Genomic DNA, 57,671 nt, shown 5'->3' with positions numbered 1-57,671 from the left:
ATAATGCACCAAGGGCTAGTAGTCCGGCAATGGAAGCACGTGCAACAGTTAGGAACACCGGATCAAATGCTAAAACCGCTATTCTCGTAGCTGGCAACGATCCGCTAAATAATACTACACCTATAAAGCCATTGAACCAACCCTGTGTTGCACGTTCCTTTGCGTTTCTGATGATGATTTTTCCCATCGCAGTCTATTGTGGATGCAAAGCTCCATAACTACGGTGGATAAATACAGTCACAGTTTTTGCTATTTTTACGGACACAGTTAACTTTGTAGAATGAAAAATGTCTTTCTATACCAGGAGATAGCGGGCAACATGGCGACTAAAATCAAAACCGGCGTTTTCAAACCGGGGGAACGGTTGCCTTCTGTGCGCGTGTTGAGCAACGAACACGGAATAAGTATAAATACGGCCAAAAGAGTGTATTTGGAGTTGGAAGCCCAATCACTGGTGCAACCGAGGCCTCAATCGGGTTATTTTGTAAGCTCCTTAACTTACCTAAAATTGCCTTTGCCCGAAACAAGCCAGCCGCTACCCGTTGCCAACGGCACTGAGCCCGATGAGTTGATAAACGGGGTTTATTCTACTATGGGACGTAATGATTTGACACTTTTTTCAATTGGTGTTCCTTCCGGTCGATTGCTGCCACTGGCTAAGCTCAAGAAGGAAATTGTGCTCGCTACTCGTGGACTGAAAGAGGGCGGGACGGAGTACGAACCCCTACAGGGTAATGTGAAGCTCCGGAGAATGGTAGCCGCTCGGTCATTGTCTTGGGATGGGCGTTTGAAGGAAAGTGATGTGATAACGACCAACGGTTGCATGAACGCTTTGGCACTATGCTTGACGGCATTGACAAAACCTGGCGATACCATAGCATTGGAAAGTCCGGGATACCCCGGTATTTTACAACTCGCTGTTAGTTTGGGATTGAGTGTATTGGAAGTCGCAACACACCCTGTCAGCGGAATTGATATCGACGCGCTACAGAAATTGCTGCCCAAAGTAAATGTGTGCCTGTTAGTCCCCAATTTCAATACGCCACTAGGCTATTGTATGCCCGATAAGCACAAAAAAAAGCTAGTACACCTATTAGCTAAACACGGTATCCCGCTTATCGAGGACGATACCTATGGAGACCTGCACTTTGACTCGGAGCGTCCAAAATGCTGCAAGTCTTTTGATATGGACGGTAATGTGTTGTGGTGCAGCTCGGTGTCGAAAACACTGGCTCCAGGTTATCGCGTGGGGTGGGTTGCGCCCGGTAAATACAAAGACCTGATCTTAAAACTAAAATTGGCACACGCATTATCTGCTACCACGATAATCCATGAAGCTGTCGGTAATTTCTTGATGACAGGCAGGTACGAAAATCATCTTCGTCATCTCCGCAAAACATTGCAAGGGAATTATCAGCGTTATGCAGTCGCCATAGCCGAATACTTTCCTAACGGAACTAAAATAAGCCGACCTCAGGGCGGACTTGCACTTTGGGTAGAGTTTCCGAAAGAAATCGATGCAGTAGTATTGTATAACCATGCTCTTAAAAAACAAATAGGTATTGCTCCGGGCAGGATGTTTAGCTTACAAAATCAATTTCAAAATTGCATGCGGCTGTGTATCGGCCTACACTGGTCCGACGATTTGAGAATCAAGTTGAAGCAACTCGGAAACCTAGCTAAGATGCTTCAACTAAAAGCGAGCGTAAGACAGTTATAATGCCTAGACGATTGTGATAATCGTTATCTTTGTAAATGCTATTTTACTACGGCTTATCGTCGATAATACATAAACCGTAGTTATTCAAACGTGGATTTATGAAGAAAATAGGATTTTTATCGTTTGGACATTGGTCCGACCATTCTGCCTATAAAACGCGCACTGCAAGCGATACTTTGCTTCAGTCTATTGATTTGGCTGTTGCCGCTGAAGAAATCGGCCTAGACGGTGCATATTTTCGAGTACATCATTTTGCAGCCCAATTAGGGTCGCCATTTCCTTTGCTTTCGGCTATCGGTGCCAAAACAAGCAAAATAGAGATGGGTACCGGTGTCATTGACATGCGTTATGAAAACCCGCTGTATATGGTGGAAGAAGCCGGCGCTGCGGACTTAATTTCGGGAGGGCGATTGCAATTGGGTATCAGTAGAGGCTCGCCGGAACAGGTAATCGATGGCTGGCGCTATTTTGGTTATGACCCGGCTGAGGGAGAAGACGATGACGCTATGGGCCGCCGCAAAGCGTTAGAATTTTTGGATAAGTTAAAGGGTGTTGGATTTGCCCAGCCCAACCCATATCCCATGTTTCCAAATCCGCCGGGTTTGTTACGTTTGGAACCACATTCGGAAGGACTGCGTGAACGTATTTGGTGGGGAGCTGCTTCCAATGCCACAGCTGTTTGGGCGGCGGAAAACGGAATGAATCTGCAAAGTTCAACCTTAAAATACGACGAAAGTGGTAAGCCTTTTCATGTGCAACAAGCCGAGCAGATCAGAATGTACAAAGAAGCGTGGAAACAAGCGGGGCAACAGCGTGAACCACGGGTCTCGGTGAGTCGATCTGTTTTTGCATTGGTAACCGATCAAGACCGCTATTATTTTGGACAGGAGGCTAATCGGGTCGATAAAATCGGAATTATCGAAAATGATAAGCGGACCATTTTCGGAAGGAGCTATGCTGCGGAGCCGGATCAACTCATCAAAGAATTGGCACAGGACGAAGCCATTCAGGAAGCGGATACGCTTCTTTTGACCATACCCAATACGTTAGGAGTTGATTATAATGTACACGTGCTATCTGCTATTTTGGAGCATGTGGCACCCGGATTAGGGTGGCGTTAAATCTCAGTTCAATACCTTTTCAAAGGCTTTTCGGGGCTTTCCCCTAAAAGTTACCTCCCCGCAGTAATGATAGCCGAGCTTTTCGAATAGCCGCAGCATACCCGGATTATCGAAATTGGTATCTGCCCTGATACTGTATATGTGATGTTGGCGCGCAAATTCTTCGATGTGCTTCAAAAGCTGCTGAGCGAGCCCCCTGCCCAAGTGATTTTCCGATACTGCTACCCGGTGGTATACCACGAAATCACCATGGGTCAACCACTTGCCTTCAATGGTGGCATATGCGGGTTCGTCGTTGATCAATAGGGCGCAATATGCAGCAATAGCACCCTTATCTGAAAGTACATACCCGGCCCCCTGTTCAATATCGTTTTTGATAACTGCCGGGTTGGGATAGCCGTCCTGCCATTGGTCGCTGCCGTCTTGCCTTCTACGTTGTATGGCCCCTTCCAAAATCTCCAAGATACGGGGGAGGTCTTCGATATTTGCTTTCCTGAATGAATAATCCATGCTGTCTGATGAGTAATGGACCGCAAAATACGGAATGCATTCCGATTCCTGTCCCGCTATTTAATAGCGCGACGGCGTAGGTAGGTAGTGCAGTTGATGCGGCCGTCATTAATGAGTATATTGGCCATTGTAAAATGACGATATCACTATTATAAGTTGAACCATGTGTTATTCACTTTATTTACCCCAACGAGGGAAGCATGATCTTCAGGGAAAGACAATTCTGGCAGCCGATATTGGTGGTACCAAAACAAGTTTAGGCTTGTTTGAAGTGCGGGGAAATACACTTTCACTTTTGTCTGAGGCCACCGTTCCATCCCAGGCAGATGTAACCTTTGAAGGCGTCGTTACGAAGTTTCTTGCTAACAATCCAGGTGTCCCTTCTATGCTCTCCATCGGTGTTGCAGGACCTGTTTCGGATAACCGGGTGAGACTTACAAACTTGGCATGGGAGCTCGACGGTAGTCGGCTGCAACGTAGTCTCGGCATCGGCCGGGTTACCATGATCAACGACCTGGAGGCTACCGCATATGGGTTAGCTGGTTTGGCCCTTGATGATGTAGCTGCCGTATTTGATCAAAAAGAACAGCCATTGGGCAACATGGCCATTCTGGCCCCGGGCACGGGATTGGGCGAAGCCGGCCTTTTCTGGGACGGTGAGGCATACAGGCCGTTTGCCACCGAAGGCGGGCATAGTGATTTTGCTCCCCAAACGGCGCTTGATATGGAGTTGTATGCTCACCTGAGGAAGGAAAACGATATCCCATGTTGGGAACACGTAGTATCAGGCCCGGGCATTTACCGGATATACCGTTTTCTTCGCGATGTAAAGGGGCATAAAGAGCCTGCCTGGCTAACCGAAAATTTCAAGAACGATGGCGATCCGGCAGCCGTGATCAGCCATGCCGCTATGCGTGAGTTAGACGCCACCTGTATCAAAACCATGGAACTATTTGTTAGCTACATGGCACGAGAGGCTGCAAGCCTGGTGCTTAAACACAAGGCCACGGGAGGCCTCTTGCTTGGTGGCGGTATATCACCCAGGATTTATCCCTTGCTGCGTAAAACATTGTTCCGTCAACAATTTGTCCGAAATGCCCACATGGCAGAACTGTTGGAAAAGGTATCCATCAAAGTGATACTTAATAGTAAGGCCGCACTCATCGGAGCGGCCCATTATGGCGCTTATGGGCAATAAGATTACAAAATGACTGCGTCGAAAATAAAATTACAGCCATTTACTGCGGATGACTTTGATCGGTTGATCGGTTGGGTCAAGGACGAGGAATTGTTGATACAATTTGCCGGCTCTATATTTTCATTTCCGCTTACGAGGGATCAATTGAACCAATACCTATCAGATGCCGATAGGAGCGTATTTAAAGTCGTCAACGAACATGAGGAGGTTATCGGCCATTGCGAAGCTTAAGATACTAAAAATGGCGAGGTGAGATTATGTCGGGTTTTGATTGGAGAAGAGAAATTTCGGGGAAAGGGGTTTGGGGAAATAATCATTAAGACACTCGCTAACTACGCTTTTACAGCGATGAATGCTTCGATGGTTAGCCTCAACGTTTTTGATTGGAATGTTGGTGCTATCCGGTGCTATGAAAAGGCCGGGTTTCGTAAAGTACGAAATGAGCAAAGTGAAACGGTTTACAACGATCTGATATGGACAGCTATCAAAATGAAATGCTATCCTACCAGTTTGCCGTTCTCCAAATCGTAGTTGTTTTCAGGAAAGATTGGAATTCGCCAATTATGATTCATGGTAATGCGCTTACTCACTTCTCAGACTCTTAACCGGCTTTGCCATCGCTGCTTTTATTGCTTGGAAGCTTATCGTTACCAGTGCAATAAGGATGGTAGTAAGTCCGCCTATAGCAAATGGCCACCAGTTGATGGTGATGCGATAAGCATAATCTTGCAACCATCGGTGCATGTAAATCCATGCTAGCGGCGACGCAATCGCAAAGGCAATGGCAATGAGTATGATAAATTCTTTTGAAAACAAATAAACGATATTGCCTGTGCTAGCACCCAATACTTTACGAATACCCACTTCTTTTATACGTTGCACAGCCATAAAGGAGGCTAAACCATACAAGCCAAGACAGCCAAGGAATATGGCGATGGCTGCAAAAATCTTATACAAAGCTGCCAACTGATTTTCCTGGTTGTAAAAGCTCTCAATTTTATCATCAAGAAACTTGTATTCATAAACATAATCCGGAAATGTTTGCTCCCATATTTTTTTAATCGCTGGCATGGTGGAAGAAATGTTTGTCGTTGCTAGCTTTATTCCGGCTTGCCGGTACATGGTGCTGTTTGTGGTAATAAGCAACGGTGCGAGGTCGTGGTGAAAAGACCTGTCGTTAAAATCCTTCAACACACCAACAACAGGACATGTTATGAGGTCACCAAACATGCTTATTTCCTTGCCCAATATATCTTCCGGCTTTTCTAATCCCAAATTTTTTACAAGCGATTCATTCACCAAGAATTCTCTGGTCATACCGGAGGCTTGCAAATTCCTTCCGGCTACCAATTGTAGTTTATAGGCCTCCACATAACCATTGTCGGCGAATTTGGCAATAGCTTGGAAATCTGCTTCTTTTATTGCATGGTCAAATTTGAGCTCAGTCCATAGATCATTATCATTTTCAATAGGTGTATTGGAGCTGAAGCTTACTGCCTTCACACCGTTTACCGACAATAGTTGTTGCCTTAAATAATCCGTTAGATCGGTGCCGGTATTATCCGGACGGAAAGGAACGTTTACTAGGGCGTCTTTGTCGAACCCTAAGGGTCGGCTCATCAAATAATTCATTTGCTTTACAATGACCAATGTGCCGATGATCAATGCTTGTGCAATGATAAATTGAAACACGACCAATGCTCTTCTTAATGAAATCCCCTTTGTCGTATTTGCTGTAGGTTTATGCTGGAAGGCGTGAATAGGATTGAAGCGTGATAAAACCAGCGCAGGATAAAGGCCGGCGAGTGCGGTTACCACGAGCGTTGCCGTCAAAAGGAATAAGATAAGGGCAGGATTGCCCAGTATATTGAATGAAAGTGAAAGTGCTAAATGTTGATTGATAGCGGGCAGGGCAAGCATGGTAATAGCTGCAGCAAGCACAACAGCACAGGCAACAATCAAGAATGTTTCAACAAGGAATTGGATCTGCAATTGAGGTTTATTACTCCCCAAAACTTTTCTTACACCGACTTCCTTTGTACGGTTAATCGCCTGTGCTGTGGAGAGGTTGATAAAGTTCACGCAGGCAATTAGCAGCATGAATGCTGCAATTAACCACAATACGCCGATCAGCTCACGGCTGACGGTTTTATTGCTGTAATTACCTGTTTTCGTGTCGTAATGAACCTCACTTAGTGCCTGTAGTACATAACGATCCTTCAGGTCAGGCGATTGCACCTTTCGTGCGTAAGCATCCAGTTGCTGATTAAAGTCTTCAACATCGATATTCGGGGGCAATAAAACATAGCAACCAAATTCAGGTGCTGTTGCATTCCAATCAGGGATTTGTAGTCCGTATTTCTTATCTCCTGTAAAATCCGTTCCGAAGGCAATTACGATTTTCAACTGAAAGTCTGTATTTGCCGGTACATTGGCAAGAATGCCTGAAACTTTCAACGCAATTGGCGGAGATTGAAACAACCCTGCACCGATGCGATAGGATCCCGTTAGTTTTAGGGTTTTACCTATAGCGGCCTTCCAATCGCCGAAATACTTTTCTGCAATTTCTTTTGTAACCAATACATTGTTCGGATCGCTCAAGGAGGCATGAGAGCCTGCGAGCAACGGAAAGTCGACGATGTCGAAGAACGAAGGCGATGTATAAAATACGCCGCTCTGCTCTTTGAAGTTCTTTACCGGGGTACCATTGGCATCTAATACCTGCAATTGATCGTTATGGCTTGCATAAATCGGTGCTACCTGTTCTATTTGCGGAAAAGCTGTTTCCAATCCAGTAGGCAGCGGAAACGGAATACCCTTTCCATAAGAAATGGCTGTAGCATCTGACGGATGATATTCGGTTAGCACACGATAGATGCGATCTTTTTTCGTATGAAAATCATCGAAGCTCGTATGAAATTGTATAATGATAAAGATCATCATACAAATGGCAATACCGACCGCCAATCCGGTGATATTCATAGCGGCATAGCCTTTATTGCGTAGTAGGTTGCGCCGGGCTATTTTAAAATAGTTTTTAAACATAAAATTGCGGTTTGATTTCTCCGGATACCACTTCGGGGTGGTTTCAGGATTCGAAATTACAGCCGCAAACCGGTTCTGGCGTTCCAAGTTATAAGATGGGCTCTCTTTTTTAAGGTCGTTTTTATATGCTAGGGGGCTTTTTCCGGTCATTTGCTTAAACGCGCGGTTAAAGGTGGTTTTAGAATTAAATCCCGATTCATATGCAATGCCCAGCAGGGTTAGGTGATCATAGGTGGGGTCCTGCATTTTCTGAACTACATCAGCGATGCGATATTCATTGATGAAATCGTTGAAGCTTTTTTTGAGCACGGTATTGACAATCCGGGATAACTCATGTGGCGTCAACGCAAGCTTTTCGGCCAGCGAGCTCAGACTAAGTTCGGGATCTTTGTAATAGCTATTGGTTTTGGTAACTTTTTTCAGCCAAATGCCTTTGTGCTTCAATTCCATCGGTGGCAAAGGTTTTAAGAACGAAGGGGCATCCACAGGTACGCCAATTTCCTGCCTTAATAAGGCCAAAGCCGCCATCCGGATACTCATTACCGCTAAAAGAAGATATAGTGGATAATAAGCATGGATGCTTAATTGGTAGTCGTAATAAAAATAGTCGACAGCGGTGAAGGGGATCCACAAAAGCCATAATAAGGCGAACCCTGTAATTAAATCGTGCAGCCACCGCAATTCATACCGGTGCCGGTCGCCCCCATTAAATTTCAGTCCCCTGTAAAAGCTTTCCACCAGCCTATGACATGCATATAGGTATGCACTGACCGATACGAATGCGAGCAATTGCAATATAGGGTTCAGCTGATGAAAAGTGAGCGTATCATAAGTGGCCACCCCTGTTTGGCTGCTCTCCTTTATCTCCAATGCCAAGACCGCCTGTTCGAGCAATAATGGGCAGAAATGCAGGAGATCCCTCATGTGAAATGGGTTTTTAGGACGGGTTATTTTTCGAACGTAAAAAAAGATCAGCGGGCCCAACGCGAGCGAAAATTGCAGCGGTAGCCAGCTCCACTGAGATAAATGGGCTTCCAGACCGATGTTTCTGCCCAATAGCCAAAGCAGCCAAAGTATCACCGTAGTCAACGCTAGGCTCAAAAGGCGGTTTGCAGCTTGGTTGATTCTTTTGGCAAATCCCAACTGCAACGCAAAAGAAAATCCAATAAATATCACGCCCAAAAAGGCCAAGTCGTAGGGGGTGATATAGAAGCTATATGTTTTCAAGTGGTTTCTTACTTCAATCGTTGTTCCAAATTATTAAGTCCTTGATATATATTAAATTATTGTTTTATTCATACCAATCATTGTAACGAAACCGAACATTAAGTGTTCGGTTTTGAAGGGTAGTGTTCGGAACGGATTCTTGTTATCTTTCCGGTAGCAGATTTCTTTTTTTACTATCTTTATCGCTATAACCAATATAACCAATGGAAGGTCAACTATCGAAAAGACTTGCTGATATTGTTAATGCATTGCCATTGGCAAATGGAATAAGGGTTCACCGATCTCCAAAGGCCATTCAACAGGCCATATCGAGTTCACAGGCCGAATTAGAAACCGGAAATCTCTCCTATCGGCAAGTTGCCATAGCAGAATTTGATTTAGGGTCCAATGAACAACGCTTTGATATAGCAATTGCTGTAAGGGTTGGGGCCCTGGATGGGCGGCATCCGGAAATCGAAAAGCTATCCTTGCTGAAAATTGCCAGGGCACTGACGAATACTGGGAAGCTATTTATTGACGGCGGAAATCCATTAAAGGAGCGGCCATTGGATGAATTTAGGGGATTGCTATCTTTTCTCTGTATTAGCTCTTTTCTCTATATTAGCTTCGTAAACTAAATGACTAAGGTTTTTCATCATAATGAACGAGTAGCGATGCCCTACCAAGTATGGGATATCCATTAGAAGTATAAAAGCAAACAGCTTATCGATAGCTGAAATTTAACCCTAAGTTAATAGTATCCCATTACCTTTGGGATGAAAAATAGGATGCAATCATGGATGGTCAGTTGTTGGAAAGGTTAAGAACCGGCGATATCGAAGCATTCACCGAATTGTATAACCGATATTGGGAAGCCTTATATCAATCTTTGCTGAAACGCATCGCCAATGCGGATGATGCCAAGGATTTAATCCAAGAACTTTTCATTACGATCTGGATAAGAAAAGACCAGCTCCCACATACGATCAATTGGGAGAATTACCTGTATGCAGCGCTTAGATATCGGGTTATAAATTACATTCAAGCTGATGAGGTTCGCATACGATATGCCAATGAACGGCTGAAGCAAGTTGAACTCCTGCAGTCGCAAAGGGCTGACAGTACGATAGCTGCGGGTGAACTCGAAAACCTGATTGATCAGGCGATAGACCATATGCCGAGAAGGATTCAGGAGGTTTTCAGACTCAGTTATACAGAGGGGTATTCGCCCCAGGAAATCGCCAAACAGTTATCTTTGTCGCTGCAGACCGTCAAAAATTACCTGACTGATGCGAAGGCGATCGTTAGGCGATTTCTGCATGACTATCCCGCAGTAATATCCCTAAGTCTTTTCAGTCTCGCCGATTTCCACCACTTTATTTAATTAAAGTTTAACAAAAATTATAAGTACAAATCTGCACCATACCTGATATACCAATAAAGGGGCATCTAAATTGGATATCAGGAAGCAACGGGAAATTTTTAGGAGATACCTACGGGGCACGGCTTCACCAGATGAAAAGGTCTGGGTAGAAGCTTGGTATGCGGCATTTGATGTTCCAGAGCGACAGGATGTTGTTCCTGAGCCCGTCGACGACGTGAAGGAATACATTGCACAGGAGATCACTCGCTCGTTAAACGCGCGTCGTCGAACCTACCGCTTATGGCGGTGGGGAGCGGCGGCATGTTTGATCGCTGGCATTGGGATAAGCACGTACCTTTTCGTTTTTCAGCAATCAGTCCGCATGGTCTATACCGTTGTGTCCACAGGGGTGAATGAGCGACGGATGCTTTACTTAGCGGATAGTACACAGTTATGGCTTAATGCGGGCACCGAGATACGCTATCTGCCTCAAAGCTACGGAAAGAAAAAGCGAGAAATCTGGTTACAAAAAGGCGAGGTGTTTTTGGAAGTGACGCCAAATAAGCGTGTGCCTTTATTGGTGTATTGGGATGATCTGGAAGTAAAAGTGTTGGGCACTGCGTTCAACGTGCATGTGCAGCAACAGGTTTTGGAGGTGGGTGTACGCAAGGGTAAAGTGGCGGTCCATCGCGGGGGCCAACCGTTGGGCGTGTTGACCAAAGGTACACAACTCCAGTACGACCGTGCAAAAGCGGTCGCCTATAAGTACCACCATCCCACGGATCGGATAGCCATTTGGCAGATGGATAAGCTTGCATTGGAGAATGCAAGCTTCACTGAACTGAGAAAAGCCCTTATTGATTTTTATGGGATAGTTATCGAAGCGGGAAGCCCACTGGTCTCGGAACTTCGGTTTACGATGGAATTGGAACGCGCAGCCACATCGAAGCAGACACTAGAAGTGGTATGCGCCATTCATGAACTTAAATTAAGAAAGGAGGTAGATGGAACGGCAACCTTATATAAATAAATGACCCATCATCAAAACAGGAGCCATTATCATTGACGGTGACAACGGCTCCCAAAAAATGAAATAGTACTTATTAACTGACAAAAATATATGAAATTTATTCGATATCAGCCATTGTTAGGCAAATATTACATTTTTGCGATTTTGTGGGGGCTTTTGGCCGGATCGGCACTTGCGTCGGGGCAAACCGACGTGTTGGATCAACGAGTTACCATTACCTTACAAAAGGGGAATCTAGCCACGGCGTTAAATGCGTTGAAGATAGACTATCAAGTCAAGTTCGCTTATGATCCGCAAAAATTCCAGCTTGAAGTGAATCAAATAACGGAGAAAGTATTTATGGACGCGCCGCTTTCCACCGTACTTAGCAATTTATTGTACCCGGTGGGTATCGGTTACAAGGAAGTGAATGGTACCATTATTCTCACGGAAAGGCCTAGGGTACAGACACGTGTTTCAGGAATGGTGCGCGATTCGTTGGGTAATCCATTGCAAGGGGTTTCAGTTTCGGAAAAAGAGAACGTAAGCGGCGCAGCCACAGCGGCAGATGGCCGATATCAATTGGTTACACATGCAGATGCCATTCTTGTGTTTTCCATGCTGGGTTACGTAACCCAGGAGGAGCCCGTAAACGGCAGGACAACCATTGATGTGCTGCTGAAAGCGGACGCCTCTGCCTTAGAGGAAGTGGTGGTAACCGCAATCGGTATCAGACAACAAAAACGGAAAATAGGCTATGCCACACAAGAGGTGAATCCCGAAGTGTTGTCACAATCCAAAACAACCAATTTAGGGAGTGCCTTGTCAGGACAGGTAGCTGGGCTTACCGTTGCCAATCCTACGGGATTATTTCAGACGCCCTCGCTGACATTACGCGGCAATAAGCCATTGATTGTACTGGATGGCGTACCTGTTGAAACCGATTTCTATGATATTTCCAGCGAAGATATCGAAAACATTAACGTGTTGAAGGGAACTACCGCATCGGCACTGTACGGTTCGCGGGGCAAAAACGGAGCAATTCTTATCACCAGTAAGCGAGCCAAAGAAGAAATCCTGGAGGTAAACGTGGGTACGAATAACCTATTTACAGCTGGGTTTACGGTATACCCTGAAACGCAGACGCAATACGGAAACGGTTCGAACGGCCAATACGAATTCTGGGATGGGGCCGATGGAGGAATTTCTGACGGGGATATGATATGGGGCCCAAAATTCGGTACAGGGGTAAAAGTGCCCCAGTGGAACAGCCCCATACGCGACAAGCAGACTGATGAAGTGATTCCTTGGTGGGGTGATGTGTCCGGTACCATTTATGACGACAAATCCCGTTATGAGCGGGTTCCCACTGATTGGGTCCGCTATGACAACCTGGGCGATTTCTTAAGTACAGGCATCGTGACTAACAATTCACTATCCATGGCCTATAAGGGCAAGCGAGCCAGTTTTTATGCATCCGGGAACTACGCATACCAAAAAGGCCAAGTACCCAATACGTCGCTCAACACCGGCGGCGCCAAACTTAATGCATCGTTTTTCCTTGCAGACAACCTCCAGTTGGATGCATCGCTGTCATACAATAAAGTGTATTCCCCGAATTATCCGAGGTACGGATACGGCCCCAAAAACCACATGTACACCATCCTCATCTGGATGGGTGACGATGTGAACGGAAAAGACCTGCGTGAACACCGCTATGTGCCGGGACAGGAAGGGTACCGCCAGGCAAACTACAATTACGCTTGGTACAACAATCCCTATTTTGCCGCTTTGGAGTTGCAGCAGAAACAAGATCGAAATGTGATGCACGGGCAAACCCAGCTCAACTGGAAAATATTGCCCAACCTGAATTTGCAGGGGCGTGCTTCGATGCGCGAAAATAGGACCTTTGAGGATATGCAAAGCCCAAAGTCTTACATGAACTACGGAGACTCACGAAACGGCGATTACAAGTTGTGGAATAAGGCGCAACTCAATATCGATGCAGACGTGCTGGCTACCTACAACCAATCCCTGGCATCGCAGCTTGATCTCACACTCAATGTCGGGGCGTCCTCTTTCCATCGCACCTATCGCGAAGACTACGAGTCGAGCGATGGCCTTATCGTGCCTTTCGTGTATAGCCTTAACAATACCCAGGGACCGGTACAGGCAACCAATTACTTTCAAGAGAAAGCCATCCGAAGTGTTTATGGAAGCGCCAATCTGGACATCTTCAATGCATTGTATCTCAATTTTTCTGCACGAAACGACTGGTCATCTACTTTGCCCCAAGGCGGCAATTCCTATTTCTATCCTGCTGTGTCGATGAGTACGGTGGTCTCCGATTACTTAAAGTTACCCAAAGCGTTTGACTTCTTACGGCTTTATGCGTCCTGGGCACAGGTGTCCAGCGATCTGGATCCTTACAGCATTTATTCCTCATATAACAAAAGTGTCACCTATGGTTCAATACCTTCTGTTACTTATCCAGCAGGCATTGTAAACCCGGCCATCCAGCCCGACAAGTCTACTTCATATGAAGCGGGGGTGTCCACCGCTTTTGCCAACAACCGGTTTTCAGTTGATTTTACGTACTACCACATTAAGGATGAAAACCAGATCATTGACCTCAATATCTCGGAAGCCTCTGGTTTCTCTTCGCGGAAGGTGAATGGCAATGTCTACCTTACCAATGGTTACGAAGTGATGGCAGCCGCAAAACCTATTGTCGGAAAGGATTTCTCGTGGGATATGAGTATCAATTGGAATCACTATGCCAAGAGAATCGATGAAATCTATGGTAATCAGGCAAAGTTCGGCGAACTGCGTGTAGGCGACCGGGCAGATAGCTACTACGCCACGGTTTGGCAAAAAAGCAGCGACGGCAAACTGATCTTGGATCCCAATAGTGGACTTCCCATAAGAGATCCGTACCCTACCTACATCGGCAACCTAGAGCCGGATTGGCGTTTGGGATTTCAAAATAGATTCAACGTAAAAGGGTTCATGGTCAACCTCGATATCGATGGTGCTTGGGGTGGGGTTATGCGTTCAATGACTATTGAAAAGATGTGGTGGGGGGGCAAGCATCCCAAGTCGGTGGAATATCGTGATGCCGAATATGCGGCAGGTCACCCGGTATACGTCCCTACCGGGGTGGTTGTCACCGGCGGTGAACTCCAACGAGATGTAGATGGAAACATCCTTTCCGATACACGCACCTATACGTCCAATGTAACGGCTGTCAACTGGCAGACATGGAGCCAAATTTACCCCTACCAAGCACAGGTAACTGAAGCGGAAAGCAAGCAGTTTGCCAATACTTATGATCGTTCTTATTTTAAACTGCGCCGGTTGTCGATAGGTTACGATGTGGCTAAACTGATGAAAATAGGTCATGCAAAAAATGCGGTCGTTACCTTGTATGGGTATAACCTGCTGATGTGGAAGAAAATACCATACATAGATCCGGATTACGGCAATGACAACGATCTGCAGGACCCCTCGGCACGTTACCTAGGGTTTTCTATCAATTTGAAGTTTTAAATAGTTTTTCATCACCCGCTATACGTATAGAACATGAATAGATTATATAGTATATTGTTGGCTGCAACTATCCTGGCATCCTGCAAACCCCTGGATGAAATGAATGTCGATCCCAACCGTCCTACGGAAACCCACCCCCGGTTACAGCTTACCAAAATACAGTGGGATGCTTTCCGTGCTTATCAAGGTACGGGACCCTTGTATGCGCTGAAAATGCTTGTGCAGACAGATGGCGAAAACGCCAATCAATACTACAAGTGGAATCGAAGCGGATTCGAGGCCTATGCCTCGCTGCGCGATATCACGAAAATGGCTGAAGAAGCGGCACGTATAGGAAACACGTCGTATGAAGCGTTGGCTAAGTTTTTCAGGAGTTATTATTTTTACAATTTAACACTGACGTTTGGAGATATTCCTTATTCCCAAGCGTTAAAAGGTGAAGCGGAGGAAGGGATTTATACGCCGACCTACGACGCTCAGAAATCCGTGTTTCAAGGTATTATATCCGAATTGGCCGAGGCGGATGCCCTGCTGGCACAGTCCAATACCATCATCGATGGAGACATCATCTATGGCGGCAATGCCGAGAAGTGGCGCAAACTGGTTAACGCCTTCCGCCTGAAAGTTTTGATGACACTTTCGGACCACGAATCCGATGCAGCATTGAATGTAAAGAGCACATTTGCACAGATTGTGGCCGAGGGTCCGCTGCTTGAGGCAACCGGGGGAAATTTGCTAGCCGATGATGCACAGTTGGTATTCCTCAATCAAGAAGGTAATCGCTACCCCGAGTTCAATTCCAGTGGATACGGTTCAGGTATGTACATCGACTCAACGTTTATTCGGCGGCTTCAGGATCGGGAGGATCCCCGTCTTTTTGTCTATTGTACGCAAACACGGGTAGGCAAGGAAGCCGGTAAGGCCCTCAATGATTTTACCGCTTACGAAGGCGGTGACCCCGCCGCTCCCTATGCGCAGGTAAACCTCAAAGCTGCTGCGGGACGTACGTCGAAGGTGCTCGAACGTTATCACCAGGATCCCACAAACGAACCGCTTGTATTGATGGGGTATGCCGAACAGCAATTCATTTTGGCCGAAGCCGTAGTAAGGGGATGGATCAGTGGCGATGCCAATGCTTATTATGAGTCAGGGATCCGGGCATCGTTTAAGTTCTATGAAACGTATGCTAAAGGAGTGGGGACATATGTGGATGAAACAGCGGCTACCGCGTACCTAAGTCATCCGCTGGTCGATTTCGCGTCGACTCAAAGTCAGGCCGATCGATTGGAACGGATCATCACGCAAAAGTATCTACGTTCGTTCCTGCAAGGCGGTTGGTCGGCATTCTATGATCACCTGCGCACGGGGTATCCCGCGTTCAGGAGGCCCAATGGAGTTGAGGTGCCTTTTCGTTGGATGTATCCCCAATCGGAATACAATTACAATGGCGAACAGGTATCAATAGCCATTGAGAGCCAGTTTGGGGCAGGTAATGACGGCATCAATGAAAAACCTTGGTGGTTGAAATAGAGAAGGAGATATAGTAACTTGCACACGATACGTTATAACCATGGAATCAAGGAGAACCTTTCTTAAAAAAGCGTCGCTGCTGGCGGGGGCCACAGCTACGTTTCAATTATTGCCCGAATCCATTCAGCGTGCGCTGGCCATCGATGCACCCAAGGGTAGCACTTATCTCGATGCAGAGCATGTTGTCTTCCTAATGCAGGAGAACCGCTCGTTTGACCATTGCTACGGTACCCTTCGCGGGGTCCGTGGCTTTAACGACCCGCGGGCTATCCGTTTGCCCAACGGACTGCCGGTATGGGCGCAGACCGATGCACAGGGAAGAAGCTATTCGCCGTTTCACCTAGATATTGAAAACACGAAGGCCACCTGGATGGGGTCGCTGCCGCATGGCTGGAGAGATATGGTGCATGCGCGCAACGACGGAAAACTCGACACCTGGCTGGAAGCGAAGCGTGCAGGCAATCCCGAATACCGAGATATGCCGCTTACCATGGGCTATTACGACCGCCGAGATGTACCTTTCTATTATGCATTTGCCGATGCGTTTACCGTTTGCGACCAGCATTTCTGCTCGTCGCTCACTGGTACCAGTGCCAATCGTTCTTATTTCTGGGCCGGCGCCATCCGCGAAGAGCCCCATAATCCCGATTCCATTGCTCATGTAGACAATGGACAGATCAACTACAAAGATGTAGGTTGGACAACCTATCCCGAGCGTTTGCAGGAAGCCGGGATTGCTTGGAAAGTATATCAAAATGAATTGAGCTTACCCGTAGGGCTGGATGACAATGAAGAAGACTGGCTCGCTAACTTCACAGACAATAACTTGGAGTTTTACAAGCAATATCGTGTACGGTTTCATGCCGCCCATCGCGCATTTATGGGGCGTCGTTTGATCGAACTGGAAGCCACACTGGCCAGCGGCGAAGTAGAGGAACGTGAAAAACTTCAGGAACAGTTAACCAGGCTGCGACTTGATATTGAGCAATATAGCAAAGACAATTTTGATAAACTCACCTCCTTTGAGCAGGAAATCCACCGTCGCGCGTTCGTTACGAATACCGGCGACCCAGATTACCATCGCTTAGAATCGATAACGTATACGGATACCGAGGGGGAGAAAACGGTTGAGGTACCCAAGGGCGATATCTTTCATCAATTCCGTGAAGATGTCAATGAGGGCAAGTTGCCCACCGTCTCTTGGCTGGTAGCACCTTGCCGCTTTTCAGACCATCCCGGGTCGCCGTGGTATGGCGCCTGGTACTTATCGGAAGCACTTGATATACTTACCAAGAATCCCGAGGTATGGAAGAAGACGATTTTTATCCTTACGTACGACGAAAATGACGGGTATTTTGATCACATACCACCTTTTGTACCCCCACTTACTAGCCGAGGCGAAACTGGGGCCGTTGCGGTCGGTATCGATACCGCCGAAGAATATGTAACGGCCCAGCAGGAGAAACTACGGACAGGCAATTCTGACGCTACACTAGATAGTCCTATTGGTTTGGGATTTCGAGTGCCTTTGGTGGTGGCCTCGCCCTGGACAAAAGGCGGGTGGGTCAATTCGGAGGTGTTTGATCATACTTCCACCCTGCAGTTTCTTGAACATTTTATTGAAAGGAAAACGGGCAATCAAGTATATGAGTCCAATATCAGCGCTTGGCGACGTCTAACCTGTGGCAACCTGACTTCGGTTTTTCGCCCCGCCCAAGGAGGGGAGAGCGACGACATGCTGCATCCGGTAGACCGCAATGCGTATGTTGAACGTATTTATTCGGCTAAAACGAAGGGGCTTCCAGGCAATTACAAGTTATTGAAGTCGGATGAGCTTGCCTTGCTCAAACAAGGTAGACATGATTCCAAACTGCTGCCCCAGCAAGAGCAAGGCACAAAGCCGGCTTGCGGTATCCCGTATGATGCTACAGTCAATGCAGGTATCGATCGAGCATCCGGCGAGCTGGTAGTGCGTTTCGCATTAGCAGGCAATCTGCCGAAAACCAAGACTATTGGTATACCTTTCATCGCTGTAACAAGGCTCCCCTATCGGGGTGATGCTTTGCCCGGGCGAAATTGGAATTTTACCGTCCGAGAGGGTGAGCCGCTAGCATACCGGTGGCCGCTGGCACATTTTGAGGGCGAAGCCTATCATCTGGAAATCTGCGGGCCGAATGGATTTTACCGGGAGTTCAAGGGAAATGCGACACTAGCAGAATGTCTGGTGGAGATGACGTTAACGCCAGGTCGGCAAGAGATCATATTTGAGGCTGTCCTTCGCCCGGGAGAGGTGTTTGAAGTACAGGATCTATCCTACGGGCGGGCTACAAAGATGGTATCTTCAGATGGCAAGGTGCGGCTGGATATCCCGCTGGATGATTCAAACGGTTGGTACGATTTTCAAGTCAGCGCCAGGGAGTACCCCGGGCTAATACACCGATATGCAGGCCACGTGGAGACCGGCCTTCCGAGTATCACGGATCCTTTAATGGGGGGAATGGTGTGACTTCACTTCGCTGATTTTCAGTTCTTCTTATCGTTGTATTCATGATAACTATTTTTGATGTACATGATCATGTCGTATTCAGACATGTTTCTTGCGGTGTCAACATTCGGGCGGTATAGCCGCATAAAAGTTTGTAGGGAATCCCCCTCAAGACGGGTTAAATTTTGAATCATACCTTTCGAAAAGGTATGATCAATATATCGCTGTTCTTCCTCTTTTATCAGGGTTTTTTGCAGTTTGGATTGAGGAGTATTGTTTTTTCCCAACAAGGATATGACGGAAAGCACATCGATACTAACTAGCGACGCCGTACTATTATTCGCTTGATAATAAGGCTTTGGAACATTAGAAAAATAGTTCTTCGCGATGAAGATGTCTTTCAATTTCGGTTTATTGTAATTGAAAGTTTTGGCAAATCCGTCTCGGAATTTTAAGGAATCCGCTTTGTAATTTCTTAAAACACTGATTTTTACCTCATCCAGTAAAATTGTCTTTGGCTTCATGTAAATATCCAAATCACTATTTAGCTGATAAACGATTTGGGTAAATTCTTGATAACCAACTGAAGAAAAGGTTAGGGTATCACCGAGTTTGATTTTTGATAGTGAGAATTTGCCATCGGCATCGGAATAAGTGATTTGCGGTGCTACGCTGATTGAAACACCGGCAAGATAATTACCCGAATACATATCCTTAATTGTTCCCTTCATGTCTTGCGCGAAAGATACGCCTGTAGTAAAAATAAATAGTGATAATAATTGTAAGGCTTTCAATTTCAATTACTTTGCATAAAAGTATTCTAAAAGAAAGCATTTAGCACGATTATTAACTCTTTTTAACATTATACCCAGCCAAGTCTGATAACTAAAAAATAGTTTGTATTTGTGCTGAGAAATCCTCCCAACTGTCCGTTTGATCAGTTATTATAAATACCATATTATGAGTGTAAGATTGGTTGTCCGCAAAATACCTGTTTTCCGGGGTGTTCTTCTACACATTGCTATTTACATTTGTTCCGACAGGAGCGTGTATTCTACGCGGTGATAATAAGGCGTACAGAACTCCTATTTTGGTACATATTTTGGTAACAAAAGTGACATGAAAAAGATTTTCGTTATTTTAATTGTCGCAGCTAGCTTTGGCGGCGTAGCGCATGCACAGAAATTTAATTTAGGAAAAGCAGCAAGTGCGGCATCAAAAGGTGCGTCGGCACTGACGTTTACCAACGAGGATGCCGTTAGGCTATCCAAGGAGGCTGTCGAGTGGATGGACGCCAACAACGAAATAGCTGGTCCGGATAATCCGTACACGAAACGCTTAGAACGTTTATTCGGTAAACACCAGACGCAGGATGGTTTGGCATTGAACTACAAGGTTTATCTGGTGAGTGATATCAATGCTTTCGCGTGTGCAGACGGCAGCGTACGTGTCTTTTCTTCCTTAATGGATATTATGACGGACGACGAGCTGCTTTCCATTATCGGCCACGAAATCGGCCACGTTAAAAACGAGGATACCAAAGACGCGATGAAGAACGCCTACATGGCGGCAGCAGCCATGGATGCAGCGAGTGCCAGTTCCGATAAAGTACAGGCGCTTTCCGAAAGCCAGCTGGGGGAGATGGCCAATGCCATGTTAGGCGCCTCCCACAGCCGTAAGCAGGAATCACAGGCAGATGAGTATGCATATCATTTTATGAAACAGCATGATTATAATGTAGTGGCGGCATACCGGGCATTTCGCAAATTATCCCTATTGTCCAGTGGTGGAGATAAGGTTTCAGGCTTTGAGAAAATGCTCAGTTCTCACCCTGATAGCGACAAGCGTGCAGAAGAAGTGAAAAAGAAAGCACAGGAGGAGGGTCTATGGGAGGATCCTGGTACAGTAGCGTTACCGACAACGCCGCTTACAGATTAATAAGCCAAGTATACCCGCCCATAGCGCAATTGAGCGCTTTTACATGTCCGTCGTGAGATGCTCAAGGCCCCGGCCAGCCGGGGCCTGTAATTGACTTGAGCAACTTAGCGAAAATGATATTGCGGTGATATACGCTTTGCAACTTGCACCGTACTTTTGCGCATATATGGAAATCCTTCGCAGAAAAGATAGCCTGCGGAATTGGCTGATTCGCTATAGTTTTTTCTTTTTAGGATTGGTGTGTTTTGGACTCGGAGTGGCCATTTCCGTCAAAATGCAACATTTGGGCCTACACCCTTGGGACGTGCTGAATATCGCTCTTTTTGAGCGTTTCGGTCTCTCTATCGGCACGTGGACTGTTATTATCGGCTTTATATTGATAACAATTTCTCTCGTTGTTAGTCGAAAGTACGTCAACCTCGGAACTTTTCTGAACGCCTTGCTCATTGGTCCCATAATGGATTTTTTTCTTTGGTTGGATATATTACCTGCTCCAGGGTTTACCTGGATTGACTACCTCTGGCTGTTGGTAGGGATACTCATTGTAGGCACTGGCGGTGGCCTGTACGTATCAGGCGGAATAGGTGCCGGGCCCCGTGATGGCTTTATGCTTTCCATGGCGGAACAAACAAAGCTTTCCGTCAGTAAAGCGCGAATTATCGTTGAATGTTTTGTGTTGCTCGTAGGCTATCTGCTGGGAGGCCCCGTGTTCCTTGTTACTTTTCTATATACCTTTATCATGAGTCCTATTTTCCAGCTTTCATTAAAGTTTTTTACGAGACTTAGGAACGAGCTATGTGACCCGCTTCCGGATCGGTAGGAAAGCGCTCCGGTACTCGTATTCAACGTAGCGAATACTTGTGTAGTAGGCTGGATATTACGCGTCAGTTGCCACTAAGCCGGCAATTCTAAAGCTTTTATCCAAATCAACTGCTTCTTTTATTACATTAGTTAAGACAGGAGTATCAATTTCATCGACCGATTGATAAATTTTGTAGTAAACCTGTTTATTTCTTCCATGTGTCAAATAGTTGTTTTCGTCTTTCAGGCGATTGCCGTACCAAAAACCAAACAGCACGCCACTTTTTACACCACTTCGGGGAACGGATGCGGGAAATATCAGGCAGATGGACTTGTTGCCGTAGAAAAATGGGACATTGTAGGACAGTTTCTCCTTTCCGTATCCGTTTAACGTTTCTATAGTTAGTTCACGTAAAACGTCTGTTAGCAAAGCTTCATCTCTTGGAAGAAACTCAAACAATTCGACCAGCGACCAGAATTTCAGCTGCTCTTTTGCCATATAGGGTTTTACTTTTTTAAGGCCAATAACAAGTCGTCCAATTGCTTGAAATCTATGATCATACCTTCTTTGAAGCCCATCGCTATCTCTTTCTCGAGGTCGGCAAGCGTATCGTAAGTCAGCAGCATATCCACTTGTACGTTATTATTTTTCGGGATAAAGCTATTCTCCCATAAATTTTGCGGAAACGCAGGATTTATCGTGCCGTTTTCATCACAGAATCCGCCTTTCGAGGCAAATGATTTTTCTTTCACGATAGCAAGAAAGTTAGCCCTGCTCCAATGCTTTTCGCCTTCGGGGCTTACCATTGCGTAGTGCCAAAAACCTCCTTCGCGGAAATCCATTGTTTTCGTTTCGGCTCTCCAGGGCTTTGGTCCCCACCATTGGTCCAGCAGTTCGGGAGAGGTCCACGCCTGCCAAACCAATTCAAGGTTTGCGGCAAATTCACGGGTAATGTGGATGGTTTTGTTTTCTTTGTTGACGGTGAAGTCAAATAATAATGCGGGATTCATGTTATCTATTTTTTAATGTGAGTAATAAATCATCTAAATTTTTAAGATGTGAGGAAAAGCCCTTTTTGTGGCTAGTTGTTGCCATTTTTTCGAACATTTCGGGACTCTTGTATTTCTCGGTAATCTTTACGCGTGTTTTGCCATCCGTTTCGCTGAAAATAAGAGTGCATTCGGTACGTGGGAAGTCCGGATTGACCCGTCCGTTTTCATCGCTGAATGCCCTCAATTCCGTGATGCTTTTTTGCGGTTCAATTTTTTTGTAATCATACCGGCTCCAATGTTTGTTTCCTTCGGGGCTTACGATTGCGTAATGCCAAAAACCGCCTTCTTGGAAATCCAGCGTTTTCGTTTCTGTTCTATACGGGTTTGGCGCACACCACTGGTCGAGCAGTTGGGGCATTGTCCACGCTTGCCAAACCAATTCAAGGCTGGCATCAAATTCACGTGTGATGCGAATGGTTCTATTTTCCCTATCTATGGAAAAATCAAACAAGCCGTTACTTTTCATTTTTTCTATTTTTTGATCGTCGCCAATAAGTTGTCTAATTGGTTAAATCTTGTTTCCCAGATTTTGCGGAACTGATCTAACCAGTTATCTATTTCTTTCATTTTATCCAGTTCAAGTTGGTAATAGATTTCCCTGCCTTTGTGTTCCTGTTTGATCAGTTCGCATTCCGTCAAAATGCGTAGATGTTTGGATACCGCTTGCCGGCTTGTATCAAAGTGTTCAGCAATAGCGTTCGGTGTCATTGCCTGTAATGCAATTAAGGCGATAATTCCCCGTCTTGTCGGGTCTGCAATTGCTTGGAAAATATCCCGTCTCATGGCTGTTGTCTTTATTTGTGAAACCAATCAGTTGCAAATATATGTGCAACTTTTCGGTTTCGCAAATTTTTATCCCATTTTTTTTCCGGCAGTCAAAAGATGCACCCCGTTATGAGCTTCTTTGCTCATCGATAAATGTTCCATTGTTTAGTATCAGATTCTATAATTCCGTTCCACATTTTCAACCTAAAAGGAAAAAATAGTTGAATTTATTTGGAAGTCAAAAGATTTTCTCTATACTTGTATTTGAATACGTAGTCATTTTGAAATAATGCAATCGGACAAACATAAAAAGCAGTATACATCAGAGGATGTTGCCCGGTTGGCTGGGGTCTCTCAGTCGACGGTTTCGCGTGTGTTTGCCGGAAACATGGGGGTGTCGGAGAAGAAGCGGAAGAAAATTCTGGAAATTGCTAATGAGCTAAATTATCAGCCCAATGCCCACGCACGAAGCCTGATTACAAGAAAAAGCAAGTTGATCGGCATCGTAATGCGGCGAATACGTAATCCGTTTTACTCTGCGGTGCTCGAGATTTTCCACGCTCGCTTTTCAGCGTTGGGCTACAACTTAATCTTTATAAATTCTGACAACGAAGAAATCACGGAATCTGAGATCAGTAAACTGCTGGAATACAATGTGGCTGGCGTTATTGTGTCAGACGCAATACTTTCCCCGGAGGCTGAGGCCAGATTTAAAAGGCATGGTATCGCCATTGTGTTGTTCAACCGTTATGTAGAACATGCGGATTACAGTGCTGTTTTCTGCGATAATTATTTGGCTGCGAAGCAGATCGCCCGTTATTTGGTAGAAACTGGGCATCGTTCCTTTGCCTTTATTTCCGGGCCGCAAGATACGTCTATCACGATCGATAGGCTGCGCGGATTTCGAGAGGTGTTGGCGGATAAGAACATCACCGATCTGCTTGTGGAATCAGGTCAATACACCTACGAGAGCGGATTTAAAGCCACTCAAGAGTTGCTCACCCGTGACAAATCGATCGATTGTATTTTCGGAGGCAATGATGTCATAGCGCTTGGGGCGATGGATGCTATCCGATTAATTGGGATGAAGGTCCCTGATGACATCTCTGTGGTGGGGTTTGATAATATACTGATGACCGGTTGGTTTTCTTACATGCTTACCACCTGGGAGCAGCCTCTCGAGGAAATGGTTGACACGACGGTATCTTTGTTAATAGACGATATTACGAACAAGTTGAGGAAACCACAGACGTTGATGATGAAAGGCCATTTAATCATTAGAAATACCGTTAAGGTCAGAAGCTGAAAATTTTTGCCTTATTATGCATACGTATTCAAAAACACTGAGTCTATCTCGCGCTTCGGGTGTTTGGTGATCACTGCATAAGAGGACAATTGTAAGAAATTATGATAAAACAGCAATAATAACCCGTTATGAGTGATGTATAGCAGTGGTAAATGCACTTCTGTTTTTTTAAACGATTTGACTACGTATTCTTAAATCAAAATACCAAATTGTAACACTTAAATTTCTTAAATTATGAAACGAAAATGCAGTTTCAAATTCCCGATCAGGGAAATCGGGCTGAAGCATGAAGCACTCCTGCTGCGTATGGTCTTGGTTCTGGCGTCGGCATTTTTGACGATGGGGGTAGCTCAAGGGCAGGCCTTGGTTTCGGGCGTGGTGCGGGCCGTGGAGGGACAACCCCTTCCAGGGGCTTCGATATCGGTGGCGGGTACGGATAGGCAGACCCGCGCGGATAGCGATGGTCACTTCCGCATTACAACCAATCAAGCTACCGATTCATTGGTTGTCAGCTTCGTTGGATATGTATCCAAGACCATTCCCATTGGCGGTGCAACCTATCTGGAAATTACACTCGAAGCCGGGTCCGGACAACTGGATGAAGTGATTGTCGTAGGATACGGTACACAGAAGAAAATCAACCTCACGGGATCAGTCGCCCAAATGGACGGAGAAATCCTTCAGAACAGGGCAGTTTCGAACATTGGTCAGGCGTTGCAGGGAGCCGCAGGTAACCTTAATATCAGCCCGAGTGGCGAAGGTGGTGGGCCTGGCGCGGTGGTAAACTACAATATCCGCGGGGCCACAACGTTGAGCGGGAGCGGAAGTCCATTTTTTGTAGTTGATGGGGTGCCCGTCGAAAATATAAATCACCTGAATGCGGCGGATATCCAGTCGGTTACCGTTCTGAAAGACGCAGCATCATCAACGATCTACGGCGCCCGCGCTGCCTATGGTGTGATCTTAATTACCACCAAAACCGGAAGTGCTGCGAAAACGATCATTTCGTATCGGAATAATTTCGGGTTTAATGAGGCTACGCGCATTCCCGATCAGGTAAATTCCTTAGAATTCGCTGAGGCCTATAATATTGCCTCGCTCAACGCCGGGCAATCACCGATGTTTACTGCCGAACACATCGATCGGATCCGCGCTTACATGGCTGATCCGATTAATACCCCTTCAAATATTCCCAATCCCAACAACCCCGATTTCTGGTCATACGCCACGTTGGAGAACGACAATGTCGACTGGATTCGTGCCATATTTAAGCCGGGCACGGAGAACCAGAAACACGACCTAAGCGTTAGTGGGGGAGGCGAAAAGGTTACCTATTATGTGGGGCTCGGGCGCTTTAATGAGGGTGGCCTACTTCGATATGGTGATGAGAAGTTTAATAGATGGACCGTCACTAATAATTTAACATTCAAGCCGCTAAAATGGCTGCGTGGAGACATCCGGCTACGCTACCACCGCGAAAACAAGAATATTCCATCGCCTGGGCATAACAACAATATCGGTAATTGGATGCATTTTGCGAGTACACGCTTTCCTAATTGGGCCTTAAAAGATCCGAATGGCAACTGGGCACTAACGTCTGAAATGGGGCGGCAATGGGAGGGACGGGGTATTTTCCGAGATGACATGCTCAATCTTACCGGGGCATTGGAACTGGAACCTATACGTGATTGGAAAATCAACATGGATTACACCTATCGGCTGACGAATGCGAAGTCGTCGTCCCAGATCAAGCCTTTTGCGTGGGAGCATACGGTAGCTGGCGAGCCGATCATGAATGTCAATAATTTCTATGCAACCGATATGTCGCAGCAGCTGTACAATACCGGTAATATCTACACATCCTATCAGCGAGTTGTCGGCGGCCACTTTATCGGCGCAATGACCGGTTTTCAACTCGAGCTTACCGAGTTCGATTACCTTTATGGAATGAAACGCGACCTGATCTCGCCAAACCTTCCTTCCATTGGCGTAGCTACAGGCGATTCGGATACACGCGATCAATTGACGCATTGGGCCAACATGGGCTTTTTTGGTCGGTTAAACTACAACTTCAACGAAACGTATCTTGCCGAAGTTAATTTTAGGTACGATGGCACTTCTAAATTTCCGAGCGACCGGCGTTTCGGATTCTTCCCATCGATTTCGCTGGGTTATAACATCGCCAATGAAAACTTCTGGTCGATCAAGGATAAAGTGGGTCTGCTGAAACTACGCGCTTCCTATGGGTCGCTGGGTAATCAGGACGTTCCTAATTACTTATACCTAAACACCATGGGTATTGGTACCCGATATGCTTATATCCTGGGTAACGAACTTCCCAACTACCTTGCCGCCCCCGGGCTGGTCAGTCAAAACCTCACCTGGGAAACGGCGACTACCATCAACTTAGGTGTAGATGCGGCTTTCCTGCAAAACCGCCTGACCACATCGCTCGATTGGTATACCCGGACGACAACCAATATGTTTGGCCCGGCCAATGCCCTGCCCGCCTCATTAGGGGCAGCAGTGCCGCTGCTGAACAATGCTGACCTACAAACCAAAGGCTTTGAACTCGCTATCGGATGGAACGACCGCGTCCAGGAACAATTCGCTTATCGGGTTCAGCTTATCTTGTCAGACAATGTTGGAAAAGTAATACGTTACAACAACCCCACGGGAATCTTGTCTACTTACTATGAAGGACAGCGAATCGGTGAGATTTGGGGTTACGAGACGGAAGGGATTATCCAGCAAGATGCCGATGTGGAACGCATGGCCGATCAATCCTACATTTGGGGCACCTGGGGATTGGGTGATATGATGTACAAGGATCAAAACGGTGATGGCAAGATTGACATCGGCGATAATACACACGCAAATCCCGGTGACCTCAAGGTGATCGGGAATTCCTCGTCGCGTTATAATTTTAGTACACGGTTGGGCGTCACGTGGAAATCATTCGATGTCGATCTGTTCATACAAGGTGTCATGAAGCGTGATTTCTCTCCCGCTTACCACGGTAATGCCGGGGTGTTCTATTGGGGGTTCACAGGTGGGTATGGCTCAAACCTGTACCGCGAAACGTTGGATTTCTGGACGCCATCCAACACCGATGCATTTCTGCCGAAACCTTATAATTCCGGTGAAGTGCGAAAGAACCAACAATCGCAAACCCGATACCTGGAAAACGCCGCCTACGCGCGATTGAAGAACATACAGATTGGCTATACCTTACCGGCATCCCTCACAAACCCTATCAGTATTACGAATTTGAGGCTGTTCGTCAGTGGGGAAAACCTGTATACACTTTCTTCTATCCAAAAAAACTTCGATCCGGAGCTAACCGGTGGAAGCTGGGGAAGTGGGAAGGTCTATCCGCTGATGCGTACGTTTTCCTTCGGTGTAAATGTTGATTTCTGACCACGATATAATACTACTGACCATGAACATACAAAAATATTGCGTCTTTACTGCTATCTTGCTTACGATGGGCGCCTGTGACAAATTTCTGGATCGTCCGCCGTTGGATACCATAACCGACCAAGAACTTTCCTTCTCCCAAACAGAAATGGAGCTTTATTCCAATAAATACTATGGAAGCTTCCAAACCTTTAACGGGTACGACCTCGGTATCTTCGAACTCGACAATGCTTCTGATAACATGGTGTCGGGCGACTATAATTACAATGCAAGGCTCGCTGGCACGGTGACGGTACCGAGCGCCGGCGGCGGCTGGGATTGGACGGCTATTCGGGGAATCAACTTCTTTCTGGCCAACTACCATATAACCAAGGAAGCGCCTGCACTGGTAAACCCTTACATCGGTGAAATGTACTTCTGGAGAGCCTGGTATTATTTCGATATGATGAAAGCCTTCGGCGATTTGCCCTGGTATAATCAACCCTTAGGCACCGAGTCCGAAGAACTGTACGCTGAACGGATTTCCCGATCGATTATTGCCGATTCCATCCTAGCCGATCTGGATAAAGCGATTACCCTCCTCCCCGCAAAGGGGCAGGCTGTGCAAGGCAGGCTGCACCGCGATGTTGCAAGTTTGTTCCAGAGCCGAGTGGCCCTCTACGAAGGTACGTGGGAGAAATACCACGCCGGCACCCCCTTCGGCGTACAGGGAGGACAACCCGATCGCTATTTTCGCAAAGCCGTTGCAGCACTGGAAGGAATGATCCAAAGCCAAGCCTACCAAATCGGTCATGCTGGCGCCAGCGAAGAGGACTATCGGCAACTTTTCAACCAGACCGATCTGGCCAATAACCCCGAAGTCCTGCTGTGGCGAAAATACGACCGTGCGTTGGATGTGTATCACTTTGCGCAGAATTATTTCGGCGTGAGCGATAAAAATACCGGTCTTTCCAAGTCGTTGGTTGAAAGCTACCTGTGCACTGACGGACTGCCCATTTCGCTGAGTCTAAAATATCAGGGCGATCACACCATCAAAGACGTCGTGGCCAACCGAGATCCGCGTCTAGCGCAAACCATGTATACCTCCGGAAAACCCCGTGTCGTCATCAGTGGCGATACCGTAAGCAAATTCACCGTGCCGGATATGACCCTTGAATCCCGTTTACGCAATACCACCGGTTACCAACTCTACAAAGGAGTCGATCCTGCAGCCGATCATACCGCGGGCGACATTACCGCCTCGATCATTTTTCGCTACGCAGAGGCACTGTTGAACTATGCTGAGGCCAAAGCCGAGCTTGGTGAATGCGATCAAACCGTACTCGATCAAACGGTCAACCAGCTACGCAACCGGGTAGAAATGCCGGCGCTGACCGCAACAGTCGGATTTGTCGATCCAAATTGGGATTTTCCGGAGTTAAGTGGCTTGTTAAACGAAATCAGACGCGAACGCCGAGTAGAACTGGCGTGCGAAGGATACCGTTTTGATGACCTGATGCGATGGGCAGCCACGCACCTCATTCAGCGACCCATGTTGGGTGCTAAGATGCAGCAGTATGAAGCGATTAAAAATCAATTCAATCCCATACTGGATCCTAGTGCAATTCCAACGAATAATCAAGGCTACATTGCCCCGCACTGGAATAGTCCGGCACGAGACGGATGGCAATTCGATCCCGAGGCACATTATCTCAGTCCATTGCCGCAACGGGAGTTGACGCTGAACCCCGCATTAAGGCAAAATCCCGGATACTTGCAATAGATGAGTAATTTGAATCAAATCGACCTGTGGATCATCATCGGCTATTTTGTACTGATGATCGGCCTGGCGATATGGCATAAGCGCTTTGCGTCTGCCAACATGGAAAACTTTTTCCTTGGCGGACGCAAAATACCCGGTTGGTTAAACGGCGTTTCTTACACCGCAGCGTTAGTGAGCCCCGATGCCGCCACCGGATACGGCGGATTGGCAGTAGCCACCGGCGCCTTTATCAGCTGGTGGTATATGAGCCGTTTTGGATTGGCGCTCTTTGTTGCGGGTGTCCTCTTTGCGTTTTTCTGGCGTAAACTCCGGCTATTCACTTCCCTGGAGTTTTATGACCTCAGATTCGGGCCAAAAACAGCATCCACCATGCGTTTGTGGATTGCCGCACGCACTGCTTTCATCGCCATGCCAGCATGGACGGGCATTACGTTACTTGCCGCTTGCAAGATCATGGAGCCCGCTTTCGGATTATCCAAAATGGAAACATTGGGCTTAATTGTGCCAGTATCTTTTGTATTTGTATTTCTTTCAGGATATCGCGGCGTGGTCATCTCCAACCTGATCCAGATGAGTATTTTCCTAATCGGAGCCGTGGTATTGGCGATTTATACCCTCATCTATTTCGGTGGTGCTGAGGCGATGGTTGGTCAGCTGACAGCGGCCTTCGGCGAAACCAACCCCGAAGTGTTTCAGCTTTTCCCACCCATGGACCACGAAGTATTTCCCCTCATGGCGGCGATGGCATGGATGGTTGGCCAGACCATCGGCTATGGGGGCGATGCGGCTCCTATGGGTGGAGCCATGGAAGGACAACGGATACTGTCTACGCGGTCGCCACGAGAAGCCATGACCATGTACGTCACCACATTGCTTACCATGTTTGTCCTGCTGTTGCTGGTTACCCTTCCTAGTATTTCGGCTATGATCCTTTGGCCCGAACTCCGCGAAGCGGGCCACGACCGGGAGCTGGTCTACGGTAAGTTAATGAAGGAGATGCTTCCAGCGGGGATGATTGGTCTGTTGGCAGCAGCCATGCTTGCAGCCACCATGTCCACCGTTGCAGACAACCTCAACTTTGGCGGGCAGGTACTTGTAAGTGATATCTATAAGCGGTGGTTCGTCAAGGCAGCTAGTGAGCAACATTACCTTAAAATGGGCAGGCTAGCCATGGTACTCATTCTTTCCCTCGCCATGGCTGTCGTATTTCAGGTCACCTTCATTGTAGATGTAGCCATCTTTATGTTGCAACTCAGCGCTGCTGAACTATCGGCAAACTGGGCACAATGGTGGTGGTGGCGTTTTAACGGGCCCGCTCGTTTGGCAGCTTCGCTTGGCGGAGCAGTTATATTCATATTGGTCGTGCTCGGCCCCAAGTTGTTGGGCTACCTAGGATTGCCCGGCGCGGAGGCGCTGGTGCTCCCATGGTGGTGGCAGACACTGCTTGTCGTTGCGCTCACCACCGTACTGTGGGTTACGGTCGCGCTATTAACCAAACCGGAGCCTGATGCGTTGCTGTCTTCATTTTACAACAAGGCACACCCTATGGGTCGGTGGTCGCGTTTTACCGCATACAAACGCCGGGATGAAGGCAGTGCACCAATCTGGCGGGGCTTAGGCGTCGCACTGGTCGGGTTTGCAGCGGCATGCCTACTGGTTTTGGGGGTTACCGATTTATGGTTTGCCCGGTATGTAAACGGAACGGTCGAACTCGTGATGTCATCCATCCTTTTCGTCATCTTTAAACGAACAAGTAGTAAATTTCTTGATTTTTTATCTAAACGTATCTAAATCTCACTGTGCGCAGTATGGACAAAATGAAATTGGAAGTAGGGACAGCTTGGGCAGACATCACCCCACCCCTTGAATTAGGCTTACTTACTTCATCCGTAAAGGGTACTTATGAACCCTTTCTGTCGGTAAGAAGTCCGTTGAAGGCGAAAGTTGTCGCAATAAAAAGCCAAGGAGCAGTTGTGGCACTCGTGTCGCTCGATTTGCTTGGACTCACCGAGACGGTTGTTGGTGATTGGAACCACTTTAAGGAACCCATAAACGAGGCGTTGCCCGGTGGTACGGTCATCATTACCTGTACGCATACCCATAATGCACCGGAATCCGTTGGATTATCACCATTGTATGAATTACCGCGTTTTAAAACGTGGTTGGCCGATTTAAGAAATGCCCTTATCACGGCGATCACCTGCGCTTCGGCATCCCTCCGGCCCTGCAAAGTCCGTTTTGCAGTTTCCTCATTGCAGGATTATTCGTTGCAGCGACGGATAGCGAACGCGGGCCATGTCGTGCTATCGGATAGCATGCAGCCAATAAGCAAACATTTGATGGACCGGCAGCCGGTTGATCGACGCGTACGCACGATGCGGTTCATTGATGATCAGGCTGACACCGTGGCAACGGTAGTCCATACCGCTTGCCACCCGGTGCATGAGATGTGTCTCCCGCAGGTATCAGCCGACTTCCCCGGCGATCTTTGCGCCGCATTAGAGCGCACGGGTGAAACAGGTATGGCCTTGTTTTTAAACGGCGCGGCAGGTGATGTTAACCCCCCCACGGTATCTATGGGCGCAGCGTATGCGGTTGCGCACGGCAACGCATTGGCCGAGGTCGCACGCCGGGCTATCCCGGAGGAACAGGTTGTGGATGGTACCTTGGTTTGCCTGTCGCGCGAAATAGCACTTCCCGTACGCCAAGGGGTCGACTGGCTTTCATCATCCACGGTTGATGCCTGTCTGCATGTCTTGGCGTTCGGTCCGCTAGCCATCGTTTTCCTCCCTGGTGAGCCGTTCACGGAAGTTTCGAACGCCATTGAGCACGCGTCGCCCTACAAACTGACCGTAGTAGTTGCATATGGAGAAAGCTCCATTGGCTACCTACCTACCGCATCCGCATTCGACGATGGCGGATATGAAACGGAGACCGGCCGCTGGTCTTACCTGGCCCCCGGTGCTGCCGTGATCGTCCAGCAGGAAACAATAGCAATGTTGAAAGAATCGATTCAATCTGTTTAGTTACGCACTTTAAAAACACGACAATGAAAAAAATGACATTCAATTACCTCACCGGCCTCCTACTGGCCGTACTGATGGTTTCTGCATTTTCAGGTTGCCAAAATGAACGCGCAGCGGTTTGGTACTATGGTGACGAACAAGGAGATTTGTTGCAAGTACTCCGTTCATCGGGCGTAGCCATCCAACCCAGCGAAACCCCTGCCGACGCCATTGAAAGCGCTCCGGAAGGGAGTTCCGTCTTGCTGCTCGCCCGCACCTATCCGGCGTTAGATCCGACACTCGAGATCACCGGTGAATTATTGACCAAGATCCAGCAGAAACAATTACGGGTATTTGTAGAATACCCCAGCACGTTCGCAGGCCTATCGATTCCCGATACGGCCACAAGCACGCAGTTAGAAAGAGGTGTCATCACTGCGCCGATTTTCGGCAATCAACTCGATACAGGAGCCATCATCGGTATCCACGGGAGCCATGTGCTGGCGGTCGAAGCGGATAACCCTTCTGTCGTACTCGCCCGCGTAGTGGGCATGGACCACGCCGAATTCGGTCTGGCAAATACGAAAACTTACCCCGTTCTGTTTGAAGAAAGCGGTGTAATGGTGGCAACGACCGGATTAAGCCATTTCATCACCGGCAGATACGGCCCGGCGGCGTCGATCAGGCAATTGTGGACCGGTATGATGTCGCACCTGCTCGATGAGCCCGCATTTGCTTTCAGCGAGTGGCCAATCGATGTACGGCCAGCCTATTCGCGCACCGACCAGTTGCCCGACACGGCTCGCATACATAGTATACGACGGGGTGTAGACTGGTTTTGGAAAGGCCACTTTTTTGTACACCCGAGTTGGGAATCCCATTGGCTCAAGTATCAAGGGGACGGTACCGAACCGTTCGGACCGCCCCTACCAGAAGATGCACCGAACGGGGACGGCAGCATGGGTATCCTGGAAGGGCACGCATCCATTATCCGTGAAGATGGATCGCAGGATTACCGATATTGGATGCGTGCCGATGTACAGGGCGAGGCAGCCATGGCCTTGGCGGCAGCCGGTAGTGTTCTCGATAATGATCGCTATAGCCAATACGCTACGAACCTCATCGATTACGTGTTTAGTACCTCCAACATGCGGGCCGGAGAGAAGGCCAATCCACAAAGTGCGGCCTATGGCCATATCGGCTGGTCTACCACGCATCCAGGCGTATTTTACGGGGACGACAATGCGCGCGCTATATTGGGTATGATTGCGGCCTCATCTTATTTAAATACCGACAAGTGGAATCAAGAGATTACCGAGGCCATCATGGCCAATTTCCGTACAACGGGCAAGCAAGGTTTCCGTGGAGAGCGACTAAGTGAGGAAGACATCATCAAAAACGGATGGCCGTATTATCATAATCGCGATCTCACATATCTGCAGCCCCATTTCGAGTCGTGGATGTGGGCCTGTTACCTGTGGTTGTACGCCCATACCGGCTATGAACCGCTATTAACCCGCACCAAAGCCGCCATAAGCGCAACCATGAAGGCCTATCCAGAACAGTGGCTATGGGGCAGTAGTATGCAAACCCAACGGGTCCGGATGCTATTGCCGCTGGCATGGCTCGTGCGCGTAGCGGATACGGATGAACACCGGGAATGGCTTGATCATATGTTCCAGGAAGTGTTACGTTATCAAGACGAAAGTGGTGCACTGCAGGAAGAGATTGGCAAAGGAAAGGGCCACTTTAGAATGCTGACCAAAAACGAAGACTACGGCACGGACGAAAGCTCACTCATTTTTAAGAATGGAGAAGATATCGCCTGTATGCTTTACACGTGCAATTTTGTCGTGTTTGGCATGAATGAAGCCGCCAAGGCAACTGGCAACGAGCGCTATGCGGAAGCCACGGCCAAGCTTGCTGACTTCCTGCTGCGTATACAGGTGAAGAGCGACCGTCACCCCGATCTCGACGGGGCCTGGTTCCGTGCATTCGATTATAGCCGGTGGGACTATTGGGCCTCCAATTCGGATTGGGGCTGGGGCGCATGGTGTACACTCACCGGTTGGATTCAGAGCTGGATCGTAACGACCCAAGCCCAGCTTGAGCGCGACGAATCGCTGTGGGACATCGCGCAACGTCCTGCCGTATCGGATAATGGAAAAGCGATTATTGATCAGATGATGCGCCAATAATTTGCATGTTAACTTACAGACCGGGCAGTCCGTATACTCATAGCGTAGGCTGCTATGTCACTGCCAAACAATAATGGAACAAAAAAACTCGTAAAATGTCAGGATATACCGCACTTGAACTTTCCAACCTAAAAACTTTCTACCAACGGCAATTATTGGAGGATACGCTGCCCTTCTGGTTTCCACGCTCCATCGATGACATCCATGGCGGCTACCTACTCATGCGCGATCGCGACGGCTCGTTGATAGACGACGATAAAGCGGTATGGATACAAGGCCGGTTTGCCTGGTTGCTGGCTACCTTATACAACACCGTAGAAAAGAAGGGTGAATGGCTAGCGGGAGCGAAAAAGGGGGTTGATTTCCTTGAAAAACACGGTTTTGACGTGGATGGTCGGATGTTTTTCCACCTTACCCGTGATGGAAGGCCCATCAGAAAGCGGCGTTATTTTTTCTCAGAAACATTTGCAGTGATCGGGTACGCCGCCTATGCCAAGGCCAGCGGGGATACCCGGATTGGCCAGAAGGCGCGCGATCTTTTCGGCAAATGTATCGAGTATGCCCAAAATCCCGGTTTGTTGGAGCCGAAATTTACAAGTGTAAGGCCGGCAAAAGGAATTGGCGTACCGATGATCCTTATCAATACAGCACAGCAGTTGCGCGACACGATAGGGGATCCAAGATGCGATATGTATATTATGAAATGGATTGACGAAATCGAACGGGACTTCGTTAAAGACGACCTTCGCTGCGTAATGGAACAGGTAGCACCAGATGGGCGTATCATTGACCACATCGACGGTCGCACCTTTTTGCCCGGCCATGCCATCGAGGCTGCTTGGTTCATACTGAATCAAGCAAGGCATCTGGGTAATGACAAGCGGCTGATCCACCTTGGTACCCGCATAATAGACTATATGTGGGAGCGTGCCTGGGATAAGGAGTACGGAGGCATTTATTATTTCAAGGATGTTTTCAATAAGCCCGTGCAGGAATATTACCACGACATGAAATTTTGGTGGCCGCATAACGAGCTGATAATAGCCGCCTTACTTGCCTATTTGCTGACGAAGGATGAAAAATATGCAAAGATGCACGAACAGGTGCATCAATATGCATACGCCCATTTTCACGACAAATCAGACGGCGAATGGTTCGGTTATCTGCACCGCGACGGGACACCCGCGCAGTCTGCCAAAGGGAATTTGTTTAAGGGGCCATTCCACTTGCCCAGGCAAGAGTGGTTTTGTTGGTGGATGATTGATCAGTTTGAAAAAGACCGGTTGTCCGGTCGCAACGTATAAGTAGGGAAACTTCGGGAAAAATTTGGACACTGACGAAATAAACGTTTCGCTTTCCCGTTACTAGGATAGGTTTAGGTTGATAGCCCCTAATCCCATTGGGGCGGATTCCCGTTACCTGAAAGGTAACGGGTTTCTTTTTGGTGATCATTGTCTATTTAATTCTCCCCGTTTCGGGGCTTTGTTTTTGGCCGGTCTTTTCGAGACAGACTTTCACATTGAGCGTTTTTATTTTGAAGGCAGCGGCTCCAAAATGCACATGGCCTCCATTAACATACAACCGGAAAGATGCGGGGTAAGGGATACATCCTTTGTAGAAACAGGAGCCTGCCACCAAGTGCCGGCATAAAGCATCGTTTCCTGGTTTACGCCATGTTCCGCCATAACGGTTGCACAATGGGTAATATAATCATGGAATTTCTTTCGTGTAGCATCATCCAGATCAGGATCATTGATCAGCTTGACAAAGTACCGGAAGAATATGCCGTGGAATAATCCCCCGTCCCCGGTGGTTGCATCGCTTAAGACACCCTGATTGGTAGACATTTTGTCGATGGCATAATTCGCTGCCTTGATTGCCTCTGATAAATATTGTTTGTCCCCGGTAATTTTGTACAGTTCATGCGCGGCACCGAGGAATGTTCCCACATTATACGTATAAACCGCAGGGCTGATATCCCCTTTTGCATTCATATTATCAAACACCTTTCCTGTAGCGGGGTCGTATAGATGATCCCTTAACCACGTGTAGATTTTGATCGCTTCATCCAGGTAAGCTTGCTTGGGTTTCTTCCCGGGTTCGATAATCTCGTCGTACATCGTATAGATCCGTGCAGCGATAATGGCGGCCGGTCCGTTGGAACAGGCATTTTTTGATTTCTTGACATCTGTTTTCCAGGTGATGCCACCTTTCCAGGGTTCTTCCTTCTCGGGGCCCCAAGTCGGCCATATCCAATCGTTGTATAGTTGTTTGGCTTTCAGGAAATATTCTTCACGCTGGGTTGTTTCAAACATGCGTAGTTGGGTGAGCGCCATCCATTCCATATCGTCGACAAACTCATTCCACCAGGGATCAATTTCTTTCCCCGAAAAATTGTAGGCAGGAGCCCCTTTCCACCACAAAGGATAGAAATTAAGGTATTGCTTTTCAGATGTCCGACTATAAGCGTCTACAATAACATCCATGGCATGGGCCTGCGGCCAATAGTGATTGGTAGTCATATTGGACAGGTCGCTTCCGTAATTAAAATAATATCGTTCCGGGTGCCCTTCGAAATTTGCTCCCCAGAAATGCTTGATCAGGGCTTGGGTCATGCCGTCAGCCATCCGGCTCCAGAATGCGGCATCTTTTTCTGTACTAATCACACCGTTACTGTTTGTTTTTCCTTGCAGGGAAATACAAAAACTCAACGTACAGGCAACAAATAAAACTTTTTTCATTTTCTTAGATTATGATTTCGGCAAAGTTACTCAAATTGTGCTACTGTCACCGACACGAAGTGTTAGCCGCGTTCAGCAATCAAGGTGAATCCGTATACCGTGCCGACGCATGGGGACGCGGAACGCTCAAGATTATCCATGCCTGTAGCGACCGTATTCAAGTTACGATTTTCAAGGTTACCTCGGGTGGTCAGATAGGTAGTCAGATTTTCCTTCTATTCAATGCAAACTTTAATGCCATCCTTAAAAATAAATGCGGGTGACCTGGAAAAAATCGGGTTTTTGGTTTTTCAAGAAAGTTTGAAGTATATTTGTTAAAACATTAACCAGTTATGATACCTAAAACACTCCTCAACCTAGGTGCGATGTGCATTTTTTTCCTAGTTGTACTACCTGCCAATGCACAGGACAAGGACGGCATGAAACGCGAATTTAAATTCGGTAAGGTACAGCCTTCGGAATTTGCCCTTATCCCTTTTGCCGCAGATACCGGGGCTACCGGGCTAACGTTATTTGATGTGGGATCCTGCGATTTCCGGCTTGACAATAACGGGTTTGTTTATGTATTCGAGCGTCATGTACGTTATAAGGTGCTAAACAAGAACGGGCTCGATCTGGGGAATCTCGAAGTGCCAGTATTCAAGGGAAGTTCAAGCTCCGGTAAAGAGCGGATCAGCTCCATGCAAGGAGCTACCTATAATTTGGTGGGCGATAAAGTCGTCGTAACCAAACCGAAAAAAGACGCGGAGTTTTCCGAGACATTCGATAAGGATTTTGTATTGCGGAAGATGGCTTTACCCAATGTAAAGGAAGGGTCAATCGTCGAGTTTTTTTACCGAATCGAGTCAGATCTGATTTTCACGTTACGCGGATGGCGATTCCAAAGCGATTTACCCGCCTTGTGGTCGGAATATACCGTTTCCATACCCGAGTTTTTCCAGTACAAAGTGAATCTCAATGGCGAGGAACTGGTCAAGCGCGGGCCTACTACCACTGTCAATGCCACCTATGTGCCAGGGGTAAGCTCCATGGCGCAAAATACGCGCTTCGTGGCCGAAAATATACCCGCACTAAAAGATGAACCCTTCGTAACCACGCTTGATGATTACCGGGCGCAAGTTGAATTCGAATTACAGGGTACACATTTCCCCAACGATATGTACCGTGATTATACAGGCACATGGCCCAAAATCATCCAAGCGTTGAAGGCCGACGAAAATTTTGGCAAATACATGGCCAAGCGCGGTTATATCCGTTCGTTGACACCGGATCTGCTACGCTTAAACGATGGCGACACCCTGGCAGCCGTTGAGCGCATTTATCATTTTGTTCAATCCCAGGTAAAGTGGGATAAATCGTATTGGCGCTACACCACCTACACCAACCCAAAACAACTATTTGAGAAAAAAACAGGCAATTCGGCCGACATCAACCTTGCATTGGTCGGCCTATTGCAGGAAGCAGGGATTTCAGCCTATCCGGTATTGGTGAGCACGCGATCTAACGGAGCCCATCCCGGATATCCCATCATTTCCAAGTTCAATAATGTCGTAGCGCTTGCCCTAGTAGGTGATACTTCATATTTGCTTGATGCGACCGATCTAGACCTGCCTATGGGAATGCTCACTTTTTCGAATCTTTCCCGCCAGGGTTTCCTATGTGACCTCGCGCACGAAGAAGGACAGTGGATATCGACATCGCCCACCTTTTCCGGGGAGAGCCGGTACAATTACATATTGTCATTAGAAGAGGATAATACCTTGCATGGCAAGTTGGTCTATTCTACCTTAGGCTATGAAGGCTGGCGCAGGCGTAGTGGTTACCGTCTGTTTAATGGCGATACCGACTACATCAAAGACTATTGCGAGGATAAGCCCGGTCTCACGGTATCATCCTGTAGCTTTAAAAATTTAGACACGTTAAACCTGCCGTTTATCGAATCCATGGATATCGTCATTGAAGATCATGTAGAAGAATCCGGCGACCTTGTTTATTTCTCCCCCTTGCTTTTTGAACGTACCAAAGAAAATCCCTTCAAACATGAGGCGCGTAATTTTCCGGTGGATATGGGGTACCCGATGAAGGAGACGTACCGTATGCTGGTTAATTTCCCGGAGAACTATGCCGTAGAGCAGTTGCCGAAGGGCGTCTTATACGTCTTGCCGGAGGAGCGCGGCAGTTTCCGCATCAGCCTCATTGGCGAAGGCAAGCAATTATTGGTGATGAGTACAATCAGCCTCACCAAACCGGTATATACGCCTGAGGAATACCACGAGCTGCGCGAATTATTTAAAATTGTAGTGGAACGTCAGGCCGAACAGATCGTTTTCAAGAAAAACTAGCATGAGAAATCAACTTTGGTCGTTAATCGCCGTGATGGTCTGTGCCATTGGTATAGCCGGTGCACAGTCCTATGATGTCAGTTCAATACCCGAAATGCTGCGGAAAGACGCAGCAGTAGTGGTAAGGCAAGAAAACCAAGTGTTTGAGGTGGAGGGACTAAAGAAGGGGCGGCTTGTTTATAAGTTAGTGCTCACGGTGCTGAATAAGGCAGGCGATCGGCACGCGGAGATGGCGGTGGTGTACGACCGGTTCTCACCGGTTTCGGATATCAAAGCCACGTTGTACGATGCCGCCGGATCCCCTGTCCGGAAGTATAAGAAGGCCGATATTGAAGACCAAAGCTTGGTAGCTGACTACTCAATCTATGAAGATACGCGGGTCAAGTACCTCCGGTTCCTGAGCACGAACTATCCGTACACCATCGAATACAGTTATGTGCAGGAATTTGACGGGTTTCTCACCTTGCCATCGTGGCGTCCCATCTCCAGTTTCGAGATGGCCGTTGAGGCGTCCACCTTCACGTTGCGTTGTGATCCATCATATGCCTTTAAGCAATTGCAGGCAAACGTGGCAGTTAGTGATTCCGCGATTGTGAACGGAAAAAAGGTCCTGACATGGTCATCCACACAATTACCGGCGTTTGCACACGAACCGTTGTCCGCGGGCTTAGACAACTTGGTGCCTTGGGTCACGTTATCGCCCACCGCATTCGAATACGACAAATCGACAGGCAGGATGGGCAATTGGAACGAACTCGGAGCATGGGCCTACTCGCTGAGTGAAGGAACGGACGTACTCTCGCCTGCCGATAAGGCACGGATACAGGCATTAATCAAGGATGCGCCGACAGATCGCGACAAAATTATGCGGCTATACGACTACCTGCAGGAAAACACGCGTTATGTAAGTGTCCAGTTAGGTATCGGTGGGTTTAGACCTATTGCCGCCGAAAAGGTTGCCCAAGTAGGATACGGCGACTGCAAGGGGCTATCCAACTACATGAAAGGCATGTTGCAGCAAGCAGGTATTGAATCCCATTTGGTCATGATTGCCAGCGGGCGGCCCGGCCTCAATCCACGGTATGCCAGTGTCGGCCAGGCAAACCACATGATCCTTTGTGTGCCCACTGCCAACGATACACTTTTTTTAGAGTGCACCAGCCCGCATTATCCGATGGGTTATGTTGGAAGCAGCAATGCCGGCCGGCCGGTTCTGTTGGTCACGGCTGGAGGCGGGGAGCTTGCCGCAACGCCGGAATATACCGCCGAGGATAATTTCCAACGAAGGCACATCCAAGTGCGGCTTGATGAGCAGACTGGGGCCACCGTGCACATTACCACGGCGTACGGCCATGCGCAGTTTGAAGGGGCGCTGGGCATGATGCTTACAGAGCCTGTTGAGCAACGCAAGCGGATGGTAGAAGGCCTTGGCATACCGGGTATGTCGCTAGGTGAATACCGCTATGTACAGGCCGATAAACAGAAACCGGTGATTACTGAAGAAATCAATCTCACCTCCAATCAATTGATCAGTAAAGGCGGCGACAGGCTCTTCCTTACGCTCAACCTGTTAAACCGGCGGGAGCACATTCCTACCACACTGCCAAACCGGAAAACAGACTTCAAATTGGAATTCCAGTATACGGATGAAGATGAGGTTGTATACGAACTGCCATCCGGTTATCAGGTTGCGCACCTGCCAGCGGCTGTAGCCATAACGACGGATTTTGGAACCTATTCCGCTACGTTTACCTACACAGGGAATACCATCACCTACCACCGCAAGCAACAGATGAACAGCAGACGCTTTGCAGCCGGGCGGTACGGTGACTATGTGGAATTCTGTAAACAAGTTTACCAAGCAGACAAACAGAAAGCGGTGCTGACCACTTCATCAGGCGATAAAGACATTTGAAAGGTGTTTGACGTTCGCCTCCATGGCCATAACGATATTCCGGAGCGCTTGTCAGTTAGCGAGTGTTTGTTTTTTTCGTTAACTTAGAACCTTTCAGACAATTTAGCCAAATTATGAAAATTATTGGAATTCTAACCCTATTAGCCCTTAGCGTTGCCAATACGCTGTTTTCGCAGCAACGGGTCATTAATAGCCCGGCCTATGAGTTCAACTCATCGGGACTGTATCAGATAAATAAAATCGAGACTACTGCATCCGAAACGCGGTTACACGTGCTATGCACCTTCATACCCGGTTGGTGGATCAATTTTTCAAAACAAACATTCATCAAACCGTCGGGTACCAATGATACGCTTTTTATCGGCAATATGGTAGGCGGCACTATCGATGAACGCATCACGATGCCTGCTTCCGGTGATTCCGCTGTCGTATTGATATTCCCTCCTTTACCGGATGAGGTCGAGCAGGTTGATTTCGCGCCAGACGGCAAAGCGACTATTTTCGGCTTATCGATGATGCATCAGCAGGCAGCCAGTGAGCCAGCCAAGGAAATTCCCACTCAAGTAAAGCAGTGGTTGGACAAGGCAATAGCCGAAAGCAAGGTCAAGCAATCGATAGCTTTTGGAACACCCGCTTTCTTTACACGTGATACTGCACGGTTGGTCGGCTACTTGAACGGGTACGACCCCCGTGCGGGCTTTTCAACGGGAATGATTTATGCGGAAAATGCAATAACGCGAGAAAGCTATCCTATAGTAGTGGATATCTACGAGGATGGGCGGTTTGAAGCATATATTCCAATGCCGCATCCCCAGTATACATACGTTGCTTTTGAAAATAGAGTAATTCCGTTTTATATCGAGCCCGGCCAGACCCTCTCCATGGTGTTGGATTGGGATGAGTTTCTGGAAGCGGACCGCAAGCGGAATATCCGGTTTAAATTCAATAAAGTAACATTCGGTGGGCCTTCCGCGCGGATCAATGATGAACTCCTTCATACGGAAATACAGCTCCCTGATCCCTTCGTCCTGGAGCAAAAGCAAAAGCGCATGACCCCGGCCGACTTCAAACGGGAACAGCTGGCCGTTTGGGAAGACGCCACGTCGTCATTGGAAAAGCAATTGGCGCAAGCCGGCCTGTTACCGCAAACGGAGCAGTTATTGCGTCAGGAGCTTGCCCTGTCTCACGGTAGTTATCTGTTTGATTTTTTGATGAACAGAGGCTATTATGCCCAGCAAGATAGTGCGAACGACGTATTAAAAGTGCCGGCCGGAGCCGATTATCTTGATTTTCTGGATAGGCTGCCGCTGGATGAGCCCAGCATCGTCGCTGCGCATGCGTTTTCCGTTTTTATCAACCGTTTTGAATATTGTAAGCCTTTCGGTACGGCATTCCAAATTGTGGATAGGATGGATAAGCCCCAGAAATCGTTCGAAGAATTCCTGTTTGAGGAGCTTGGCCTAGAACCGCATGAAGATGATCAAAAATTCTTAACCATGCAGCAGGATGTTCCCCGTCGACTAATTCATACGGCTGACACAGGGGCTGATCAACAGCAATGGCGCAAGCACTTTGAGGCGGCAGTGACAGCTTTTTACAGCCGGTACAGCGAGGAATGGCGACAGTATCTCCAAAAATACCATAAAGAGCCGATGAGTGCTGCGGATCGAGCCTTGGCCCACTGGCAAATAAAAGATTCCCTGTTGCAAAGCGAATTAGGCTTGCCTCTTAGTTTTGCCTATGAAGTGGCGAAGGTCAGATCCGTAAATGGTGAATTCCAGAACCAGTTTTCATCCAAGAAAGACGATGCCCGCGTTTTTCTCACCGGCCTTGAAAAAGGGATCAGTCATCCGTTTCTTTTAGCTGAGGCCGAGCGGCTTTTTCATGCAGCCTATCCCGATCAGCCAAAGCAAGCCTACGAACTTCCAGCTGAACGGGGAGCAGATGTGTTCAAACAGCTCATCGATCCACACAAAGGGAAGTTTGTATTTGTTGATTTCTGGGCAACAAACTGCGGCCCATGCGTCGCGTCTATCAAGCGGCATAAAGAAACGAGGGAAAAATACTACGATAATCCTGACTTCGAATTTGTATTTATCACCTCCGAACGGGAATCCCCTCAAACACCATATGACGATTTCATTGCAGATCAGGAGTTAGCGTATACCCATCGCCTATCATCAGACGATTTTCGCTTGCTGCGGCAATTGTTTAAGTTTAATGGAATACCCCGCTATATCGTCATCGATCCGGAGGGGCGAGTATTGAATGATGATTTTCCCATGCACAGATTCGAATCCGAACTAAAGAAAATCCTCGACACACACAGAAACCAGCTTTCGCTTCCCACTGAGCAATCGACAGCAATTTAAAATAGGAGCACATTACTTCTTTCCCACTCTTCTCCGCATGAGTTTTTGTTTTCTGAAGTAGAAGATAATTACATTCATGAATGTCAATAAAAAGGATATAATATAATACTTAAAAACAACACAAAATATAGTTATACCACGTGAGAAAATTACTTTTCCTCCTAATTATATGGACGCATTCTTGTGCGTCTCAAACCCAAAAAGCGCGTGTTCATTTAAATATGGATTTTGAGCGTATGGCTGATAACAGACAGACACCTGCCTTATGGAAAACCTACGGGGAAGGCCATGATATTAAAATTGATCTGGATGAAAAATACGAGGGCGAGGCTTCCCTATCCATTCAATCCATCCATGGAAGGTCCGAGAAGGACTCCATCGCTTTGGTCGGAAATCGAATGGAACCAATTAATGGGGGAAAAGAAGTTCAACTGACCGGGTACTTAAAATTAAGCAACATTAGGGGAAGAGCGGGGTTCTCTGTTACAATCAATGGAAAGCATGGCCTAATAGCTGGCGACGAAATGATAACGGATAATCTTCACGGTACCAAACCTTGGGGTAAATATTCCATTTCAATGCCGTTACCTGATTCAGCTACTTCCATTGACATTGCCGTTTACCTGATCGGGGATGGTCAGCTCTGGGCCGACCAATTAGAGCTGCTCATTGATGGTCAGGATATTTCCTCATTTATCGGCATAAATGCGGAATCTCACAGCGAGTCCCATGAGCTAAAAAAGTTCATTGACGACTTCGGACATGTTATTAAATCGGATATCTTATTAAACGATGCCACTTCGCTAATAACTTACCCCCCAAGAGAATTTGGCTTCAATCCGCATTACAAAAAATACCTAAATGCATCTGGACTGCCTATCCTGGGCTCTGAAGACGTAAGCGATGAAGCATTCTACAAAGCCCGGGAAATTGTCTTCATGATGCTAAAAAAAAATCCGCTTCTTAAGGTTAAATTAATTGATAACAATGCCCGAATAGCCATCATCGGCAGGAACGAGCAAATGACGGATTTGCCGGAGTATAAGGGATTTGATCAATCAATTAACGAGCGAGCGCGGGGAATGGGAGGGTGGACGAATTTCCCGCTAACAAGCTGTGGGGAAGAAAATATTCTGTGCCTGGATACGGATCGCTATTGGGGAGAAGATATACTAATACATGAGTTCGCACATGCCGTACATATGTTAGGCATTTCATTTATCGATAGCAAATTCAACGAGGAGCTCCATAGCGCCTATAATCAAGCATTGAAAAATGGACTTTGGCACAACACCTACGCCATATCAAGTCCTCAAGAGTATTTTGCAGAGGGTGTACAGAGCTGGTTTGATGTCAACAAGAACGCTGAGACTGGGGACGGAATTCACAATCATGTCAACACAAATGCGGAATTAAAACTATATGATCCGGAATTGTATAGTCTTATTGGCAAGTATTTCACCTATGGCCAGCAGAATGTCAGCTGTCACAATCCAAAAAACGAACATAGCGTTTGGAGGTTTGATGACATGAAGAAATGAGCTATTCAGCCGTCCGGGTTTACTAATTTTTTGAACTTTTTCCAGATACAAAGATCGTTATAATTTATAGTAAAAAAGCTAACTTTGAAAAGTAAAGCGGTGATAAATGGAATTGATTATTGATATTGATAACATCAAGGACACTCCCAAAAAGGAGTGGTTGTTGAACACGCTGAAGTTGATGGGAATCAACTTCCACACGGTTGAAAAACGTCAAACGCTTGAAGAATATAATCAAGATTTGGAAGCGGGTGACACTGAAATCGAGAAGGGCGAGTATATCACGGCAATCGATCTAAAAGCCCAAATCAAGAAATGGTGACAATTTGGAGATTCCAAAGAGATGTATTCGAAGGCTTTGGCCAGTTCATTTTTGCATATCTTTGATGGGTTAGACGTTCTTTGAGCAAGTAAAAATAGTGTTTATTCTTAGATCGCTACCCATATAAAGTTTAGTGTCATGGATAACGGATTTTTGGCGATACTCTCATCATTAGCGATTATTGCTTTGGGGATTATGACAAAACATTCTTCTGGGGAGGATGGTTGGAAACCTTTGAAAAAATATTGGCTGTTCTTTGTCCTTCTTGGCTTGATTTCGTTGGCCATCGGGGTGTACAAATCCATGGTGTGAAACTATGGGTTCGTAATCCATTGATTGACAGCATCACAAACGTCGATATTGATGTATATGCCTGTTTGCTATTAAGTACACTCGACAGCATCGCTACCCCTTGTTCCGTGAAGCAGAAATGCGTATACCTTAAACCTTGCTTATCAGAACTGGAGGTCACAAATTGTGATCTCCAGTTTTGTAACTCATCTGCCGCTATTTTTGGGCTTTAGGCTACGGAGTTTGGAGTATGGGGAAAATAACGGACAGATGGTTCAAAGGTACCTTACTCAGAAAAGGGCAATTGGATAGGGGAGATAATATATACAATGCGGCAATACTCTTCAGCTTGGCATTTCCCGCAGACAATTCTGCAACAGCTGTTACAGAATTTATCCAATATGATATGCTGGTTACTCAAGGCTCAAAGTCTCCGCGGCGTTAGTTTCTTCCATCTTATTCTTTAACTCACCTTTTTTGGTAGATGCGTTCACTTGCCACTGGTTACAGGTTTCGTTTTAATATCAATCCCGACTTTTTTTCGTCGAATCTTTGTTGATTTGCATGGAGGATTTTATCCCGGAAGTGCAGGCTGTATTGATGCAGTCCGGGGAATTACACATATTCATCGTCACACTTTTAGACAACCGAAGGTAACTGTCAAAGTCAAATATTGAAAAATGAATACGATTAGGCTAATTTTATGTAATGTCGGATTTTTTATGCTGTTTCAATTAGCCGCTGTTACGTTATTGGATCACGTGCTATATAAGATTATATGTTTTATTGTGCTTATTGGATCGATCAGTTTCTGTAACATGAAGTATCTTTCTAAAGAGCGTTATAGCCAATCTTCTTTTTTAAAGCTTTGGATAATCGTATATTTCCTATTCGAACTATCAAAATTTGTAACATATAAATTGGGGTATTTGTATCGGTACTTGGATGCTCCGTTTCTTATATCGAGTCTCTTGGGAATTATTGCGGTATTCGGATACGTTTTAATTTTAAGATTTGTTTCGCCTTTGATTTTTAAGAACGAGAGCTGAACAAATATGGTCAGACTTCAAAACGACGCTTTCTGTTGTAAAGTAGTCGTCTGACGAGGAACAGTTAGAGCTAAACAAATGGAGGAGTGCTGATGGTAAGTGGCAATATAGAGCTAAGTCTGGGTGATTTGAGCGAGAGACATATACACATAGAGGAATTTAAATCCTACAATCAGGAGGGAGGAGGGATAGCAATTTCTTTAATTGATTTTTTATTATCTTTGAAAAAGTAAGAATGAAGTAGATATGGAAGTAACGGTAGACATCAGATTTGAGCAATTGTTAGCTACAATCAAGAAATTGCCTGCAGCCAAAATCAAGCAATTGAAGTCAGCGCTGGATGAGGGATATATCAATGCAAAGGCTAGCGAGGAATTGTCGGATTTCCAGAATTACCTTCTCGGTGGCCCAGTAATGGATGCTGAACAGTATGCGCAATTCAAGGAAAATAGAAAACACTTCAGCACATGGAGACAACAGTAGTTTGTCTAGACACCTCTATACTGATTGATTATTACCGGAAAAAAGATAAAAGGAAAAGTGCCTTTTTTCAATTAACTAATCGTTTCAAGCTATTTTCAGTTTCGATAGTTACGGAATATGAAATCATGGTTGGTACTAAGACAGACCAAGAAGAATTTTGGAAAAAGTTCTTTGATAAGGTCACCATTCTTCCGTTTAACAAGTCAGTAAATGATTGGGCTGTTTCAATTACAAAACAACTCAAATCTTCCAATAAACTTATCGAAGTGCCTGATATTTTCATAGCGGCTACGGCAAAGGCTCATAATCTGCCGCTAGCTACATTGAACCTAAAACATTTCGAACGAATCAAGGACTTAGCTATTGTTCAAATTTGACACCTCAAAGCGTGTGTCACTTTGTCTTAGCCTATTATCCCTAACGATATCTCCCAACACCCCGTCCAGCACTTTCTCTTCATCCTTGCTCTCAATGTAAGGTGTTTCACGGTACGGGTATGCGTTGGGCACATCGGGTGAATCGATACCTACAGCTACCGGTACGACTAACATCCCTGACCCCGACCCGGTTTACCGCAATGCGAAATATACGCGCAATCGCGTGTGCATCAGCGAAAGCACATTGCTTCGCTGCCAGCGACGCGGTGAGATCACGGTAGCTAAACGGACCAAGGGCAAAAGATATTTCTTGGATAGCGATGTGGAACGTTTGCGTAACTCATATCGGAGGTCTAGGTGAATAGATTCCCGTCATCCCCTTCACACTCCCGTCAATTTTCCGATGGAACCCCGTCAGAACCCCGTCAATCGTTCCAGTGGACTAGTTTTTCGATTTTGGCCGTGTTATGTTTGCTTTATGATGTTTAACATGTTTTTTTAACTCAAAAAATGGAGGTCTTTATGCAGTCAAATCCTTATCTCTCGTATCCTAAAAAGGAAAACACCGTAATGGAAGCCGTGCTTCCACTGCTCAACCTGCTCGCCGAGCTGCTCAAACGGCTGCTTGCCGGCTTGGGCAACCCGGCCCATCGGCACGGGCTGTTGCTGCCCGAAGAGGTCACCATGATGCTGCGCATCAGCATCCGCACGCTGCGGCGCTACAACGAGCAAGGTATCCTGCGGCCGCTCAAGATCGGCGGCATGCGCTACTACCTGATGAGCGATATCATCGAGTCGGGTAGGGGCAGTGGCAGCAGTTGATCGCTGCCGGAATGAGAGAAGCCTGCCGCACCGTATGGGTGGCAGGCTTTTTTTATACCTGATGCCTACCAAATGCTTACCTTCTGCTTAGTCTTCACTTACTACTGGCTTACCCTTTCCTTACCTCCGCCTTACCAGTTGCTTACCTTTTCCTTACCTATTCTTTACCAAATCCTTACCATTTCCTTACCAAATCTTTACCAAAGGGGTAGGGGAAAGGTAGCGAATGGGTAAACGAAGGGTAGGGAAGGTATAGCGGGATGCTTATTAGGTGATACAGATCTGGTCGCACGCGGCTGCTTCCGGCCGTTTTCGGCCAGCCGCGGCCAATGGTTGCCACCAGGGTTTTTCCACGCTTTTCCCACCCGATGTTTGCCTCCGGAAACGGCACTGTACCGGTACGAAAACGGAGTAACGAACGCCAGCTGCCCCGCCGATTCCGGCAGCAGGCACAGTATTGAAAATATTAATTAAGAAGTATTATGGGAAGTTTTAACAGGGGAATCCACGGCGGATTCTCGGGAAAAGTAGGAAACGTGGTGGGCGCCCACTGGCGCGGCATCGATTACATGCGCAGCCTGCCACGGGTAAACAAGGGCAGGCCGGTCACCGAAGAGCAGCTGATGCACCGCGTACGGTTCGCCGCTGCGGTGGTATTCGCCAAGCCGATCAGCTACGTATTCAACGTTGGCTACGGCAAGCTGGCCAAGCAGAAGCTTACGGGCTACAACCTGGCCGTGCGGCAGATCTACAAGGAGGCCATTATCGGCGAGCACCCCGACGTGTCGGTAGACCCGGCGCTGGTGCGCATCAGCGCGGGCGACCTGGTGCGGCCGTTCAACCCTTCGGCGGAAGCATTGCCGGGGCAGGTGCTGCGCGTGTCGTGGATAGACAACACGAAACCGCGCACCAAATCGGATCACAGCGACCAGGCCATCGTGGTGGCGTACAACGCCGCCAAGGCGGAGTACCAGTACGATATCGGTAGTGCCAAGCGCCTCGATGAGGAGCTGCTGCTGGAGTTGCCGGATTATTTCGCCGGTGATGAGGTGCACGTGTACCTGGGGATGGTGAGCAAGACGGGTGGCATTGCGTGCAACAGCCTCTACCTGGGCACGGTAGTGGTGGCTGCGGACGAACCCGAGCCGGGGCCATAACCGGAGGTTGGGTTCAATGCCGCGGGGCGGGAAAGCCCCGCGGCTTTTTGTTCAATCAATAACAGTTGGAAAATGCAAAACGAAAAAAACACAGTCGAGCTTCCCGAAGCGGAAAAGCCGACGTTATACGACGATGAAAACGACTAACCTCCAGCTCGGCATCGGTACCGGGAGTGGTACGTTGCTAAGCGTGATTGCCCAGCTGGGCATGTACGACATGCTGAAAACGGCGGTATTGGCTGCCATCGGTGCCGTGGTGAGCTTTGCGGTATCGCTACTGCTGCAGCGGCTCACTCGCCGGAGCAGGTAAATTTTTAGCGGGGGTCCGCACGGTTGTCGCGGATACCCCTTCATTTTGGCGTATCTCACCTGCTTTGCTTATGAAAGTCAAATGGTATATTTGCCGTGTAATAAATTGAAAAACAACGGTAAACGATGAAAAAGACAACGATATGCTACTGGGTATTTACGGTACTGTTTGTGGCTTTGATGCTGTTTACGGCGATTCCCGATATCTTCATCACAGACAATGTGCGGAAAGTAATGGCCGAACTGGGCTACCCGCCGTATTTCACGCCGTTCATCGGCGTGGCCAAAGTGCTGGGGTGCATCGCGATCCTGATACCCGGCCTCAAACGGGTAAAGGAATGGGCCTATGCAGGATTGTTTTTTGACCTGGTGGGCGCTGAGTATTCCCAGATCATGACTTACGGATTCATCCCGCAGATGGTCATTTTTATGGTTGTCGCTTTCACACTGGGTATCTTATCCTATATTTTCTACCGGAAGCTAAGCGCCTGGTAAGTACCGGCTTTCCGAATCCTAACGGCTAGCGCTTCGGCGGGGTTTGTTTCGAATACCTGGCGCCGCTCGGCCGCGGTGAACCCAGCCTTTTTCAACGCGGGGATGAGGTCTTCGAAGATGGAGACATAAGGGCGGATGTTACCACCATTCGGCTTGCCGACTTCATACCACCCCGCATCGTGCGAGATGAGGACGCGGTGCAACAAGTGCTGCGCCTTCATGTCTTGCAGGAAAGCCACGTAACGGTCTGCCAATCGCGGGTACAGGCCATCGAATGCCACCCACCCCCCGGCCTTGGCCGCTTGGATATGCAGCGCCCTATCCGGCTCACTTTGTGCATGGGTCCACACCCAAGCATCGGGTGCCGCACCGGTGTCGGTTATGATGGCCAGCTCTTCGAGGGCGGCTTGGCCATCGCCCGTATGAACGAAGATGGTCAGCCCGGTCTGCAGGTGGGTAAGTGCAGCGGCGCGTACCAGCTTACGCTGTACGGCTGAGAGCGGGTAGCGGTCTACCCCCGTTTTGACGAAGCCGGGCTTGATGCCGGTACCGCCGATACCGTGCTGCCATTCAGCAATCCACCGCTCGGCGAGCTGCTCGGCCGTTTCGGTATACGCATGGGGCGGGAGGTATTTCTCGCCGGCAGCGCCGTAGTACCCGGTGTTGGTGACGATGTGCAAGCCGGATGCATCGGCCAGCCGCCTGAGCAACTGGATATCGCGGCCAAGCCATTCGGGTGTACAGTCTACAAAGGCCCGTGCGCCGCGGTGACGGGCATCTTCGAGATAAGGGAGCATGGTGGTAAACACCTCGTCTTGGCCGTAGCGCTTGGGGCTGACTTGGTCCGCACCAATGAAATCGACCAGGATGTGCTCGTGTGATAAGACAAAACCGAGTTTGCCGCACGGCACGGCTCCGTTAACGGTGATGATATGGTCGGCCGGAAGCAACCACGCGAGGTGGTCAAGGCCGGCGATTGGAGCCGCAGCCAGCATCCCGGTGTGAATGAACGTGCGTCGCTTCATGGCGTCTATGCATGGTGTAATACGAAGGTGCTACAAATCGACAACTTTTGCAAACCGGATTTTATGGGTTAGCTATTGGCTTGGGCGTGATGCGGGGCTATTATAGATATGGGTTCGGCGGCGGCCACTGCTGAAATGCAGTAGTGGATTAAAAAACAATCGCTACTTTTGCGTCGTAATGAGATCGATAACCGTCTCTCTTTTCTTTTTACTTTTCTGCCACACAATCATCCATGCGCAATACCGGGAGTTGGTGGGCAAACCGTACAGCCAGCAACTGGATGTGATTGATCGCCTGTATCGACAGGTCATCGAGGAACGGATGCCCGCGGCGCAGCTGGCCGACACGCTTGCCGGTATGCGGAGGCTGGCCGATCGGTTGGACAGTAAGGAACTGCGCCTGGAAGCCGATCTACTGGAAGCTGATTTCGAGCTCAACATCGGTTCGGGCAAACCGGATAGGTTGCTGCATACGTTGAAAGAGGCGGAAGAGGCGAGCGTTTCCCATATCGCCTGCCGGGCGGCTTGGCGGATAGGCCAGCATTATTGGGCAGCGGAGCAGTATGAACAGGGGTTCCGGTGGTACCTTCGTTTAGACCGAATGATGCAGGATATAGATGTGGCGGATTTCCCGGACAAGGCCAACTACCTGGAAGAGATCGGGAGAGCACATTACCGCTTCGGTGACTACGAAAAGGCCCTTCCTTATTTCGAACAGGTGGTTAACCTGCCCATCCGTGATTTCTATCGCAATCGGTGGCGGCACGCGGTCAACACCATGGGATTGACCTATCGCGAACTGGACCGGTTGGATCAGTCAGATACTTGTTTTCAGCGGCTTATTAAGCAGGAAGCTGGTATATCAGAACAATGGGTGGGCATCGCATCAGGTAATCTTGGTTACAATTATTACTTGCGCGGCGACTACGATGACGCCATCCCGTTGTGTGAAAAAGATATCCGTATTGCAGAAAAATATAACGATCTGGGGTTGGCGGCAGGGTCGGCCATTCTCTTGGCTGATGTCTATACGCGTCGCGGTCGCCTTGCCAAAGCCAAGGTGCATATCGATAAGGCATACGATTACATCCAACGGTCGCTGCAAACCGACCGGCTCCGGCTGTTGTATCCGGTGATGAGCAAATGGCATACCGCGTCCGGCCAACGAGAAAAGGCTGCGGCTTACCTCGATTCGGCATTGGTGGCCAATAAACGTTTTGGCGAAAAATTCAACGCGCTGAAATTGATGCGCGCCAATCAAGAGATTATGGTGGGTCAACAGGAGGTGGCATTACGGCAATTGCAGACAAAGGCAGCGCGGCAGCGCTTGTTCCGTAATACCATCATTGGGGGGCTGCTGGTTGCGCTAATAGGTGTGTTGGCAATATACCGTACAATAGTATCCCGAAACCGCGCCCAACATCGGGTTCAGGAGCTGGAGCTCGAACGTACCCGTGGGGAACTGGATAATGCGCAGCTGCTGCTTGAAGGATATACCCGTAAAATCCTGAACAACTCGCGCATTATTCGGTCCATAGAGGAGGCCGCGGAGTTTGACGACGACGACCGTATCCTCCAACAGCTCCGCAACAGTACCATTCTCACCGATAGTGACTGGATTGATTTCAGGGAGCAGTTTCAGAAAGTGTACCCCGGTTTCACGGACAGACTCATGGAGCGGCACCCCGACCTTACCACTTCCGAAGTCCGCTACCTGTTGTTGCTGCGGCTGGAATTGTCGAATCCCGAAATTGCCAATGCGCTGGGCATCTCGCCGGCATCGTTGCGCGTTACGTGGCACCGCCTGCGCAAAAAAATCGGCCTCTCTGCGGCCCACCAGCCAAAAAAGATCTTTAGCGATCATTTGGCAGGTCTCTGACCCCTTTTCCCAGTTTAAATCGATTGTAACGCCAGTTGTAACGCCTGAAAAGGCCGCTTTTTAGCGATATGCAGTTATGTTTGCTGCGCAATACTATCTATGTGTGTTAAATTTAAATATCCCGGCTTTTTGCTGCTGTTGGCGGTGCTATTATTGGTTTTGGTGGTGTGGGTATACCTGCATTACCGACGCAATTTGAATAGCATCGAACGGGAAATGCAAAAAATAGAAACGCAGTAGTTTTTGCTACATTTTGGACTATAGGGAAAATTATAAACAGAATCCACTCAAACCGATGAACTTAACTGCTACCACTTTTGCGCACATGCGTGCTTTTGCACTTCGTGTATTTTCTCTCATTTTATTCTCTTGCTTAGTTGCTGGATGGACGGCTTCGTATGCCACTGCACCTGAAAATTTCGACGAGTCTTCAGCGTATGGTAACTGGGGTGGCCGCATAGCCGATGGAACGCTGACGTTTAGCGACAACACGGGGCTTGCCGATGGTATTGCTACCGACGGCGAAGGCGGGTCGCTGGACTTGCCGGGGATTGATATCGATATCTTCAATATCAGCAATGTGAATGGAACAGATGCGGGGCGCATTGAATGGCGCGATAATGGCTTCATGGCTTCTGCTGACCCGACCTATAGCGGGCTAACCTACGATGACGGCGAAACCTTCAATAATGGGACGAAGGGCATGGCGATCAAATCAAGGGATGGCAGCGAGTTTCAGATCAATGGGTTTACCTATTATAATTGGGGGGAAACGGAATCTACGACCATCACTGTAAGAGGATTTCGGAACAATGTAGAGACTGTATTCTACAATTTCGAAGGTTACGATGCAAACTATGACCCTATTGAGGTTACATTGCACAGTGGTTTTGACAACGTGGATGAAGTTCGCATTTATATCTTTGCCGGTGGGCATTTGGATGATCAGTCCAAATCAAACCATTCCATCAATAACATTCAGATCGCTGATGTGCCGCTGCCTTCGCCGATAGTCACGAACCACCCACCCAATAGAACGATATGCAACGGCGGAAATACAACGTTTCCAGTGACCGCTGCCAATGCTACATCCTACCAATGGCAGGAAAACAGTGGGGCAGGATTTACGGATTTGGCTGAAGGAGGGGTTTACAGTGGGGTAAACTCCGCAACACTGACTTTTACCGGGGCTACGGCTACGATGAATGGCTACCAGTACCGCTGCAGGGCAATCAATGCGAGTGGCTTCGCGACTTCCAATCCCGCTACCTTGACGGTCATTGCCATTTCCGTATCGGGTTCGCAGACGGATGTGACAACAGGCGGCGGCAATGATGGAACGGCTACGGTGGCGCCTTCAGGGGGGATTATGCCATATACCTATTTGTGGAGCCCTGAGGGGGGTACGGCGGCCACGGCCACGGGACTGACTGCCGGTACTTATACGGTAACCGTGACAGATAATGTCAATTGCTCGGCTACCTACGAATTTACGGTTTTGGAACCGCCTACCCTAACCAATATCGGTGGTCCCATGAATTTTACGGAGAATGGTGCCGCTGTGCGTATCGTTGCTGCCGGTACGACGCTCACGGACGGCGAGGACATCACTGGTATGGCGCTGGTGTTGGATGCCGCACCCAATGGGAGCGATGAAACCATCGAATATGATGAAGCGCTGAACGGCAGCAGTTCACTTGCCTCCCTGGGATTGGCTGGCGGTTACAACTCGGGTGCCCGAACCTTTGAAGTATCCGGCACGGCTTCACCGACAGTATATCAAGGAGTATTGCGGGCCATGGTGTACGGCAACGCAAGTGAGGCTCCGGAAACCACCGCGCGTGCGGTGGCCGTATCGGCCACCAATACACAGGGATTGACAGAACATGCTACCGTGACCATCAGCATTACGGCGGTAAACGACGTGCCAACGGCAACCAACCTGACGCAGGCGAAGACCGCCACGGAAGGCGGCAGTGCCATGGCATTGGACGACATCGTGGTGACCGACCCCGATGCGAGTGAAACGATTACAGCGATATTGACATTGAGTGTTCCTGCCGCGGGCACGTTGAGCACGGGTACCTACGGCTCTGCCACGTCGACCTTCAACGCCGGCGCCGGGGTATGGACGGTGACCGGCTCGGTAGCCGACGTCAATGCGGCATTGGCTGCGGTGGCTTTTACACCGTCGGCTAATCATGACCAGAATTTTTCGATTTCCACACGCATCCGCGATGCCGCGGGTACGGGGCCTGCCGATGGCACGATCAGTGTCACGGTTACCGCGGTGAATGATGCGCCGGTCATCAATCCAGCGGTTACCCTGGCCTTGGACGCCATCGATGAGGATGCAGGCAGTCCGGTTAATGGCGTGGTATCCGGTACGTTGGTATCGACACTGGTCGGCGGCATCAGCGATCCGGATACGGACGCACTGCAAGGAATTGCCATTGTGGCCGCAGATGCGGCAAATGGCTCCTGGTGGTTCTCGACCGACGGTGGCGATAGCTGGAGCGTGTTGGGAACGCCCGCTGCAACCACTGCACGGTTGCTGGCAGCGGACGCCGCTGCCCGTATCCATTTCCAGCCCGGTGCGAACTGGAACGGGACGCTTGCTTCAGCCCTGACGATCCGGGCGTGGGATAGAAGTGCGGGTTCAAATGGCGGACAGGCAAATATTGCGGTGGTGGGTAGCGGCGGTACCACGCCGTTTTCGACCGCTATGGTCACGGTGTCGCTTACTGTCAATCCGGTGGCCGACCCGCCCACGGCGACAAACATGACGCAAACCAAGTCCACCATAGAAGACAGTGGCACCATCGCATTGGACGACATCGTGGTGACCGACCCCGATGCGGGAGAGACAGTTCCCGCGACATTGACATTGAGCGACGCTGCCGCCGGCACGTTAAGCACGGGAACCTATGGGTCGGCTACTTCGACCTTCAACACCGGCACCGGTGTATGGACGGTAACCGGTTCGGTGGCCGACGTGAATGCGGCACTGGCAGCGGTGGCCTTCACGCCTTCAATCGACTACGACCAGAACTTTACGATAACCACCAGCGTTCGCGATGTCGCGGGTACGGGGCCCGCCGATGGCACCATCAGTGTCACGGTCACCGCAGTGAATGATGCGCCTGTGATAACGGCACCGGCCACGATTGCAGTAACCGAGGACGTACCGGCGGTGCTTACGGGCATCAGCTTTGCCGATGTGGATGCGGGATCAGGGACGATAACCGTGACATTTTCCGTTCCGAGCGGCACGCCGTCAGCAACCGGCGGAGGCGGTGTTATCGTTGGCGGGACCGCCAGTGCGCTGACATTGACGGGAACAATCGCCAATATCAATGCTTATATCGCGGCAAGCAACGTGACCTACACCACTGCGCTGAATGCGATCGGCGATGTCACGCTGACCGTGGATATAAACGACAACGGCAATACGGGAACAGGTGGAGCCCAGTCTGCAAGTGAAACGGTTACGCTGCAGGTTACCGCGGTGAACGATGCACCTGTGGTAACTGCACCGGCCACCATCGCAGTGAATGAGGACGTACC

Annotated in this window: 45 protein-coding genes and 1 pseudogene (1 of these 46 running past the window's edge); 34 read left to right on the top strand and 12 right to left on the bottom strand. The window is 48.1% G+C overall.

Going from position 1 to position 57,671, the window contains the following annotated elements:
* Nucleotides 1–187, bottom strand: the 5' portion of a protein-coding gene (locus IEV98_RS00225) for a DMT family transporter (RefSeq protein WP_188503943.1). The gene continues 704 nt to the left of window position 1, outside the view; only the first 187 of its 891 coding nucleotides appear in the window; the start codon lies at nt 185–187; the stop codon falls past the left edge of the window.
* A gap of 93 nt (nt 188–280) precedes the next feature.
* Here IEV98_RS00225 and IEV98_RS00220 point away from each other — a divergent pair, with 93 nt between their 5' ends.
* Entirely contained in the window at nt 281–1,720 is a 1,440-nt protein-coding gene (locus IEV98_RS00220; RefSeq protein ID WP_188503942.1) for an aminotransferase-like domain-containing protein, read from the top strand.
* A 98-nt stretch (nt 1,721–1,818) separates the two neighbouring features.
* Nucleotides 1,819–2,841, top strand: a complete 1,023-nt coding sequence (locus IEV98_RS00215; RefSeq protein WP_188503941.1) for an LLM class flavin-dependent oxidoreductase — start codon at nt 1,819–1,821, stop codon at nt 2,839–2,841.
* Nucleotides 2,842–2,844: 3 nt separating this feature from the next.
* Here the strand turns inward: IEV98_RS00215 and IEV98_RS00210 are convergent, their stop codons facing one another.
* Nucleotides 2,845–3,351, bottom strand: coding sequence for a GNAT family N-acetyltransferase (locus IEV98_RS00210; protein WP_188503940.1), 507 nt, complete (start codon nt 3,349–3,351; stop codon nt 2,845–2,847).
* Nucleotides 3,352–3,514: 163 nt separating this feature from the next.
* On the opposite strand from IEV98_RS00210, the gene glk reads away from it, so the two are divergent.
* Genes glk through IEV98_RS24670 form a run of 3 tightly spaced genes read left to right on the top strand, consistent with a single transcriptional unit; the run spans nt 3,515 to nt 5,080 of the window.
* The gene (gene glk, locus IEV98_RS00205; protein ID WP_188503939.1) at nt 3,515–4,549 is read left to right on the top strand and encodes a glucokinase; all 1,035 of its coding nucleotides are present in this window, start codon (nt 3,515–3,517) and stop codon (nt 4,547–4,549) included.
* Between the two features lie 9 nt (nt 4,550–4,558).
* The gene (locus IEV98_RS00200) at nt 4,559–4,780 is read left to right on the top strand and encodes a GNAT family N-acetyltransferase (protein WP_188503938.1); all 222 of its coding nucleotides are present in this window, start codon (nt 4,559–4,561) and stop codon (nt 4,778–4,780) included.
* An 18-nt stretch (nt 4,781–4,798) separates the two neighbouring features.
* On the top strand, nt 4,799–5,080 hold the full coding sequence (locus tag IEV98_RS24670) for a GNAT family N-acetyltransferase (protein WP_188503937.1): 282 nt from the start codon (nt 4,799–4,801) through the stop codon (nt 5,078–5,080).
* Between the two features lie 51 nt (nt 5,081–5,131).
* On the opposite strand, the gene IEV98_RS00190 is transcribed toward IEV98_RS24670, so the two are convergent.
* Nucleotides 5,132–8,821: an ABC transporter permease gene (locus IEV98_RS00190; RefSeq protein ID WP_188503936.1), complete on the bottom strand. Its 3,690-nt coding sequence runs from the start codon at nt 8,819–8,821 to the stop codon at nt 5,132–5,134.
* Nucleotides 8,822–9,024: 203 nt separating this feature from the next.
* On the opposite strand from IEV98_RS00190, the gene IEV98_RS00185 reads away from it, so the two are divergent.
* The 6 genes from IEV98_RS00185 to IEV98_RS00160 all read left to right on the top strand — a co-directional run bounded on the left by IEV98_RS00185 (nt 9,025) and on the right by IEV98_RS00160 (nt 18,757).
* Nucleotides 9,025–9,438 carry a class I SAM-dependent methyltransferase gene (locus tag IEV98_RS00185; RefSeq protein WP_188503935.1) on the top strand — a complete coding sequence of 138 codons (414 nt, stop codon included), beginning with the start codon at nt 9,025–9,027 and terminating at the stop codon, nt 9,436–9,438.
* Nucleotides 9,439–9,596: 158 nt separating this feature from the next.
* Nucleotides 9,597–10,184: an RNA polymerase sigma factor gene (locus IEV98_RS00180; protein WP_188503934.1), complete on the top strand. Its 588-nt coding sequence runs from the start codon at nt 9,597–9,599 to the stop codon at nt 10,182–10,184.
* A 70-nt stretch (nt 10,185–10,254) separates the two neighbouring features.
* Nucleotides 10,255–11,193, top strand: a complete 939-nt coding sequence (locus tag IEV98_RS00175) for a FecR family protein (RefSeq protein WP_188503933.1) — start codon at nt 10,255–10,257, stop codon at nt 11,191–11,193.
* A 90-nt stretch (nt 11,194–11,283) separates the two neighbouring features.
* Entirely contained in the window at nt 11,284–14,721 is a 3,438-nt protein-coding gene (locus IEV98_RS00170) for a SusC/RagA family TonB-linked outer membrane protein (protein WP_229738478.1), read from the top strand.
* A 33-nt stretch (nt 14,722–14,754) separates the two neighbouring features.
* On the top strand, nt 14,755–16,251 hold the full coding sequence (locus IEV98_RS00165) for a SusD/RagB family nutrient-binding outer membrane lipoprotein (RefSeq protein ID WP_188503932.1): 1,497 nt from the start codon (nt 14,755–14,757) through the stop codon (nt 16,249–16,251).
* 40 nt (nt 16,252–16,291) lie between these two features.
* On the top strand, nt 16,292–18,757 hold the full coding sequence (locus IEV98_RS00160; protein WP_188503931.1) for a phosphocholine-specific phospholipase C: 2,466 nt from the start codon (nt 16,292–16,294) through the stop codon (nt 18,755–18,757).
* A gap of 17 nt (nt 18,758–18,774) precedes the next feature.
* Here the strand turns inward: IEV98_RS00160 and IEV98_RS00155 are convergent, their stop codons facing one another.
* Complete coding sequence (locus tag IEV98_RS00155; protein ID WP_188503930.1) at nt 18,775–19,467, bottom strand: carboxypeptidase-like regulatory domain-containing protein; 693 nt, start codon at nt 19,465–19,467, stop codon at nt 18,775–18,777.
* Between the two features lie 388 nt (nt 19,468–19,855).
* On the opposite strand from IEV98_RS00155, the gene IEV98_RS00150 reads away from it, so the two are divergent.
* Entirely contained in the window at nt 19,856–20,674 is an 819-nt protein-coding gene (locus IEV98_RS00150; RefSeq protein ID WP_188503929.1) for a M48 family metalloprotease, read from the top strand.
* A 166-nt stretch (nt 20,675–20,840) separates the two neighbouring features.
* Nucleotides 20,841–21,494 carry a YczE/YyaS/YitT family protein gene (locus IEV98_RS00145; protein WP_229738477.1) on the top strand — a complete coding sequence of 218 codons (654 nt, stop codon included), beginning with the start codon at nt 20,841–20,843 and terminating at the stop codon, nt 21,492–21,494.
* A gap of 57 nt (nt 21,495–21,551) precedes the next feature.
* On the opposite strand, the gene IEV98_RS00140 is transcribed toward IEV98_RS00145, so the two are convergent.
* Genes IEV98_RS00140 through IEV98_RS00125 form a run of 4 tightly spaced genes read right to left on the bottom strand, consistent with a single transcriptional unit; the run spans nt 21,552 to nt 23,311 of the window.
* Complete coding sequence (locus tag IEV98_RS00140; RefSeq protein ID WP_188503928.1) at nt 21,552–21,974, bottom strand: DUF1801 domain-containing protein; 423 nt, start codon at nt 21,972–21,974, stop codon at nt 21,552–21,554.
* An 8-nt stretch (nt 21,975–21,982) separates the two neighbouring features.
* Nucleotides 21,983–22,486: an SRPBCC family protein gene (locus tag IEV98_RS00135; protein ID WP_188503927.1), complete on the bottom strand. Its 504-nt coding sequence runs from the start codon at nt 22,484–22,486 to the stop codon at nt 21,983–21,985.
* Between the two features lies 1 nt (nt 22,487).
* Entirely contained in the window at nt 22,488–22,979 is a 492-nt protein-coding gene (locus IEV98_RS00130; protein ID WP_229738476.1) for an SRPBCC family protein, read from the bottom strand.
* Between the two features lie 20 nt (nt 22,980–22,999).
* On the bottom strand, nt 23,000–23,311 hold the full coding sequence (locus tag IEV98_RS00125; protein ID WP_188503925.1) for an ArsR/SmtB family transcription factor: 312 nt from the start codon (nt 23,309–23,311) through the stop codon (nt 23,000–23,002).
* Nucleotides 23,312–23,582: 271 nt separating this feature from the next.
* Between IEV98_RS00125 and IEV98_RS00120 the strand changes: the two genes are divergently transcribed.
* The 7 genes from IEV98_RS00120 (at nt 23,583) to IEV98_RS00090 (ending at nt 36,288) form a co-directional block, all read left to right on the top strand.
* Complete coding sequence (locus tag IEV98_RS00120; RefSeq protein ID WP_188503924.1) at nt 23,583–24,599, top strand: LacI family DNA-binding transcriptional regulator; 1,017 nt, start codon at nt 23,583–23,585, stop codon at nt 24,597–24,599.
* Between the two features lie 234 nt (nt 24,600–24,833).
* Nucleotides 24,834–28,019 (top strand): SusC/RagA family TonB-linked outer membrane protein, encoded by a 3,186-nt coding sequence (locus IEV98_RS00115; RefSeq protein WP_188503923.1) that lies wholly within the window; start codon nt 24,834–24,836, stop codon nt 28,017–28,019.
* A 22-nt stretch (nt 28,020–28,041) separates the two neighbouring features.
* The gene (locus IEV98_RS00110; protein WP_188503922.1) at nt 28,042–29,781 is read left to right on the top strand and encodes a RagB/SusD family nutrient uptake outer membrane protein; all 1,740 of its coding nucleotides are present in this window, start codon (nt 28,042–28,044) and stop codon (nt 29,779–29,781) included.
* Nucleotides 29,782–31,572, top strand: a complete 1,791-nt coding sequence (locus IEV98_RS00105) for a sodium:solute symporter family transporter (protein WP_188503921.1) — start codon at nt 29,782–29,784, stop codon at nt 31,570–31,572.
* Nucleotides 31,573–31,589: 17 nt separating this feature from the next.
* Nucleotides 31,590–32,807 carry a hypothetical protein gene (locus tag IEV98_RS00100; RefSeq protein ID WP_188503920.1) on the top strand — a complete coding sequence of 406 codons (1,218 nt, stop codon included), beginning with the start codon at nt 31,590–31,592 and terminating at the stop codon, nt 32,805–32,807.
* Nucleotides 32,808–32,830: 23 nt separating this feature from the next.
* Entirely contained in the window at nt 32,831–34,984 is a 2,154-nt protein-coding gene (locus tag IEV98_RS00095; RefSeq protein WP_229738475.1) for a hypothetical protein, read from the top strand.
* Between the two features lie 95 nt (nt 34,985–35,079).
* The gene (locus IEV98_RS00090) at nt 35,080–36,288 is read left to right on the top strand and encodes an AGE family epimerase/isomerase (RefSeq protein ID WP_188503919.1); all 1,209 of its coding nucleotides are present in this window, start codon (nt 35,080–35,082) and stop codon (nt 36,286–36,288) included.
* Between the two features lie 225 nt (nt 36,289–36,513).
* Here the strand turns inward: IEV98_RS00090 and IEV98_RS00085 are convergent, their stop codons facing one another.
* A complete protein-coding gene (locus IEV98_RS00085; RefSeq protein WP_188503918.1) occupies nt 36,514–37,725 on the bottom strand; it encodes a glycoside hydrolase family 76 protein in 1,212 nt (403 codons plus the stop codon).
* A 332-nt stretch (nt 37,726–38,057) separates the two neighbouring features.
* Between IEV98_RS00085 and IEV98_RS00080 the strand changes: the two genes are divergently transcribed.
* The 6 genes from IEV98_RS00080 (at nt 38,058) to IEV98_RS24360 (ending at nt 46,529) form a co-directional block, all read left to right on the top strand.
* Nucleotides 38,058–40,067 (top strand): DUF3858 domain-containing protein, encoded by a 2,010-nt coding sequence (locus tag IEV98_RS00080; RefSeq protein ID WP_188503917.1) that lies wholly within the window; start codon nt 38,058–38,060, stop codon nt 40,065–40,067.
* A gap of 1 nt (nt 40,068) precedes the next feature.
* A complete protein-coding gene (locus IEV98_RS00075; protein WP_188503916.1) occupies nt 40,069–41,982 on the top strand; it encodes a DUF3857 domain-containing transglutaminase family protein in 1,914 nt (637 codons plus the stop codon).
* Between the two features lie 113 nt (nt 41,983–42,095).
* Complete coding sequence (locus IEV98_RS00070) at nt 42,096–44,354, top strand: TlpA family protein disulfide reductase (protein ID WP_188503915.1); 2,259 nt, start codon at nt 42,096–42,098, stop codon at nt 44,352–44,354.
* Nucleotides 44,355–44,575: 221 nt separating this feature from the next.
* Nucleotides 44,576–45,895 (top strand): hypothetical protein, encoded by a 1,320-nt coding sequence (locus tag IEV98_RS00065; protein ID WP_188503914.1) that lies wholly within the window; start codon nt 44,576–44,578, stop codon nt 45,893–45,895.
* A 106-nt stretch (nt 45,896–46,001) separates the two neighbouring features.
* Nucleotides 46,002–46,217, top strand: coding sequence for a hypothetical protein (locus tag IEV98_RS00060; RefSeq protein WP_188503913.1), 216 nt, complete (start codon nt 46,002–46,004; stop codon nt 46,215–46,217).
* 138 nt (nt 46,218–46,355) lie between these two features.
* Nucleotides 46,356–46,529 carry a hypothetical protein gene (locus IEV98_RS24360; RefSeq protein WP_229738474.1) on the top strand — a complete coding sequence of 58 codons (174 nt, stop codon included), beginning with the start codon at nt 46,356–46,358 and terminating at the stop codon, nt 46,527–46,529.
* Between the two features lie 88 nt (nt 46,530–46,617).
* On the opposite strand, the pseudogene IEV98_RS24665 reads toward IEV98_RS24360, so the two are convergent.
* Nucleotides 46,618–46,728: pseudogene (locus tag IEV98_RS24665) on the bottom strand (ORF6N domain-containing protein); the annotation flags it as partial.
* A 1,075-nt stretch (nt 46,729–47,803) separates the two neighbouring features.
* On the opposite strand from IEV98_RS24665, the gene IEV98_RS00050 reads away from it, so the two are divergent.
* Together IEV98_RS00050 and IEV98_RS00045 are read left to right on the top strand one after the other, a co-directional pair.
* Nucleotides 47,804–48,040: a hypothetical protein gene (locus tag IEV98_RS00050; protein WP_188503912.1), complete on the top strand. Its 237-nt coding sequence runs from the start codon at nt 47,804–47,806 to the stop codon at nt 48,038–48,040.
* Nucleotides 48,025–48,417 (top strand): type II toxin-antitoxin system VapC family toxin, encoded by a 393-nt coding sequence (locus tag IEV98_RS00045; RefSeq protein ID WP_188503911.1) that lies wholly within the window; start codon nt 48,025–48,027, stop codon nt 48,415–48,417. The genes IEV98_RS00050 and IEV98_RS00045 overlap by 16 nt, the downstream gene beginning before the upstream one ends.
* Here the strand turns inward: IEV98_RS00045 and IEV98_RS00040 are convergent.
* Complete coding sequence (locus IEV98_RS00040; protein WP_188503910.1) at nt 48,397–48,591, bottom strand: hypothetical protein; 195 nt, start codon at nt 48,589–48,591, stop codon at nt 48,397–48,399. The genes IEV98_RS00045 and IEV98_RS00040 overlap by 21 nt on opposite strands.
* A gap of 336 nt (nt 48,592–48,927) precedes the next feature.
* Here IEV98_RS00040 and IEV98_RS00035 point away from each other — a divergent pair, with 336 nt between their 5' ends.
* The 4 genes from IEV98_RS00035 (at nt 48,928) to IEV98_RS00020 (ending at nt 51,200) form a co-directional block, all read left to right on the top strand.
* Entirely contained in the window at nt 48,928–49,239 is a 312-nt protein-coding gene (locus IEV98_RS00035; protein ID WP_188503909.1) for a helix-turn-helix domain-containing protein, read from the top strand.
* A 482-nt stretch (nt 49,240–49,721) separates the two neighbouring features.
* Nucleotides 49,722–50,396 (top strand): DUF6266 family protein, encoded by a 675-nt coding sequence (locus IEV98_RS00030; RefSeq protein ID WP_188503908.1) that lies wholly within the window; start codon nt 49,722–49,724, stop codon nt 50,394–50,396.
* Between the two features lie 133 nt (nt 50,397–50,529).
* Entirely contained in the window at nt 50,530–50,706 is a 177-nt protein-coding gene (locus IEV98_RS00025; RefSeq protein WP_188503907.1) for a hypothetical protein, read from the top strand.
* Nucleotides 50,707–50,831: 125 nt separating this feature from the next.
* Nucleotides 50,832–51,200: a DoxX family protein gene (locus tag IEV98_RS00020; protein WP_188503906.1), complete on the top strand. Its 369-nt coding sequence runs from the start codon at nt 50,832–50,834 to the stop codon at nt 51,198–51,200.
* Here IEV98_RS00020 and IEV98_RS00015 read toward each other — a convergent pair.
* Complete coding sequence (locus IEV98_RS00015) at nt 51,176–52,225, bottom strand: phosphotriesterase family protein (RefSeq protein WP_229738473.1); 1,050 nt, start codon at nt 52,223–52,225, stop codon at nt 51,176–51,178. The genes IEV98_RS00020 and IEV98_RS00015 overlap by 25 nt on opposite strands.
* Nucleotides 52,226–52,403: 178 nt before the next feature.
* Between IEV98_RS00015 and IEV98_RS00010 the strand changes: the two genes are divergently transcribed.
* Complete coding sequence (locus tag IEV98_RS00010; RefSeq protein ID WP_188503905.1) at nt 52,404–54,104, top strand: tetratricopeptide repeat protein; 1,701 nt, start codon at nt 52,404–52,406, stop codon at nt 54,102–54,104.
* Nucleotides 54,105–54,399: 295 nt separating this feature from the next.
* Nucleotides 54,400–57,671 (top strand): beta strand repeat-containing protein (locus IEV98_RS00005; protein ID WP_229738472.1); only part of this gene is annotated, 3,272 nt, incomplete at its 3' end.

The sequence above is a fragment of the Parapedobacter pyrenivorans genome, assembly GCF_014636865.1.
Taxonomy (GTDB): domain Bacteria; phylum Bacteroidota; class Bacteroidia; order Sphingobacteriales; family Sphingobacteriaceae; genus Parapedobacter; species Parapedobacter pyrenivorans.
This window is presented reverse-complemented; position numbering and strand designations above follow the sequence as displayed.

What these genes read in the sequence shown, in the direction of transcription:
- IEV98_RS00220 (WP_188503942.1), top strand. Translation starts at nt 281, where the DNA reads ATGAAAAATGTCTTTCTATACCAGGAGATAGCGGGCAACATGGCGACT.
- IEV98_RS00215 (WP_188503941.1), top strand. Translation starts at nt 1,819, where the DNA reads ATGAAGAAAATAGGATTTTTATCGTTTGGACATTGGTCCGACCATTCT.
- IEV98_RS00210 (WP_188503940.1), bottom strand. Translation starts at nt 3,351, where the DNA reads ATGGATTATTCATTCAGGAAAGCAAATATCGAAGACCTCCCCCGTATC.
- glk (WP_188503939.1), top strand. Translation starts at nt 3,515, where the DNA reads ATGTGTTATTCACTTTATTTACCCCAACGAGGGAAGCATGATCTTCAG.
- IEV98_RS00200 (WP_188503938.1), top strand. Translation starts at nt 4,559, where the DNA reads ATGACTGCGTCGAAAATAAAATTACAGCCATTTACTGCGGATGACTTT.
- IEV98_RS00185 (WP_188503935.1), top strand. Translation starts at nt 9,025, where the DNA reads ATGGAAGGTCAACTATCGAAAAGACTTGCTGATATTGTTAATGCATTG.
- IEV98_RS00180 (WP_188503934.1), top strand. Translation starts at nt 9,597, where the DNA reads ATGGATGGTCAGTTGTTGGAAAGGTTAAGAACCGGCGATATCGAAGCA.
- IEV98_RS00170 (WP_229738478.1), top strand. Translation starts at nt 11,284, where the DNA reads ATGAAATTTATTCGATATCAGCCATTGTTAGGCAAATATTACATTTTT.
- IEV98_RS00165 (WP_188503932.1), top strand. Translation starts at nt 14,755, where the DNA reads ATGAATAGATTATATAGTATATTGTTGGCTGCAACTATCCTGGCATCC.
- IEV98_RS00160 (WP_188503931.1), top strand. Translation starts at nt 16,292, where the DNA reads ATGGAATCAAGGAGAACCTTTCTTAAAAAAGCGTCGCTGCTGGCGGGG.
- IEV98_RS00155 (WP_188503930.1), bottom strand. Translation starts at nt 19,467, where the DNA reads ATGAAGGGAACAATTAAGGATATGTATTCGGGTAATTATCTTGCCGGT.
- IEV98_RS00150 (WP_188503929.1), top strand. Translation starts at nt 19,856, where the DNA reads ATGAAAAAGATTTTCGTTATTTTAATTGTCGCAGCTAGCTTTGGCGGC.
- IEV98_RS00145 (WP_229738477.1), top strand. Translation starts at nt 20,841, where the DNA reads ATGGAAATCCTTCGCAGAAAAGATAGCCTGCGGAATTGGCTGATTCGC.
- IEV98_RS00140 (WP_188503928.1), bottom strand. Translation starts at nt 21,974, where the DNA reads ATGGCAAAAGAGCAGCTGAAATTCTGGTCGCTGGTCGAATTGTTTGAG.
- IEV98_RS00135 (WP_188503927.1), bottom strand. Translation starts at nt 22,486, where the DNA reads ATGAATCCCGCATTATTATTTGACTTCACCGTCAACAAAGAAAACAAA.
- IEV98_RS00125 (WP_188503925.1), bottom strand. Translation starts at nt 23,311, where the DNA reads ATGAGACGGGATATTTTCCAAGCAATTGCAGACCCGACAAGACGGGGA.
- IEV98_RS00120 (WP_188503924.1), top strand. Translation starts at nt 23,583, where the DNA reads ATGCAATCGGACAAACATAAAAAGCAGTATACATCAGAGGATGTTGCC.
- IEV98_RS00115 (WP_188503923.1), top strand. Translation starts at nt 24,834, where the DNA reads ATGAAACGAAAATGCAGTTTCAAATTCCCGATCAGGGAAATCGGGCTG.
- IEV98_RS00110 (WP_188503922.1), top strand. Translation starts at nt 28,042, where the DNA reads ATGAACATACAAAAATATTGCGTCTTTACTGCTATCTTGCTTACGATG.
- IEV98_RS00105 (WP_188503921.1), top strand. Translation starts at nt 29,782, where the DNA reads ATGAGTAATTTGAATCAAATCGACCTGTGGATCATCATCGGCTATTTT.
- IEV98_RS00100 (WP_188503920.1), top strand. Translation starts at nt 31,590, where the DNA reads ATGGACAAAATGAAATTGGAAGTAGGGACAGCTTGGGCAGACATCACC.
- IEV98_RS00095 (WP_229738475.1), top strand. Translation starts at nt 32,831, where the DNA reads ATGAAAAAAATGACATTCAATTACCTCACCGGCCTCCTACTGGCCGTA.
- IEV98_RS00090 (WP_188503919.1), top strand. Translation starts at nt 35,080, where the DNA reads ATGTCAGGATATACCGCACTTGAACTTTCCAACCTAAAAACTTTCTAC.
- IEV98_RS00085 (WP_188503918.1), bottom strand. Translation starts at nt 37,725, where the DNA reads ATGAAAAAAGTTTTATTTGTTGCCTGTACGTTGAGTTTTTGTATTTCC.
- IEV98_RS00080 (WP_188503917.1), top strand. Translation starts at nt 38,058, where the DNA reads ATGATACCTAAAACACTCCTCAACCTAGGTGCGATGTGCATTTTTTTC.
- IEV98_RS00075 (WP_188503916.1), top strand. Translation starts at nt 40,069, where the DNA reads ATGAGAAATCAACTTTGGTCGTTAATCGCCGTGATGGTCTGTGCCATT.
- IEV98_RS00070 (WP_188503915.1), top strand. Translation starts at nt 42,096, where the DNA reads ATGAAAATTATTGGAATTCTAACCCTATTAGCCCTTAGCGTTGCCAAT.
- IEV98_RS00065 (WP_188503914.1), top strand. Translation starts at nt 44,576, where the DNA reads ATGGATTTTGAGCGTATGGCTGATAACAGACAGACACCTGCCTTATGG.
- IEV98_RS00060 (WP_188503913.1), top strand. Translation starts at nt 46,002, where the DNA reads ATGGAATTGATTATTGATATTGATAACATCAAGGACACTCCCAAAAAG.
- IEV98_RS24360 (WP_229738474.1), top strand. Translation starts at nt 46,356, where the DNA reads ATGGATAACGGATTTTTGGCGATACTCTCATCATTAGCGATTATTGCT.
- IEV98_RS00050 (WP_188503912.1), top strand. Translation starts at nt 47,804, where the DNA reads ATGGAAGTAACGGTAGACATCAGATTTGAGCAATTGTTAGCTACAATC.
- IEV98_RS00045 (WP_188503911.1), top strand. Translation starts at nt 48,025, where the DNA reads ATGGAGACAACAGTAGTTTGTCTAGACACCTCTATACTGATTGATTAT.
- IEV98_RS00040 (WP_188503910.1), bottom strand. Translation starts at nt 48,591, where the DNA reads ATGTTAGTCGTACCGGTAGCTGTAGGTATCGATTCACCCGATGTGCCC.
- IEV98_RS00035 (WP_188503909.1), top strand. Translation starts at nt 48,928, where the DNA reads ATGGAGGTCTTTATGCAGTCAAATCCTTATCTCTCGTATCCTAAAAAG.
- IEV98_RS00030 (WP_188503908.1), top strand. Translation starts at nt 49,722, where the DNA reads ATGGGAAGTTTTAACAGGGGAATCCACGGCGGATTCTCGGGAAAAGTA.
- IEV98_RS00025 (WP_188503907.1), top strand. Translation starts at nt 50,530, where the DNA reads ATGAAAACGACTAACCTCCAGCTCGGCATCGGTACCGGGAGTGGTACG.
- IEV98_RS00020 (WP_188503906.1), top strand. Translation starts at nt 50,832, where the DNA reads ATGAAAAAGACAACGATATGCTACTGGGTATTTACGGTACTGTTTGTG.
- IEV98_RS00015 (WP_229738473.1), bottom strand. Translation starts at nt 52,225, where the DNA reads ATGAAGCGACGCACGTTCATTCACACCGGGATGCTGGCTGCGGCTCCA.
- IEV98_RS00010 (WP_188503905.1), top strand. Translation starts at nt 52,404, where the DNA reads ATGAGATCGATAACCGTCTCTCTTTTCTTTTTACTTTTCTGCCACACA.